The sequence below is a fragment of the Paractinoplanes hotanensis genome (genome assembly GCF_023717965.1).
In the GTDB taxonomy this organism is placed as follows: domain Bacteria; phylum Actinomycetota; class Actinomycetes; order Mycobacteriales; family Micromonosporaceae; genus Actinoplanes; species Actinoplanes polyasparticus.
This window is the reverse complement of sequence record NZ_JAMQOL010000015.1, coordinates 230433-286501: the sequence shown is the minus strand read 5'-3', so window position 1 is coordinate 286501 and position 56069 is coordinate 230433. Positions and strand designations below refer to the sequence as shown.

Annotated in this window: 54 protein-coding genes, 1 pseudogene and 1 riboswitch (2 of these 56 cut by a window edge); of the genes and pseudogenes, 29 read left to right on the top strand and 26 right to left on the bottom strand. The window is 71.0% G+C overall.

Features of this window, described 5'->3' with window-relative positions; translation table 11 throughout:
- The 4 genes from LXN57_RS12865 to LXN57_RS12850 form a co-directional block, all read left to right on the top strand.
- Nucleotides 1–1179, top strand: partial view of a multidrug effflux MFS transporter gene (locus tag LXN57_RS12865; protein ID WP_251798290.1) — the 3' portion only. The gene continues 57 nt to the left of window position 1, outside the view; the window shows 1179 of its 1236 coding nt (coding positions 58–1236); the start codon falls outside the window, past its left edge; it ends in the stop codon at nt 1177–1179.
- Nucleotides 1180–1234: 55 nt separating this feature from the next.
- On the top strand, nt 1235–2047 hold the full coding sequence (locus LXN57_RS12860) for a PrsW family intramembrane metalloprotease (RefSeq protein WP_251798289.1): 813 nt from the start codon (nt 1235–1237) through the stop codon (nt 2045–2047).
- A 295-nt stretch (nt 2048–2342) separates the two neighbouring features.
- Nucleotides 2343–3245 carry a phosphotransferase family protein gene (locus LXN57_RS12855; RefSeq protein ID WP_251798288.1) on the top strand — a complete coding sequence of 301 codons (903 nt, stop codon included), beginning with the start codon at nt 2343–2345 and terminating at the stop codon, nt 3243–3245.
- Nucleotides 3245–3664 (top strand): GNAT family N-acetyltransferase, encoded by a 420-nt coding sequence (locus tag LXN57_RS12850; RefSeq protein ID WP_251798287.1) that lies wholly within the window; start codon nt 3245–3247, stop codon nt 3662–3664. Before LXN57_RS12855 ends, LXN57_RS12850 begins: the two co-directional genes overlap by 1 nt.
- Nucleotides 3665–3668: 4 nt before the next feature.
- Here the strand turns inward: LXN57_RS12850 and LXN57_RS12845 are convergent, their stop codons facing one another.
- From LXN57_RS12845 to LXN57_RS12835, 3 genes are all read right to left on the bottom strand, one after another.
- Nucleotides 3669–4247: a dihydrofolate reductase family protein gene (locus LXN57_RS12845; RefSeq protein WP_251798286.1), complete on the bottom strand. Its 579-nt coding sequence runs from the start codon at nt 4245–4247 to the stop codon at nt 3669–3671.
- A gap of 73 nt (nt 4248–4320) precedes the next feature.
- Nucleotides 4321–4878 carry a hypothetical protein gene (locus LXN57_RS12840; RefSeq protein ID WP_251798285.1) on the bottom strand — a complete coding sequence of 186 codons (558 nt, stop codon included), beginning with the start codon at nt 4876–4878 and terminating at the stop codon, nt 4321–4323.
- Nucleotides 4879–5183: 305 nt separating this feature from the next.
- Nucleotides 5184–6155: a class I SAM-dependent methyltransferase gene (locus LXN57_RS12835; protein ID WP_251798284.1), complete on the bottom strand. Its 972-nt coding sequence runs from the start codon at nt 6153–6155 to the stop codon at nt 5184–5186.
- A 101-nt stretch (nt 6156–6256) separates the two neighbouring features.
- Between LXN57_RS12835 and LXN57_RS12830 the strand changes: the two genes are divergently transcribed.
- From LXN57_RS12830 to LXN57_RS12815, 4 genes are read left to right on the top strand one after another with little or no spacing between them, the layout of a single operon-like run.
- Complete coding sequence (locus LXN57_RS12830; protein WP_251798283.1) at nt 6257–6655, top strand: TOBE domain-containing protein; 399 nt, start codon at nt 6257–6259, stop codon at nt 6653–6655.
- On the top strand, nt 6652–7440 hold the full coding sequence (gene modA, locus LXN57_RS12825; protein ID WP_251798282.1) for a molybdate ABC transporter substrate-binding protein: 789 nt from the start codon (nt 6652–6654) through the stop codon (nt 7438–7440). Before LXN57_RS12830 ends, modA begins: the two co-directional genes overlap by 4 nt.
- Nucleotides 7437–8219, top strand: a complete 783-nt coding sequence (locus LXN57_RS12820; protein WP_438872871.1) for an ABC transporter permease — start codon at nt 7437–7439, stop codon at nt 8217–8219. Before modA ends, LXN57_RS12820 begins: the two co-directional genes overlap by 4 nt.
- The gene (locus LXN57_RS12815) at nt 8216–9250 is read left to right on the top strand and encodes an ABC transporter ATP-binding protein (RefSeq protein WP_251798281.1); all 1035 of its coding nucleotides are present in this window, start codon (nt 8216–8218) and stop codon (nt 9248–9250) included. The genes LXN57_RS12820 and LXN57_RS12815 overlap by 4 nt, the downstream gene beginning before the upstream one ends.
- Before the next feature lies 1 nt (nt 9251).
- Here the strand turns inward: LXN57_RS12815 and LXN57_RS12810 are convergent, their stop codons facing one another.
- Both LXN57_RS12810 and LXN57_RS12805 read right to left on the bottom strand, forming a co-directional pair.
- A complete protein-coding gene (locus LXN57_RS12810; RefSeq protein WP_251798280.1) occupies nt 9252–9821 on the bottom strand; it encodes a DUF1349 domain-containing protein in 570 nt (189 codons plus the stop codon).
- 9 nt (nt 9822–9830) lie between these two features.
- Nucleotides 9831–10286: a DoxX family protein gene (locus LXN57_RS12805; RefSeq protein ID WP_251798279.1), complete on the bottom strand. Its 456-nt coding sequence runs from the start codon at nt 10284–10286 to the stop codon at nt 9831–9833.
- 140 nt (nt 10287–10426) lie between these two features.
- Here LXN57_RS12805 and LXN57_RS12800 point away from each other — a divergent pair, with 140 nt between their 5' ends.
- Genes LXN57_RS12800 through LXN57_RS12790 form a run of 3 tightly spaced genes read left to right on the top strand, consistent with a single transcriptional unit; the run spans nt 10427 to nt 12819 of the window.
- Nucleotides 10427–10963, top strand: a complete 537-nt coding sequence (locus LXN57_RS12800) for a hypothetical protein (protein ID WP_251798278.1) — start codon at nt 10427–10429, stop codon at nt 10961–10963.
- A gap of 7 nt (nt 10964–10970) precedes the next feature.
- Nucleotides 10971–12185 carry an alpha-amylase family glycosyl hydrolase gene (locus tag LXN57_RS12795; RefSeq protein WP_251798277.1) on the top strand — a complete coding sequence of 405 codons (1215 nt, stop codon included), beginning with the start codon at nt 10971–10973 and terminating at the stop codon, nt 12183–12185.
- Between the two features lie 49 nt (nt 12186–12234).
- Nucleotides 12235–12819 carry a DUF1684 domain-containing protein gene (locus LXN57_RS12790; protein WP_251798276.1) on the top strand — a complete coding sequence of 195 codons (585 nt, stop codon included), beginning with the start codon at nt 12235–12237 and terminating at the stop codon, nt 12817–12819.
- Nucleotides 12820–13078: 259 nt separating this feature from the next.
- Here LXN57_RS12790 and LXN57_RS47880 read toward each other — a convergent pair.
- Both LXN57_RS47880 and LXN57_RS12780 read right to left on the bottom strand, forming a co-directional pair.
- Nucleotides 13079–13690: pseudogene (locus tag LXN57_RS47880) on the bottom strand (adenosylcobinamide amidohydrolase); the annotation flags it as partial.
- Between the two features lie 331 nt (nt 13691–14021).
- Nucleotides 14022–14579, bottom strand: coding sequence for a GNAT family N-acetyltransferase (locus LXN57_RS12780; protein ID WP_251798275.1), 558 nt, complete (start codon nt 14577–14579; stop codon nt 14022–14024).
- 99 nt (nt 14580–14678) lie between these two features.
- Here LXN57_RS12780 and LXN57_RS12775 point away from each other — a divergent pair, with 99 nt between their 5' ends.
- Together LXN57_RS12775 and LXN57_RS12770 are read left to right on the top strand one after the other, a co-directional pair.
- Nucleotides 14679–15704, top strand: coding sequence for a hypothetical protein (locus tag LXN57_RS12775; protein ID WP_251798274.1), 1026 nt, complete (start codon nt 14679–14681; stop codon nt 15702–15704).
- 207 nt (nt 15705–15911) lie between these two features.
- Complete coding sequence (locus tag LXN57_RS12770) at nt 15912–16781, top strand: dienelactone hydrolase family protein (RefSeq protein WP_251798273.1); 870 nt, start codon at nt 15912–15914, stop codon at nt 16779–16781.
- On the opposite strand, the gene LXN57_RS12765 is transcribed toward LXN57_RS12770, so the two are convergent.
- The 3 genes from LXN57_RS12765 to LXN57_RS12755 all read right to left on the bottom strand — a co-directional run bounded on the left by LXN57_RS12765 (nt 16778) and on the right by LXN57_RS12755 (nt 21639).
- Nucleotides 16778–17578, bottom strand: a complete 801-nt coding sequence (locus tag LXN57_RS12765) for a discoidin domain-containing protein (RefSeq protein ID WP_251798272.1) — start codon at nt 17576–17578, stop codon at nt 16778–16780. The genes LXN57_RS12770 and LXN57_RS12765 overlap by 4 nt on opposite strands.
- 138 nt (nt 17579–17716) lie before the next feature.
- Nucleotides 17717–19372 carry a sulfatase-like hydrolase/transferase gene (locus LXN57_RS12760; protein WP_251798271.1) on the bottom strand — a complete coding sequence of 552 codons (1656 nt, stop codon included), beginning with the start codon at nt 19370–19372 and terminating at the stop codon, nt 17717–17719.
- Nucleotides 19373–19434: 62 nt separating this feature from the next.
- Nucleotides 19435–21639 (bottom strand): putative bifunctional diguanylate cyclase/phosphodiesterase, encoded by a 2205-nt coding sequence (locus LXN57_RS12755; protein WP_251798270.1) that lies wholly within the window; start codon nt 21637–21639, stop codon nt 19435–19437.
- Nucleotides 21640–21766: 127 nt separating this feature from the next.
- Between LXN57_RS12755 and LXN57_RS12750 the strand changes: the two genes are divergently transcribed.
- Genes LXN57_RS12750 through LXN57_RS12740 form a run of 3 tightly spaced genes read left to right on the top strand, consistent with a single transcriptional unit; the run spans nt 21767 to nt 26048 of the window.
- Nucleotides 21767–22357 carry a TetR/AcrR family transcriptional regulator gene (locus tag LXN57_RS12750; protein WP_251798269.1) on the top strand — a complete coding sequence of 197 codons (591 nt, stop codon included), beginning with the start codon at nt 21767–21769 and terminating at the stop codon, nt 22355–22357.
- Nucleotides 22357–24093, top strand: a complete 1737-nt coding sequence (locus LXN57_RS12745) for an ABC transporter ATP-binding protein (RefSeq protein WP_251798268.1) — start codon at nt 22357–22359, stop codon at nt 24091–24093. Before LXN57_RS12750 ends, LXN57_RS12745 begins: the two co-directional genes overlap by 1 nt.
- On the top strand, nt 24090–26048 hold the full coding sequence (locus LXN57_RS12740) for an ABC transporter ATP-binding protein (RefSeq protein ID WP_285904616.1): 1959 nt from the start codon (nt 24090–24092) through the stop codon (nt 26046–26048). The genes LXN57_RS12745 and LXN57_RS12740 overlap by 4 nt, the downstream gene beginning before the upstream one ends.
- Before the next feature lie 57 nt (nt 26049–26105).
- Here LXN57_RS12740 and LXN57_RS12735 read toward each other — a convergent pair whose 3' ends face one another.
- The 7 genes from LXN57_RS12735 to LXN57_RS12705 all read right to left on the bottom strand — a co-directional run bounded on the left by LXN57_RS12735 (nt 26106) and on the right by LXN57_RS12705 (nt 33934).
- Nucleotides 26106–28982, bottom strand: coding sequence for a Calx-beta domain-containing protein (locus tag LXN57_RS12735; protein WP_251798267.1), 2877 nt, complete (start codon nt 28980–28982; stop codon nt 26106–26108).
- 14 nt (nt 28983–28996) lie between these two features.
- Nucleotides 28997–29071: riboswitch (cyclic di-GMP riboswitch) on the bottom strand.
- Nucleotides 29072–29467: 396 nt separating this feature from the next.
- Entirely contained in the window at nt 29468–30655 is a 1188-nt protein-coding gene (locus tag LXN57_RS12730) for a hypothetical protein (RefSeq protein ID WP_251798266.1), read from the bottom strand.
- A 58-nt stretch (nt 30656–30713) separates the two neighbouring features.
- Nucleotides 30714–30935, bottom strand: coding sequence for a ferredoxin (locus LXN57_RS12725; RefSeq protein ID WP_251798265.1), 222 nt, complete (start codon nt 30933–30935; stop codon nt 30714–30716).
- A complete protein-coding gene (locus tag LXN57_RS12720; RefSeq protein WP_251798264.1) occupies nt 30932–32155 on the bottom strand; it encodes an NADH-ubiquinone oxidoreductase-F iron-sulfur binding region domain-containing protein in 1224 nt (407 codons plus the stop codon). Before LXN57_RS12720 ends, LXN57_RS12725 begins: the two co-directional genes overlap by 4 nt.
- Nucleotides 32152–32769: a ferric reductase-like transmembrane domain-containing protein gene (locus LXN57_RS12715; RefSeq protein ID WP_251798263.1), complete on the bottom strand. Its 618-nt coding sequence runs from the start codon at nt 32767–32769 to the stop codon at nt 32152–32154. Before LXN57_RS12715 ends, LXN57_RS12720 begins: the two co-directional genes overlap by 4 nt.
- A complete protein-coding gene (locus LXN57_RS12710) occupies nt 32766–33689 on the bottom strand; it encodes an FAD:protein FMN transferase (protein WP_251798262.1) in 924 nt (307 codons plus the stop codon). Before LXN57_RS12710 ends, LXN57_RS12715 begins: the two co-directional genes overlap by 4 nt.
- Nucleotides 33689–33934: a hypothetical protein gene (locus LXN57_RS12705; RefSeq protein ID WP_251798261.1), complete on the bottom strand. Its 246-nt coding sequence runs from the start codon at nt 33932–33934 to the stop codon at nt 33689–33691. The genes LXN57_RS12710 and LXN57_RS12705 overlap by 1 nt, the downstream gene beginning before the upstream one ends.
- Nucleotides 33935–34092: 158 nt before the next feature.
- Here LXN57_RS12705 and LXN57_RS12700 point away from each other — a divergent pair, with 158 nt between their 5' ends.
- Nucleotides 34093–36759: a helix-turn-helix transcriptional regulator gene (locus LXN57_RS12700; protein ID WP_251798260.1), complete on the top strand. Its 2667-nt coding sequence runs from the start codon at nt 34093–34095 to the stop codon at nt 36757–36759.
- Between the two features lie 3 nt (nt 36760–36762).
- On the opposite strand, the gene LXN57_RS12695 is transcribed toward LXN57_RS12700, so the two are convergent.
- The 6 genes from LXN57_RS12695 to LXN57_RS12670 all read right to left on the bottom strand — a co-directional run bounded on the left by LXN57_RS12695 (nt 36763) and on the right by LXN57_RS12670 (nt 42275).
- Nucleotides 36763–37380 (bottom strand): response regulator, encoded by a 618-nt coding sequence (locus LXN57_RS12695; RefSeq protein WP_251798259.1) that lies wholly within the window; start codon nt 37378–37380, stop codon nt 36763–36765.
- The gene (locus LXN57_RS12690) at nt 37377–38537 is read right to left on the bottom strand and encodes a sensor histidine kinase (RefSeq protein ID WP_251798258.1); all 1161 of its coding nucleotides are present in this window, start codon (nt 38535–38537) and stop codon (nt 37377–37379) included. Before LXN57_RS12690 ends, LXN57_RS12695 begins: the two co-directional genes overlap by 4 nt.
- Nucleotides 38498–39289, bottom strand: a complete 792-nt coding sequence (locus tag LXN57_RS12685; RefSeq protein ID WP_251798257.1) for an ABC transporter permease — start codon at nt 39287–39289, stop codon at nt 38498–38500. The genes LXN57_RS12690 and LXN57_RS12685 overlap by 40 nt, the downstream gene beginning before the upstream one ends.
- Nucleotides 39286–40122, bottom strand: a complete 837-nt coding sequence (locus tag LXN57_RS12680) for an ABC transporter ATP-binding protein (protein ID WP_251798256.1) — start codon at nt 40120–40122, stop codon at nt 39286–39288. Before LXN57_RS12680 ends, LXN57_RS12685 begins: the two co-directional genes overlap by 4 nt.
- A 225-nt stretch (nt 40123–40347) precedes the next feature.
- Complete coding sequence (locus LXN57_RS12675; protein WP_251798255.1) at nt 40348–41106, bottom strand: ABC transporter permease; 759 nt, start codon at nt 41104–41106, stop codon at nt 40348–40350.
- Complete coding sequence (locus tag LXN57_RS12670; RefSeq protein ID WP_251798254.1) at nt 41103–42275, bottom strand: ATP-binding cassette domain-containing protein; 1173 nt, start codon at nt 42273–42275, stop codon at nt 41103–41105. Before LXN57_RS12670 ends, LXN57_RS12675 begins: the two co-directional genes overlap by 4 nt.
- A 69-nt stretch (nt 42276–42344) precedes the next feature.
- Between LXN57_RS12670 and rnhA the strand changes: the two genes are divergently transcribed.
- The 3 genes from rnhA to LXN57_RS12655 all read left to right on the top strand — a co-directional run bounded on the left by rnhA (nt 42345) and on the right by LXN57_RS12655 (nt 44299).
- Nucleotides 42345–42812 carry a ribonuclease HI gene (rnhA, locus tag LXN57_RS12665; RefSeq protein ID WP_251798253.1) on the top strand — a complete coding sequence of 156 codons (468 nt, stop codon included), beginning with the start codon at nt 42345–42347 and terminating at the stop codon, nt 42810–42812.
- Between the two features lie 74 nt (nt 42813–42886).
- Nucleotides 42887–43942 carry a hypothetical protein gene (locus LXN57_RS12660; protein WP_251798252.1) on the top strand — a complete coding sequence of 352 codons (1056 nt, stop codon included), beginning with the start codon at nt 42887–42889 and terminating at the stop codon, nt 43940–43942.
- A gap of 9 nt (nt 43943–43951) precedes the next feature.
- Entirely contained in the window at nt 43952–44299 is a 348-nt protein-coding gene (locus LXN57_RS12655) for an MmcQ/YjbR family DNA-binding protein (protein ID WP_251798251.1), read from the top strand.
- 193 nt (nt 44300–44492) lie between these two features.
- Here LXN57_RS12655 and LXN57_RS12650 read toward each other — a convergent pair whose 3' ends face one another.
- Complete coding sequence (locus tag LXN57_RS12650; RefSeq protein ID WP_251798250.1) at nt 44493–45587, bottom strand: NAD(P)-dependent oxidoreductase; 1095 nt, start codon at nt 45585–45587, stop codon at nt 44493–44495.
- Nucleotides 45588–46437: 850 nt separating this feature from the next.
- Here LXN57_RS12650 and LXN57_RS12645 point away from each other — a divergent pair.
- From LXN57_RS12645 to LXN57_RS12620, 6 genes are all read left to right on the top strand, one after another.
- On the top strand, nt 46438–47454 hold the full coding sequence (locus LXN57_RS12645; protein ID WP_251798249.1) for a LacI family DNA-binding transcriptional regulator: 1017 nt from the start codon (nt 46438–46440) through the stop codon (nt 47452–47454).
- Nucleotides 47455–47707: 253 nt separating this feature from the next.
- Nucleotides 47708–49018 (top strand): ABC transporter substrate-binding protein, encoded by a 1311-nt coding sequence (locus LXN57_RS12640; RefSeq protein ID WP_251798248.1) that lies wholly within the window; start codon nt 47708–47710, stop codon nt 49016–49018.
- Nucleotides 49019–49083: 65 nt separating this feature from the next.
- Nucleotides 49084–49977 (top strand): carbohydrate ABC transporter permease, encoded by an 894-nt coding sequence (locus tag LXN57_RS12635; RefSeq protein ID WP_251798247.1) that lies wholly within the window; start codon nt 49084–49086, stop codon nt 49975–49977.
- Between the two features lie 34 nt (nt 49978–50011).
- Nucleotides 50012–50899 (top strand): carbohydrate ABC transporter permease, encoded by an 888-nt coding sequence (locus LXN57_RS12630; protein ID WP_438872867.1) that lies wholly within the window; start codon nt 50012–50014, stop codon nt 50897–50899.
- Between the two features lie 178 nt (nt 50900–51077).
- The gene (locus LXN57_RS12625) at nt 51078–51431 is read left to right on the top strand and encodes a hypothetical protein (protein ID WP_251798246.1); all 354 of its coding nucleotides are present in this window, start codon (nt 51078–51080) and stop codon (nt 51429–51431) included.
- Nucleotides 51432–51449: 18 nt separating this feature from the next.
- On the top strand, nt 51450–52415 hold the full coding sequence (locus LXN57_RS12620; RefSeq protein ID WP_251798245.1) for a DNA polymerase domain-containing protein: 966 nt from the start codon (nt 51450–51452) through the stop codon (nt 52413–52415).
- A 48-nt stretch (nt 52416–52463) separates the two neighbouring features.
- Here the strand turns inward: LXN57_RS12620 and LXN57_RS12615 are convergent, their stop codons facing one another.
- The gene (locus tag LXN57_RS12615; protein WP_251798244.1) at nt 52464–52763 is read right to left on the bottom strand and encodes a hypothetical protein; all 300 of its coding nucleotides are present in this window, start codon (nt 52761–52763) and stop codon (nt 52464–52466) included.
- 216 nt (nt 52764–52979) lie between these two features.
- The gene (locus tag LXN57_RS12610) at nt 52980–53786 is read right to left on the bottom strand and encodes an alpha/beta fold hydrolase (RefSeq protein ID WP_251798243.1); all 807 of its coding nucleotides are present in this window, start codon (nt 53784–53786) and stop codon (nt 52980–52982) included.
- Between the two features lie 119 nt (nt 53787–53905).
- Between LXN57_RS12610 and LXN57_RS12605 the strand changes: the two genes are divergently transcribed.
- The 3 genes in view from LXN57_RS12605 to LXN57_RS12595 are tightly spaced (at most 10 nt apart) and all read left to right on the top strand, a layout consistent with a single transcriptional unit that may run on beyond the window.
- Nucleotides 53906–55039 (top strand): sensor histidine kinase, encoded by a 1134-nt coding sequence (locus tag LXN57_RS12605; protein WP_251798242.1) that lies wholly within the window; start codon nt 53906–53908, stop codon nt 55037–55039.
- A complete protein-coding gene (locus LXN57_RS12600; RefSeq protein WP_251798241.1) occupies nt 55036–55683 on the top strand; it encodes a response regulator in 648 nt (215 codons plus the stop codon). The genes LXN57_RS12605 and LXN57_RS12600 overlap by 4 nt, the downstream gene beginning before the upstream one ends.
- A 10-nt stretch (nt 55684–55693) precedes the next feature.
- Nucleotides 55694–56069, top strand: partial view of a P-loop NTPase family protein gene (locus LXN57_RS12595; protein ID WP_251798240.1) — the 5' portion only. It continues 143 nt past the right edge of the window; 376 of the gene's 519 nt are visible here — the first part of the coding sequence; it begins with the start codon at nt 55694–55696; its stop codon lies beyond the right edge, outside the window.

Genomic DNA, 56069 nt, shown 5'->3' with positions numbered 1-56069 from the left:
TCCGCTCTCGGACCGCTGACCATCGACATGTACCTTCCGTCCCTGCCGACGATCGCCACCGACCTGCAGACCACCGAGGCCGCGGTGCAGCTCACGCTCACCGGCACGCTCCTCGGCCTGGCGCTGGGACAGCTGCTGATCGGCCCGCTCTCCGACGCGATCGGGCGCCGCACCCCGCTGCTGGCCGGTGTCGGCGTGCACGTCCTGGCCTCCGTGCTGTGCGTCATCGCCCCGAACCTCGCCGTCCTCGGCACCCTGCGCGTGCTGCAGGGCCTGGGCGCCGCGGCTGCCGCCGTCGTCGCGATGGCGATCGTGCGCGACCTGTTCAGCGGATTCGCCGCGGCCAAGCTGCTCTCGCGGCTGATGCTGGTCATCGGTGTGGCGCCGATCCTCGCCCCGACCATCGGCGGCACCGTGCTGCACTGGACGTCCTGGCGCGGCGTGTTCGTGGTGCTCACCGTGGTGGCCGTCGCGATCCTGGCCGCCACCGCGCTGTTCCTGCCCGAGACGCTGCCGGCCGACCGGCGCCGCAGCGGCGGGGTGACGGGCACGCTGCGCGACTACGGCATGCTCTTCACCGACCGCACCTACGTCGGTCTGATCGTGGTCGCCGCGCTCGCGTTCTCCGCCCTCTTCGCGTACGTCAGCGGCTCCTCCTTCGTCTTCCAGCAGGAGTTCGGCATGAGCGAGCAGCAGTTCGCGTACGTCTTCGCCGGCGGCGCGGTCGGGCTCATCGGCGCCACCCAGCTCAACGTGCGCCTGCTCCGTCGCTGGACGCCGGCGCAGATCCTCAGCTCTGCCCTGATCAGCGGCGCCGTCTTCGGCGTCGTGCTGCTCGTCACCGCGACCACCGGCTTCGGCGGCCTGGCCGGCATCCTCGTGCCGCTGTGGCTGGTGCTGGCCACCGTCGGCCTGGCGATGCCGAACGCGCCCGCGCTGGCCCTGTCGCGGCACGGCGAGGCCGCGGGAACCGCTGCCGCCCTGCTCGGCGCGGTGCAGTTCGGCGTCGGCGCGCTGGCCGCCCCGCTGGTGGGCGTGCTCGGCAACAGCTCGACGGCCATGGCGATCGTGGTCGCGGGCGGCATGGCCGGCGCGGTCGTGGTGCTGTGGACCGTCGTACGCCCCAGCCGGCTCCCGGTCGACGCGGGCGACCAGCCCGTGATGGCCGTCGCACACTGAGCGACGCGCGTCGCATTACCGTGAGTCGATCCCACCGGCGGGGTAGCTGCGTGCCATGCGCGATCACACCTCCCGCCGGTGGGCCTGGCTCGGCGTCCTGGTCACCGGTCTTGCCCTGTACGCCGTCGTGCTGTGGACCCTGGTCCACACACAGAACCCCAACTTCGTGCCGGCCCTGATCCTGCTCGGCGCGACCGTCGTCCCCCTCGCCTTCCTCACCTTCGCCCAGGCCCGCACCGGCCGCTGGCAGGTGCCGACCTCGGCCCTGGTGATCTCCGCGTTCTTCGGCGGCGTCATCGGCATCGTGGTCGCCGGCACCGGAGAGTACGACACGCTGCGCGACCTCGGCGTGCTGCCGATGGTGCTGGTCGCGCTGATCGAGGAATCGGCCAAGCTCATCGTGCCGCTGATCCTGCTGCTCACGATCATGCGGCGGCACGAGCGCCGCCTGCCCTCCGACGGCCTGGTCATCGGCGTCGCGTCGGGCCTGGGCTTCGCCGCCCTCGAAACCATGGGGTACGCCTTCACGGCCCTGCTCGCCTCGGGCGGCAACATCGGCAGCGTCGAGCAGACCCTGTTCCTGCGCGGCCTGACCGCCCCCGCCGGCCACACCGCGTGGACCGGCCTGACCGCCGGCGCGCTGTGGGCCCTGATCGCGGCGCCCAGCACCCGGCGGGCATTCGCCTTCCTGGGCACCTTCGCCGGCGCGGTCGCCCTGCACACCGCCTGGGACACGTTCGGCGCCCTGATCCCGTACCTCGTGCTGGCCGTTCTCAGCCTCGGCTGGCTGTTCCTGGCCCTGCGCCACTACCGCACGTTCGCCGAACACTCCCCCGCGGCCCTGTCACTGCGACCCCTCACGATCTGACTGCCAGGGCGGCGGCGGATGCGGATCTGGTCAGGCCGCGGCGCTGACCGCCCAGAACGACCTCGGCCTGTTGTTGCACGTGCCGTAGGTGACGAAGCGATCTGCGTTGACGCTGAGACAGTAGTCCCAACCGCGATCCCACCAGGTCGTGCTCTTCATCTGGTAGACGCCACCGCTGGACGAGGCGGAGTCGTAGAACGCCTCGAACGTGTTGTAGTTGTTCTAGGCCCGCGCAAGAATTTCTGCCACCCCGCTTCCGCCGCGGCCTCGAGCGTTTCGGCTACCGTCTCGGGTCATGCGCAGTCCCACTCAACCGCTGGTCGGCGTGGATGACATCGCCGGAATCGTCCGGGACGGCCTGGGCGCCGACGTGACCGGGGCCTCGGAGCTGAGCGGCGGCGGATTCGCCGCGGTGTGGCGAGCTTCGCTCACCGACGGGCGCGAGGTGGTGGTCAAGGTGGGGCCGCCGGCGTCGGCTCGCCTTCTCTCGTACGAATGTGGGCTGATCCCGGCCGAGGCCGAGTACTTCTCCCTCGTACGCGGAAAGGCCCCCGTGCCGGCGGTGCTGGCCGGCAGCGACAACTGGATCATCTCGTCGCTGCTGCCCGGCCGCCCGCTGACCGACGGCGACTCGCCCCGGGCCCGCGAGCAGCTCGGCGCGGCCATTGCCCGGGTGCACACGGTCAGCGGGCCGCTGTTCGGCTACACCGGCGGCCGCCCATCCGGTTCCGACTGGCCGGCTGCCTTCCACGCGATGATCGAGTCTCTGCGGGCCGACGCCGACGCCTGGGCGGTGCCGCTGCCCCCGCTCGACGGCCTGATCGCCCGGCACCACGCCGTGCTGGCCACGGTCGAACGGCCGGCGTTGCTGCACTTCGACCTGTGGGACGGCAATGTTCTGGTCGCGCCGGACGGCTCGCTGAGCGGCCTGGTCGACGGCGAGCGTTACCTGTACGGCGATCCCCTGCTCGACTTCGTGTCGCCCGCCCTGTTCCAGCGGATCGACGAGTCGCATCCGTTCGTGGTGGGCTACGGAGCCGGCCCGTTCACTGCCGCCGAGCGCACCCGGCTGGCGCTGTATCGCGTCCACCTCTACGTGCTCATGCTGGCCGAAGGCCCGAGCCGGGGAATCGCGCTCGACGCCGACCGGCAGAAGCTGGTGACCGCGTTGCTCGAGGCCGAGTTGGCAGAGCTCTGATGCGGGTCGCCTGGCTGACCGACGTCGCCCCCGTGGCCGTGCTCTTCGACGAATACCGGGTCCACTACGGACAGACGCCGGACATCGCGCGAACCCACGCCTGGCTGACCGACCAGGTCACGTCCGGACGCCTGCGGGTTGCCGCCGCCGACCACGGCTTCGTGACGGTCGCGGTCATGCCGGCCTCGCTGACACTGGGCGAGGCCTGGCTGATCCGCGATCTCTACGTCCCGCCCCGGGCCCGGCGCCGCGGGGTGGCCCGCGCCCTGCTGACCCACGTCGTCGAGGCCGCCCGCGCCGCCGGCGCCCGCCGTGTCTCGCTGCAGACCGAGAACGACAACGAGTCGGCGCTGGCCCTCTACGCCGCGGCCGGCTTCCGCCCGGTCACCGGCCTCGAGATGCTCAACGTGTCGCTCTGAGCCGTCAGCGCGGGGTGGGGCGGTAGACGAGTTCTTGGGTACGGCCGTCGAACGTACGGCTCTCGAGCAGTTCGAGGTCGAAGTCGGCCGCGCCGGCGAGGATCGGACTGGTGCCGGTGCGCCCGGAGATGACGGGGAAAATCGTCACCTGAAGGCGGTCGACCAGACCCGCGGCCATCAGGGCCCAGTTCAGTGACAGGCTGGCCTGCGAGCGCAGCGGCACCTTCGACTCCTGCTTGAGCCGGGTGACGATCTCGACGGCGTCGCCGCTCACGATGGTCGCGTCCGGCCAGCCGAGAGCGTCCGTCAACGTGGACGAGATGACGGTCGCCGGCGCGCGCATCGTCCGCACGTTCCACTCGTCCAGCGCGTGCGGATCGATGCCCGACGTCATGATCTGAGCGTTCTCGCGGAACGTAGTGGCCCCGAAGACCATCCGCGGCCCGCTGTCGAAGAGGGTGGCCCGGTGCTCGAGCAATTCGGGGCCCTGCTTGCTCCAGTAGCCACCCCAGTCGGCGCCCTCGGCGTAGGAGCCGTAGCCGTCAAGTGTGGAGAAGACGTCCCAGGTGTAGGTGGCGGTCATGTCAGTTCCTCTCGTAGCAGGCGGTCCTTCACCTACTCCACGAGCAGCCCGGCCCCGATCCGACACACAAGGCTCAGTGGGAGGGATCGGTGCGCCGGCGTCGTCGCTCGATGTCGGCCTGAATCTCGGGGTCCCAGGCGGCGGCGTCCCAGTCCCGGGGCTGGGTTTCGACCGGCGGCAACAGCGGCCGCTGTCCCAACCCGGGGGCACTGACGCCGGAGTCGGCGCGGACAGCCGGGGCCGGGTCGGCGCGGACGGTCGGTTCGGCCAGCCAGCGCTGGAGCTTCACCCGGCTGATCAGCAGGCCGGCGATGAGCAGCAGACCCCCGGCAGCGCGGCCCAGGTGGAAGGCCGTCGGGGTCTTCGCCGGTAGCACGTAGGACAGAACGAGGATGAGCCATCCCGACGTCATGGCCCAGTTCCGGACCACCGTGACCAGGCCGCCGTAGCTCTCGACGATGCGCTTGGTGAGGTTGGTCCACACCAGGACCGACACGAACAGAGCCAGCGGTACGGCGAAGGACAGCACCGTGACGGGGAACCAGGCCGGCACCACGACGAAGTCAGCCTTGAGCGCCGCCCGCAACAACGAGTGCACGACCAGGGCAGCGGTCAGAACCAGCACCGCCACGAGCGCGAACTGCCAGCGGCCCGGCGGCCGGACAGTCGGGGCGGGGCCGGTTCGGCACGAATGGCCCTGACCGGGATGGTCCAGACGGGTTCCGCATCGCGGGCAATTCATGGTGGACGTTCCTTCGCGCTGACCGGCTGTGCGGCGGGCACGTTATCAGGCCGCCGTCGCCCTCGTGGTCCTGTCGCGAGAACTCAGCGCAGGCGCCTCGGGGCATGGGCCGCGGGGATCAGTGTGCGGTGGTGTCGAAGGTCAGGCCGGCGGTGAGGACTGCCCGATCAGCCGCCGATGCCCTGTCGCCCGCCTCACAGGCGGACCGCGACGGCGAGGAAGCTGTCTTCGGCGTCCTCGTAGCGCGACAGGCTCCAGCCCGTGCCGGCGAGCAGCGGCGCCAGGTTGGCGGAGTTCAGGGGTTCGGCCGCGGTGAGCGTGCGGCCGTGCCGGGCGGCCAGGGCGGCCCGGCTGGTCGGGTGGAAGAGGACGAGCCGGCCGCCGGGCCGGGTCACCCGGGCCAGTTCGGCGAGGCCGGCGGCGGGGTCGGGCAGGTGGTGGACGAGGCCGGCCGCGAAGACCACGGCGGCCAGGGCGTCGGGCAGCGGCAACCGGCGGGCGTCGGCCTGGATCAGGGCGGCCGACCGGTCGCGGCCCCGGGCCCGGGCCTCGGCCAGCATGTCCGGCGTGCAGTCGAGGCCGATCACGCGACCGGCCGGGCCGACCGCGTCGGCCAGGGCAGGCAGGGCCCGCCCGGTGCCGCAGCCGACGTCGAGGGCGATGTCCCCGGGGGCCGGCCCGGCCGACTCGACGGCTCTGGCGTACGCGGGAAGGTCGTCACCGAACTTCTTGTCCCAGCCCGCCGCCCGCGGGGCGAAGAACGCCTGGCTCTCGGTCAGGTGCCAGCGGTCGGGATCGGCCAGGCGCGGGTGCAGCTCGCGGATCACCGGCCACTGGGGGTCGTTGTTGTCGATCACCACCTGGGCCCGGCGCTCGCCCACGCCGGCCGGGCCGCGGGGCCCCGAGCGCAGATAGACGATCACGCGGTCGGCGGCCGGCTCGAGCACGTTCAGCGCCGAATCGAGCACGCCGCCGGACGGGCCGGTCAGGCCGAGCACCGCGTCGACGTTCCAGGCGCGGGCCGAGGGCGGGAACGCCGCCGCCAGCCGCGCCGCGAACCTGGTGGCAGCGCCGTGGTCGCCGCCGTCGACGATGACGGTGAGCGGCGCGCGGGGCGTGAGGATCTCGGCCAGGAACGCCGTGACCTCGGTGACTCGCTGGGACACGCCCCCCAGCATGCCGCCGCCGGTGTGATCTCGGCAACGGTTCGGCATCTGCGAGCCTGATCGGGTTCCTACCCTCGCAGATGCGGCCCTAGGGTGGCCTTGTGACGACATACCGGATCGGCGAGGCCGCCGACCTGCTCGGCGTCAGCGTCGACACGGTGCGGCGCTGGGTCGACGCCGGCCGGCTGGCGGCCGACCGCGACGATCACGGCCACCGGCACATCGCGGGCGCCGGCCTGGCCGCGTTCGCCCGCTCGATCGCCGACGAGCCCGACCCGGGCACCGGGCGCTCGTCGGCGCGCAACCGGCTGCGGGGCATCGTCACGGCGATCGTCCGCGACTCGGTGATGGCCCAGGTCGACCTGCAGGCCGGCCCGTTCCGGGTGGTGTCGCTGATGAGCCGCGAAGCAGTCGACGAACTGGGGCTCGAGGTCGGTTCGACGGCGGTCGCCGTCATCAAGTCGACCACGGTGGTCGTGGAGCGGGGGGACGACCGATGAGGGTTCTGGCCGGTCTGGCGATTCTCGCCGTGCTCGCGACGGCGGGGTGCGGCGGCGCGAACGACGGCGGGCGGCCGGCGGAAGGCGGGGGCAGCGCCGAGCCCGGGGCGACCGGCTCGTTGACGGTCCTCGCGGCCGCGTCGCTGACCGAGGCGTTCGACAAGATCAAGGAGGACTTCCAGGAGCGCAACCCTAGCGTCCAGATCGTCATCTCGTACGGCGGAAGCTCGGGCCTGGCCCAGCAGATCACCTCGGGCGCGCCGGCCGACGTGTTCGCGGCGGCCAGTCCGGCCACCATGAAGACGGTTGTCGACGCGGGTGACGCCGACGGCGAACCCACCGTGTTCGTCCGGAACCAGCTGGTCATCGCGACCGCCGAGGGCAATCCGAAGGGCATCGCGACACTGGCCGACCTGACGAACCCCGACCTCAAGGTGGCGCTCTGCGCCGAGCAGGTGCCGTGCGGTTCCGCGGCCAAGACGGCGATCGAAGCGGCCGGCGTCGACATCACGCCGGTGACGCTGGAGCAGGATGTCCGGGCCGCGCTGTCCAAGGTGAAGCTGGGCGAGGTCGACGCGGCGCTGGTCTACCGCACGGACGCCGAGGCGGCCGCGGCCGACGTCGACGGCGTGGAGTTCCCCGAGTCGGCCGGCGCGATCAACGACTACCCGATCGTCACGCTGAAGAACGCGCCCAATCCGTCGGCCGCCGCCGCGTTCGTCGCCTTCGTGCGGTCCGAACCCGAGCTGAGGATCCTCACCGACGCAGGGTTCCAAAAGCCCTGAACAGGTTCCGGATCCCGCTCGCGCTGGCCGTTCCGGCCGCGATCGGCCTGACGTTCCTGATTCTGCCGCTGGCCGGGCTGCTGATCCGGGCGCCGTGGTCGACGCTGCCGGAACGCCTCACCGAGCCCGGCATCCTGGCCGCGCTGCGCCTGTCGCTGCTGACCGCGAGCCTGGCCACCGTGGTGTGCCTGATTCTCGGCGTACCGCTGGCCTGGGTGCTGGCCCGGGCCGAGTTCCCGGGGCGGCGGCTGGTGCGGGCGCTGGTGACCGTGCCGCTGGTGCTGCCGCCGGTCGTGGGCGGGGTGGCGCTGCTGCTCGTCTTCGGCCGGCGCGGGCTGCTCGGCGGATGGCTCGACCAGACGTTCGGCGTGAGCCTGCCGTTCACCACGGCCGGGGTGGTCGTGGCCGAGGCCTTCGTGGCGATGCCGTTCCTGGTGATCGCCGTGGAGGGAGCGCTGCGGGGCGCGGACGCCCGCTACGAGGAGGCCGCGGCGACGCTCGGCGCCACCCGCTGGACGGCTTTCCGGCGCGTGACGCTGCCGCTGATCGCGCCCGGCGTGGCGGCCGGGGCGGTGCTCTGCTGGGCCCGCGCGCTCGGCGAGTTCGGCGCGACGATCACCTTCGCGGGCAACTTCCCCGGGCGTACGCAGACCATGCCGCTCGCCGTCTATCTGGCGCTGGAGCAGGACGTGGACGCGGCCATCGTGCTCAGCCTGGTGCTGCTCGCCGTCTCGGTCGGGATCCTGGCCGCCCTGCGCGACAAGTGGGTGGCGGCATGACACTCGCGGCCACCCTCAAGATCAAAAGAGCCGGCTTCACCCTCGACGTCGAACTGACCGCCGCCCCAGGCGAGGTGGTCGCGCTGCTGGGCCCCAACGGCGCCGGCAAGACCACGTCGTTGCGGGCGCTGGCCGGCCTGCTGCCACTCGACGACGGTCGGATCGTGCTGGACGGCGTACGTCTGGACCAGCTCGCCCCCGAGCAGCGGCGCATCGGCGTCGTCTTCCAGGACTACCTGCTCTTTCCCCACCTCAGCGCGCTCGACAACGTCGCGTTCGGGCCGCGCTGCCGTGGCGTGCCGCGCGCCGAGGCCCGGCAGCAGGCCCAGGGCTGGCTGGCCCGGGTGGGCCTGGCCGAGCACGTACGCAAGAAGCCCCGCCAGCTCTCGGGCGGGCAGGCCCAGCGGGTGGCCCTGGCCCGGGCGCTGGCCGCCGAGCCCCGGATGCTGCTGCTCGACGAGCCCCTGGCCGCGCTGGACGCCCGCACCCGCCTCGACACCCGGGCCCAGCTACGCGGCCACCTGACCGCCTTCCCCGGCGCGACAATCCTGGTCACCCACGACCCGCTGGACGCCCTGATGCTGGCCGACCGCCTGGTCATCATCGAGGACGGCCGCGTGGTGCAGACCGGCGACGCCGCCACCATCACGGCCCAGCCCCGCACCGACTACGTCGCCCGCCTGGTCGGCCTGAACCTCTATCGGGGCCAGGCTTCGGGCTTCGGTGTGCGGCTGCCCGGCGGCTTCGAACTCGTGACCGCCACGCAGCAGACGGGCGAGGTCTTCGTGGCCTTCCCGCCCTCGGCGGTGGCGCTGTATCCGGCCCGCCCCGACGGCAGCCCCCGCAACACGTGGCCGGCCACGGTGACCACAGTCTCGCGCCACGGCGACGCCCTGCGCGTCGAGCTGACCGGCCCCGTGCCGGTGGCGGCCGACGTGACGCCGGCCGCCGCCGTCCACCTCGGACTGGAACCGGGCCGCGAACTCTGGGCCACGGTGAAGGCGACCGAGGTCCGCGCCTACCGGGCCTGACCTACTCGAGGCCGTCCCGCGAGATCGGCTCGCCCACCCGGAAATCCCGGAAGGTGACCTCGAGGCCCGCCCGCTGCGGCGAACAGCACATCACCCCGACCTCGACCGTCTCCGGCAGATCCAGGTAGCCGAGCCGGACCAGATGCCAGCCCCCGTCCCCGTCGCCCCGGTGCACACACACCGCCGACCCGAAGCGCGTCAGCCGGAGCGTCAGCTCGCCGCGATGATCCGGCAACGGCACCACCGACAGGTCGGAGAATTCCCGGGTGAGTACGGTGCTGAGCTGCACCGCGCCCGACGTGACCTCGAGCCCGGTCTTCAGCCAGGTGCTGTCGCCGGCCCGCAGCATCAGGCCCGCCTGGTCGAACAGGGCCGAATGACCGGCCGCGACCACCACCTCGGCCGTGAAGTCGCCGGTCACCGGCCGGTGATAGAAGTGCCCGTTGTCGGTGACGTACCCGTAGAACGTGCGGCGCCAGAAGTCCGTCTCGAGCCCGGTCACCACCCGGATCCGGCCGTCCTCGTCCGTCCACTGAGGTGGTTCGTTGAGCCAGGTCATCGATTCCGACATCGCGCCAGTCTAGGGTCTGTTTCGTAGCTGGGGTGGGAGCGAGGCGCGTCGCCGCCGGCGTAGCGAGCGCAGGGCGGGGACGGCGCTGGTCGCGGCGAGTGCCCACAGAACGAGCAGCGGCTGAAAGAGCAGCCGGATCGCGCGGGCCGCGTCGGTGTCGAGGCCGAAGCCGTCCCGATGCTCGGTGAACTGGGCGACGTTGCCGGGCAGGACCGCTACGAAGAAGGCCGCCGTGACGGCGCCCACGACGCCGCGGGCGGGCTGCCGCCAGGTGACGAGCAGGGCCACCGCGAGACACAGCTCGACCACTCCCGACCCGACCACCACGAGGTTCTCGTCGACCGGCACCCACGACGGCACCTGCGCCCGGAACTCCTCGCGGGCGAAGGTCAGGTGAGCGACGCCGGTGAACAGCAGCAGCGCACCCAGCATGATCTGGCCCGTCACACCGACCGCCCGTCGCATGGCCGCCTCCCCACCTCAGCCGACCGCCCCACCGTGGAAGGACAGCTCCGGGTGACGGTGCAGATCCTCGTAGATTGTGCGAGGGCTCGCCGGGTCCATGGTTGGACGGTACGCCGCCGGACGACCGGTATCCTTCGGCGGTGCGAGATCCGATCTGGGGCAACGACGTGGACTGGGCGGCGTTCCCCTGGCCGGAACCCGGCGACTACGACCGGCGGCAGATCCTGAGCGCGCTGCGGGCCGTCATCCGGCCCGACCCGGCCGACTGGAGCGATCCGGGGACGCTGGTGCGGTTCGCGGTCGGCAACGATCATCGCGGCACGGTCTACCCGGCCGCGGTGGCGATGACCGACGTACTGCTGAAGATCGCCGCCGCCTGCCCCGGCGAGCCGCGCCGGGTGGCTCTCGATGTGCTCGAGGCCTGGTGGAGCGGGTTCGAGCCGGAGAGCGGATTCGCCTCGTACGTCGATGCCGCGGGCCACCGGGTCGCCGTGCTGCCCGAGATCGCCCGGCGCGTCACCGCCGCCACCGACCTGCTGACCGGCATCGAGGCCCGGTCGCTGCTGACCGTCATCCCCCTCGGCTGGGGTCACACGCTGAACGAGGACGGCGGCGTGGAGTTCTGGGGCGGCCGTCTCAACCCCGACGGTTCGGTCCACTTCCCCCGAGGGGGATAGTGGTCGGATGCGCGAGTGGGTCGACCATGTGATCTGGTGGCACGTCTACCCCCTGGGGTTCGGCGGTGGGTTCCGGCGGCTGACCGGGTGGCTCGACTACGCCGTCGAGCTGGGCGCCAACGGGCTTCAGCTCGGGCCGGTCTTCGCCTCGGAGTCGCACGGCTACGACACCACCGACCACTTCCGGCTCGACCCGCGGCTGGGGGACGACGCCGACTTCGACGCGCTGATCGCCGGCTGCCGCGAGCGGGGGCTCCAGGTCATGCTGGACGGGGTCTTCAACCACGTCGGGCGCAGCTTCCAGGCGCCCGAGCACTGGTTCAAGCACACCGCGACGGGTGAGCGGGCCGTGTTCGAGGGCCACGGGGCGCTCATCGAGCTGAACCACGACGAGCCCGAAGTGCTGAACCATGTCGTACGGGTGATGGAGCACTGGCTCGACCGGGGCGCCACGGCCTGGCGGCTCGACGTCGCCTACGGGGTGCCGCCCGCCTTCTGGAAGGCGGCCGTCGGCCGGGTGCGGCAGAACCGGCCCGAGGCCTGGTTCACCGGCGAGATCATCCAGGGCGACTACGTGACGTTCCTGCGCGACAGCGGGCTCGACTCGATCACCCAGTACGAGTTGTGGAAGGCCATCTGGAGCAGCCTCAACGACGGCAACTTCTACGAGCTGGCGTGGGCGCTCAAGCGCAACAACGAGGTGCTGGAGGCGGGGCAGCCGCTCACCTTCGTCGGCAACCACGACGTGACCCGCATTGCGAGCAAGCTCACCGACGAGCGGCACCTCGGCCACGCGCTGGCCGTGCTGTTCACCGTCGGCGGCGTGCCGAGCGTGTACTACGGCGACGAGCAGGGCTTCCGCGGCGTCAAGGAGGACCGCGAGGGCGGCGACGACGCGGTGCGGCCGGCCTTCCCCGAGTCGCGCGACGGCCTGGCCCCGTACGGCTGGCCGGTCTTCGACCTGCACAAGCGGTTGATCGGCCTGCGGCGGCGGCACGCCTGGCTGGTCCGGGCCCGCACGACAGCCGAGCACCTGACCAACACGGCGGCCGCCCTCGTCTCGACCGACGGCGCCGACCGGCTGATCACGCTGCTCAACGTCGGCGACGAACCCTACGACTTCCCGATCGACACCGCCGGGCTGCGGGTGGTCGAATCGCACGACGACAACCGCTCGCCCGCCACCGTCCCGCCGCACGGCTGGTCGATCCTGGCCGGCTGAGGCATTCATCACCCGCCGCGCGGCCCCGGCTCCGCCTAGATTCAAAGGCATGCAGGCACTCGAGCTGACCGACTACCGCGCCGCCGTCGCGCGGATGTATCTGGCCGACACGAGCCTCGAGGAGTTCCGCGCCGAACGCGACAAACTGTTCGGCGCCCACCCGCAGTCGGCGATCCCCGAGGACGAGCGGGCGTCCTTCACCGGCCTGCACTACCTCCCCCGCAACGACGACGCGATCGTCGAGGCCGAGGTGCGCCCGGCGTCCGGCTCGATCGACATCGACACCGGCGGCCCCGACGGTGTCGTGCACTACAACCGGGTCGGCGTCATCGAGTCGCCGTTCGGCGAGCTGTCGCTGTGGTGGATAGCCGCCTACGGGGGCGGGCTCTTCCTGCCGGTGCGCGACGCCACCTGCGGCAAGGGCGCCTACGGCGGCGGGCGCTACCTCACCGACACGGTCAAGGGCACCCACGGCCGGGGCCTGCAAACCCTTTCCGGTACGAGGGTCCGGCTCGATTTCAACTATCTCTACAACCCGTCATGCGCGTACGACGACGCCTGGCTGTGCCCGCTGGCCCCGCCCGAGAACACGATTTCGGCCGCCATCGAGGCCGGCGAGCTCACCTACCACTGAGCACGGCCTGGTAGGCCGCCCGGGCGAGCCGCGCCCCCCAGGTCGACCGCGGCCCACCGTAAGCAGCGATCGCTCCCACACCGGTAGCCGCGCCGGGCTCGGTGCCGGACGACCCAACGCGCGTTCCCCTGGACACCTCACCGCGCCGCACGTCGAATGCTTCGCCGGGCGATCCGGCATGCTTTTCGGCAGGCGATCCGGCGCGCGTTTCGGCGCGCGTCTGGGCGCGCGTTTCGGCGCGCGTCTGGGCGCGCGTTTCGGCGCGCGTTTCGGCGCGGGTCTCGGCGCGCGTTTCGGCGCGGGTCTCGGCGCGCGTTTCGGCGCGGGTCTCGGCGCGCGTCTCGGCGGGGCAGAGAACGCAGACCGCATCGGTCGGCGTGCCGGTCGCGTCCCAGCCGAGGTCGCGGATCGCCTGCGCCTTGGCCTCGGTGATCGTGGCGACGGCGTTGACCAGCGCGCCCGCGCTGAGCCGGACGGGCACCCAGGCGACGACGTTGATCGTGCCGACGTGCGGCACGGCCTCCACCGTCGGGGCGGCGGCTCGGATCGGCACGCCCAGCCCGACCGTCGCCCACAGCTGCACACCGCCGTCCCCGGTCGCGACGACCTCGGCCACGTTGACCCCGGTGAGCAGGCCGACGCCGGGGCCGCTGAGACCGAGACCGGCCGCGATGCCGGTCAGGTGGTCGGCCGGATCGTCCCGGTCGTACGACATGGGCACGGTGGCATTGACCACCCAGCCGCAGGGACCGATGCCGCCGCCCAGCACGGCCGACGAGATCGCCAGCACTGGCTCAGGCAACCGCCAGACCAGCATCGGCTCGTCGCGGCCACCCTCAGTGCGATGGGTCAGGGTGGGCTCGGGCAGCACGATCATGCCGTAGACCGGACTTTCCCGGCTCTTCCGGCCCGCTTACTCCGGCACCCCTCCGGCCGGGCCACAAAGGGCTTTTGCGGCCGGGCCACACCGGGCTTCGGCGGCCGGGTCGCTCCGGCGCCCTCCGGCCGCGCGACACCGGCAACGTCCGGCCGGGTCACCCCGGGCCCTTGCGGCCCGGCCACTCCAGCGCCTTCCGGTCGGGTCACACTGGGCCTTTGCGGCCCGGCCACTCCAGCGCCTTCCGGCCGCACCACACAGGCAACGTCCGGCCGGGCCACTCCGGCGCCTGCGGGCCGCGTGACACCGGCACCGTCCGGCCCGGTCACTCCGGTTCTTTCCGGCCGGACCATTCGGGGGCCAGGACGGCCCAGATCTCGCTGTCGTGGCGGACGCCCTGCCACGGGAAGTTGGCGCGCAGCGTGCCCTCGTGGGTCATGCCGAGGCGGCGGGCCACGTTCGAGCTGGCCACGTTGTCGGGGCGGCAGTGCCACTCGACCCGGTGGACGCCGCGCTCGGTGATCAGCCAGTCGATGAGGTGTGTGGAGGCTTGGGTGATCAGCCCGCGGCCGGTGCCGGCCGGTTCCAGCCAGCAGCCGATCTCGCAGACACCGGCCTGCGGGTCGAGGTTGAACGCCATCGTCCCGCCGACGAGCACGTCCGCCAGCCAGATGCCGAGAATCCGGCCCTCGCCGCGGGCCTGCAGATCGGCGTACCGCTGAAGGGTTTCTCTCGCCGTCTGCAGATCGGTGCTGCGGCTCGCCCAGGGGATCCAGGGATCGACGGTTGCCCGCGCCCTGTTCATGTGAGCGAGAAATTCCTCTGCCTGCCACGGCTCCAGCGGGCGGAGCTCGGCGCCCTCACCCAGATCGACCTTGAACACCGGGCCATCGTAGCCGCCGCGTACCGGAAATTTTCTCTTCTCCTCTCGTCCACCCGCCGCCTTTAGATTTACGCTCATCGATCTATGGGAGGTAGGGTCATGGGGATTCGTCGCGTGATCGCGTCCGGCGTGGCGGGCGCGGTGGTCGCCGCCGGGATGGCGGCGCCGGCACAGGCCGCACCCAGCCGGGCCGAACTGGCGCTGCGCTGGGCGCCGATCCACTACCAGGACGTGGACGCCACCGGCAGCCACGCCCTGGGCGGCAAGAGCGACTTCATTACCCGGTACGACTTCGACGGCAATCTGAACGGCCGCGACAACTGGGACAACACCGGGAAGAACACTGCCGCCGCGGTGTACTACTCGGTGCTCGAGACCGGCAGCCACTACTACCTCGCGTACTTCTTCTTCCACCCGCGCGACTGGATCGACCACCCGTTCTTCGAGACCGAGCACGAGAACGACGGCGAGGGCGTGCTCGAGATCGTCGAGAAGGACGGTTCCGAGTACGGCAAGCTGAAGGCCGCGGTCACGGTCGCGCACAGCGACTTCTTCTCGTACGCCCCGAGCGGCAGCGACTGGACGAACGGCGGCGAGACGATCGACGGCACGTTGCAGTTCAAGTCGTCGCCGCACGACGGTTTCCAGCACCCGGTGACCGCGCAGGAGCGGGGCGGCCACGGCCTCAAGGCGTGGCCGCAGTACGACATCAACGGCGACGGCATCGTCTACTACCCCTCGGCAACGGTTGCGGAGTCGCCCAACGGCCCCGACGACCGCGACGTGCGCTACGAGCTGATCGACATCTTCGCGAGCGGCGGCCTGTGGGCGCAGCGCAACAACACCAACCTGTTCGCCAACCTGGGCACGTTCGCCGGTGACACCACCGGCGGCTGCGGCACCGGCACGTACTCGTGCGGCACGAACTCGGCCAACGCCCCGTGGGGCTGGGACGACGGCAACGACACCCCCGCCCGCGGCGAGATCGCCACCGACCCGGCCAAGCTGGCCGCCGCCTACTTCAAGGTTCCCGGCGCCCTCGACCGCACCTACAGCTACAACCCGTACGCCAACGAGGCCGCCGCCCTGAAGGCCGCCCGAAACCTCCCCCCGACGATCGACTAGGTCCCGAGTCGATCGTCAAGGCGCTCCCCGCGGGTCTCCCGGCCCGTGGGGAGCGCCTCGTTCTGATCTTGCGGAGTGCCACCGCCTCCCCCGCCCACCCAAGGGCACCGGGCGGCAGACTACGCCGAGGGGCGCAAACAGAGGGCGCGTTGTCCACAGCGGGCGGCACCGGGTTGTCCACAGGACGGATCAGCGGACAATCGTCCCGTGACGATTGAGGCGTTTCTCGGTCCGCCGCCGGCGAAGGTCGACCTCGACGGAACGTGCCTCGAGCGGATCGACTGCGGCCGTTACACGCGCGAGAAGGTCAGCTACGCCGTCGGCCCGCAGGAGCGCGTCTCGGCGTACGTCTGCGTTCCCCACGGCCTCGACCGGCCGGCCCCTGCGGTGTTCTGCCACCACCAGCACGCCTCGCGCTTCGATCTCGGCAAGAGCGAAGTCGTGGGGCTGGCCGGGGATCCGGATCAGGCGTACGCGGCTGAGCTCGCCGACCGTGGCTTCGTCACCATCGCGCCGGACGCGATCGGGTTCGAGGAACGCAACTGGAGCCCGGACGGCGCGTCCAACGTCTCCTGGTTCGAGCTGTCCACCCGCCTGGTCCGTGGGCGGACACTCCTGGCTTCCTGCCTGCACGACATCTCCACCGCGCTGGACTACGTGACGTCGCGGCCCGACGTCGACCCGAGCCGGATCGGGTTTCTCGGCCATTCGTACGGTGGCCGGATGGCCCTGTGGGCGCCGGCTCACGACCCGCGGATAATCGCCTCGGTCTCGAACTGCGGGTGCATTCCGTTTCGTCACTCCTACTCCCACGACACCGGCGTCCAGGCCGAGTTCGTGCTGCCCGGATTCGCCGCCGAGCACGACCTGGAGGACGTCATCGCCGGGTACGACGACCGGACCGCTCTGCTGATTTCGGCCGGCACCGAGGACAAGTGGAGTCGCGGGGCCGAGGAGCTTCAGCGCGCGCTCGGCAATCGCGTCGAGCTGGCGTTGTACGAGGCCGGGCACGTCTTCACGGCCGCGATGCGCGAGCGGGCGTACGAGTTCCTACGGGCTCGCCTCGGGCCGACCTAACGGATCTCCATCTCGAACAGGGAGAAGCCGTACTGGTTCGAGCGCTTCGTGCCGTACATGCGCACGTAGCGCGCGGCCACGCCGTCGGTGTCGATGCGGACCGTGCCGCCCTTCCCGGCGGTTGTCGACCAGACCGTGCGCCACTGTGTGCCGTTCGGGGACACGTCGATGCGGTAGGCGACGGCGTGCGCGTGCTCCCAGACCAGGGTGACCTCGTTGACGACGCGGCGCGAACCCAGGTCGGCCCTCAGCCATTGGGGTTCGGCGAAGCCGCTCGACCAGCGGGTGGCCGGGTCGCCGTCAGTGGCGTTGCCGGCCTGCCAGGCGCCACCCTCGGCGCTGCTCGCTGTGACCGTGCTGGTCAGCGCGAGGTTGGCCCGGGACGGGTTCGCACGGGCGGTGACCTTGGGCGGGGCCAGCTTGGTGGTGACCGACGGTGATGATGACGGTACTCGACTGGCCGGGGCCGCCACCGCCGACCGCGGGGCGGCGGAGTAGGCCGGCGCCGGGTCGGAGCCGGCCACTGTTTCCGTCGGGATCGCCACCGGGGGCACGCCGCGGTCGGGGATCGTCGCGTCCGTCGTGGCTCGGTAGGCGACCACCAGGCCGGCCGCCACGGCCACCGCGATCGCCAGGCCCGACACCAACCACCAGCTCTTTCGGGACCTGCGGCGGGCCGGTGGCGGCGGCGGCGCGGGTGCCGGCGGCGGCGCGGCCGGGCGGTTGCGCGACCGCACCTCCGGCAGGTGGGTCAGCCTGAGACTGTCGGCGCGGGACGGGCGCTGACGCTCCTCCACGAGAACTCCCGTTCGTCCTTGGTGGACGCCCCCTCGCGGCCACCAGGAACGTATCTTGACGGAAGTTGGTCACGGAATGGAGTTACGCACGGGTAGACCGCTGTCGATCATGTGATAGCGATCTACGTCACTCTGCGTTCAGTGAGGCTCCCCTTGCGGGCTGTAGGCGGTGAGGAACCTGTCGCGGAACTCGTTCATCGGCCACAGCGGGGCGTCGGGGGCCGGGGTCAGGCCGTCGGTCCAGCCCCAGCTCTTGATCCGATCGAGCACCTTGGGGTCCTTGGCGACGACCGAGATGGGCACGTCCTTGGTCGAGTTGGTGCCCACCACGACCGAGGCCGGCTGGTGGTCGCCCAGCAGCAGGAGCACCAGGTTGTCGTCGCCGTAGTTCTCGACGTACGAGACCAGGCTGTCGACGGAGTAGGCGATCGACCCGGCGTACGCCTGCTTGACCTTCTTGCCGTCCGAGAAGAGCTGTTGCGCGTTGGGGGCGCCCTCGATCAACGGGCCGTATACCCGGCCATCGCCGATCTTGTCCCACGGGAGCATCGGCGGCACCGGGGTCCACGGGGTGTGGCTCGAGGTCAGTGTCACCTCGGCCAGCAGCGGCGGGCGCTTCGCCTTGCCGAACTCGTACTCGTGCACCTGCTTCATCACGAACTGGTCGGGCATGGTCGACCAGCTCAGCGCCGGGCCGTGGTAGCCCAGCGTGTGCGAATCGTAGATCTGCTGGTAGCCGTAGAACTGCCCCTCGGGCCAGGCGAACGTGACGCCCGGCTGGAACCCGACGGTGCGGAAGCCGGCCCGCTTGAAGGCGGAGGTCAGCGTCATGCGGTCGGTCGCGACGAGGCTGCGGTACCGGTTCTGGTTGTCGATCCACAGGCCGGACAGGAACGTCGAGTGGGCCAGCCAGCTGCCGCCGCCGAACGTGGGCGACGTGAGGTAGCCGCTCTGCGCCTGGAAGCCCTTGGCCGCGAGCTTGGCCTGCCCGGAGCGCAGCTGGTCGACCACCGGCTGGTTGAACTCGGGGTTCTCGACGGCGTCGCGGCCGTAGCTCTCGACGAAGCCGATGATCACGTCCTTGCCCCGGAGGGCGCTCAGCAGCTGGTCGTCGGGCAGGGTCTTGAACGCGTCGTCCTGCACCTCGCGTACGAAGTCCTTGCGGTCCTGGATGTCCTGGGGCACGGCGAGCACGGTGTCGCGGGCCAGCTCGGCGGCGCTCTGGCTGGCCACCGGGATGCCGCCGACGAGCTGGAAGCTCATCACGGCCAGGGTGACCCAGGCGGCCGAGAGGGTGACCACCGTTCCGCGTACGGGCCAGGGGTGGGCGGCGATGACCCGGCTCAGCCGGCGGACCGAGAACGTCATCGCGACCAGCGTGACCGCGGCCAGCAGCACGGCGCCTGCCGCGGCTAGCAGCGCGCCACCCCGGCCGACCGAGTCGGTGAGGAAGTTGAAGCCGTCCTTGAACAGCACCCAGTCGAGCACCGGGTCGAACGGGCGGGCCAGCACGGCGTAGAAGCCGATGTCGATGACCTTCAGAACCGTCAGCACCCCGAGGCCCACGCCCAGCGCGGTCGCCGTGATGCGCCGGGCCCGGGCCGGCAGCGCCAGCAGCAGCGCCATCACGAGCAGCGCCTCGATGGGCACCCGGACCAGGGCGGTGAGCCAGAAGTTGCCCGGTGCGAGCCGGGTGATCTGGTCCGGGAGCACCAGCGCGAGGAAGACGAACAGGGCGGCGAGGGTGGTGACCACCCCGCCGGCGACCCGGCGCACGTGCTTGTTGACCGACACGACGTTTCCTAACCGCAGAGTTGCACCTACCAACAGGTACACGCTGGGTGCGGGTAAGCGGTTCAAGCCGAGACGGTGCTCACCCCGTCGAGCAGCGCGCGGATCTGCTCCGGGTCGGCCGGGCGGCCGAACAGATAGCCCTGGCCGTGGTCGATGCCGAGGCGGCGCAGGGTCGCCCACTGGGCGTCGGTCTCGATGCCCTCGGCCACGGTCTGCATCTTCAGCGCCTGGCCGAGGCCGGCCACCGCGTCCACCAGGGCCACGTCGTCGGCGTCGGTGTCGACGTCGTCCACGAACGTCTTGTCGATCTTGATGACGTCGACCGGGAGCTGCTTGAGGTAGCTCAGCGACGAGTAGCCGGTGCCGAAGTCGTCGATGGCCAGCCGTACGCCGAGCGCGCGCAGCGAGTGCAGGGTCCGCTTGGCGGTCTCGATGTCCTCCATCAGCATCGACTCGGTGATCTCGAGGGTGAGCGAGGCGGCGTCGAGACCGGCGTCGCGGAGTGCTCCGGCGACGTCGTCGACCAGACCGGCGTACTGGAACTGACGGGCTGAGAGGTTGACGTTGACCTTGAGACCGGCCGCCGCGGGTGACTCGGCGCGCCAGCGGGCGAGCTGGGCGCAGGCCTCCCGCAGCACCCACCGGCCGAGCGGCACGATCAGGCCGTTGGCCTCGGCGGCGGCGATGAAGTGGTACGGGCTGAGCAGCCCGTCGCGCGGGTGGTTCCAGCGCACCAGTGCCTCGACCGAGCTGACGCTCTGCGTCTGCATGTCGACCACGGGCTGGTAGAGCACGGCGAACTCGTCGTGCTCCAGCGCCTGCTCGAGGTCGACACGCAGCTGGGCCTCCTCGAGCACCGACATCGTCATGGTCGGGTCGAAGATCGCGTAGCCGTTGCGACCGGCCCGCTTGGCGGCGTACATCGCCAGGTCGGCGTTGCCGAGCAGATGGTCACCCTGGCTTTCGCCGGCCGCGGAGGTCGCTATTCCGATGCTCAGCGAGCAGGCGATGTCGCGGCTGCCCAGGCGGATCGGCTCGCGGATGGTCCGGACGAGCCGTTCGGCCAGCGCGGCGGCGTCGCCCGGCTCGAGGTCGCGCATGAGGATGGCGAACTCGTCACCGCCGAGACGGGCGAGCACGTCGGCCGGGCGCACGTGCCGGCGCAGGCGGCCGGCGATCGTGGTCAGCAGCTCGTCGCCGGCGCTGTGCCCGAGGTTGTCGTTGACCAGCTTGAAGTCGTCGAGGTCGAGCAGCAGCACGGTGACCGGGTGGAGGTCGTCGGCAGCGGCCACGGCCTCGGCCAACCGCTGCCGGAACAGGGCCCGGTTGGGCATGCCGGTCAACGAGTCGGTGAACGCCTGGAGGTGCAGCTTCTCCTCCAGCTCGCGGCGGGCGCCGATGTCGCGCAGGCTCACCACGGCGGCAGCGATGTCCGGGTCGTCGATCCAGTTGGTGGCCAGCACATCGACGTACACCCATTCGCCGTCGGCCCCGCGCAGCTGGGACTCCGCGCGCAGGCTCTGCCCGAGCGGCAGCGCGATCAGGCTGTTGAAGAAGTCTCGGGCCCGTTCCGCCCGGCCCTCCGGGAGCAGGCTGCTGAGGCGCCGGCCGACCAGCGCCTGCCGCGGCAGCCCGAGCATCTGGGTGATCGACTCGGTGGCGTACACGACCAGGCCGTCGGCCCCGATGGCGATCACCGCGTCGGCCGAGGCGGCCAGCAGCGTCTCGGCGCGCTGTTCGGCTGTGTGGCGGCGGCTGTCGAGCGAACGACGGCTCTTGGCGTAGAGCGCGGTCAGGCCGACGATGCAGCCCATCATCGCGAGCAGCACCAACGTGGTGCCGAGGGTGGCGCCGGCCCGCGCCGGGAGCAGCAGGGCGTACCCGCCGATCGACATCACGCCGAGGGCGATGACGAAGCGGGGTGACCACAACGCGGCCGCCGTGATCAGCAACAGGACGACGGCGGGGACGTAGAGCATCCAGCCGTCCGGATCGACCCAGCCGAACAGCAGCATCACCGGCATCTCGGCGAGCCACCAGCCCGCCAGCCACCGCCGGGTGCGCTCGCTGCGCACCAGGCGGGCCCACGGCAGCGGGAAGATGGCCACCTGGGACACGACGGCCAGCATCACCGGGAGCAGCCACCAGCGTTGCGCGCCCTCCCAGCCGATGGCTATCCGGACACCGCCGATCGCCGTGACCACCGCGGCGATGGCCGCGCCGATGCGAAGCTGACGCGCCCAGTACTCGGCGGTGTGATCGTCCATCTCGGCTGGTTGCACGAGCGCCTCGATCGGTCAACCGTTCCGCAACCTGAGCTTTCCTCCGGCCGTCGGGCCGACCCGTGACAAATGTCAGTGGATGAGTGAGTGCTCGCTCAGTACAGTCGTCGCCGTGGAGAACAAGCGACGACGTGTGCCCGCGCTCGCGCCCGAGGAGCGCCGCGCGGCCCTGATCGACGCGACCATCCCGTTGCTGCACGAGCACGGGCTGGACGTCAGCACCCGGCAGATCGCCCGGGCGGCCGGCGTGGCCGAGGGCACGATCTTCGGCGTCTTCGAGACGAAGACGTCGCTGGTGGTGTGCTCGGTGATCAAGGCGCTCGACCCGCAGCTGACGCTCGACGCGCTGGCCGCGATCGACCGCTCCCAGCCGCTGCGCGAGCGGCTGATCCGGGCGGCAGAGCTGATACACGCCCGATTCGCGGAAAACGCCCAGCTCATGACGGCGGCGCGGAAGCTGCTCCTCACCGGCGACGCCACCGGGCAGATGCTCGCGAACCGGCAGTCTCTGCAGGCTGCCCTGACCGACGTGATCACGGAAGGCGCCGACCAACTGCGCCGCCCACCGGCGGCGGTGGCCTCACTGCTGCTGCTGTTCTGCGGCGCCAACACGTACGGGCCGTTCGGCGACCCGGACAACTTCAGCGGCGAGGAGACGGTCTCCCTGCTGCTCGACGGACTGCTCCGACGGGGGACCCAGTAGTGCTCATCCAACTGCTCCGAACCTACTTACGCCCGTACCGGCGGGACATCACGCTCGTCGTGCTCTTCCAGTTCCTCCAGACGCTGGCCACGCTCTATCTGCCCACGCTGTTCGCCGACATCATCGACAACGGCGTGGTCGAGGGCGACACCGGTTACGTCATGCGGATCGGCGGGTGGATGCTCGCGATCACGCTGGCCAGCATCGCCGCCCAGGTCGTCGCGGTCTACTTCGGCGCCCGTACGGCGATGGCCGTGGGACGCGACGTGCGGGCCTCGATCTTCGGGCAGGTGCAGAAGTTCTCGGCCCGCGAGGTGGGCCAGTTCGGCGCCCCGTCGCTGATCACGCGCACCACCAACGACGTCCAGCAGGTCCAGATGCTGGTGCTGATGACCTTCACGCTGATGGTCTCGGCGCCGATCATGTGCGTCGGCGGCATCGTGCTGGCCCTGCGGCTCGACGTGCCGCTGTCGTCGCTGCTCCTGGTCATCGTGCCGGTGCTGGTGGCCACGGTGGCCGCGATCATCGTGCGGATGCGTCCGCTGTTCCGGACGATGCAGACCCGCATCGACCGGGTCAACCGGGTCATGCGCGAGCAGATCACCGGCATCCGGGTGATCCGCGCGTTCGTCCGCGACGACCGTGAGCAGGCCCGCTACCAGGACGCCAACGCCTCGCTGACCGACGTGTCGCTCCGGGTCGGCAAGCTGATGGCGCTGATGTTCCCGACGGTCATGCTGATCGTGAACCTGTCCAGCGTCGCCGTGCTCTGGTTCGGCGGCCACCGCATCGACTCCGGCGCGATGCAGATCGGCGCGCTGACCGCGTTCCTCAGTTATCTCATGCAGATCCTCATGTCGATCATGATGGCCACCTTCATGTTCGTGATGATCCCGCGGGCCGAGGTCTGCGCCGAGCGCATCGAGGAGGTGCTGGGCACCGAGTCGAGCGTGGTGCCGGCCACCGACCCGGTCACCGAGGTCCCCCAGCACGGCCGGCTCGACCTGCGCGACGTCGGCTTCAGCTACCCCGGCGCCGAGACGGCCGTGCTCAGCGAGATCAGCCTGGCCGCCCGGCCGGGCGAGGTCACGGCGGTCATCGGCAGCACCGGCAGCGGCAAGACCACGCTGCTCAACCTGGTGCCGCGGCTCTTCGACGCCACCTCGGGCACCGTGCTGGTCGACGGCGTCGACGTCCGCGACCTCGAGCCGGCACTGCTGTCGCGGCTGGTCGGCCTGGTCCCCCAGCGGCCTTACCTGTTCTCCGGCACGATCGCCTCCAATCTGCGGTACGGCAATCCGGACGCGACCGACGAGCAGCTGTGGGAGGCCCTCGAGATCGCCCAGGCCCGCGGCTTCGTCGAACAGATGGAGGGCGGCCTGGAGGCGCCGATCGCTCAGGGCGGCACCAACGTGTCGGGTGGCCAGCGGCAACGGCTGGCCATCGCGCGGGCCCTGGTCAACCGGCCCGAGATCTACCTGTTCGACGACTCGTTCTCGGCGCTCGACTACGCCACCGACGCGGCCCTGCGGTCGGCGCTCGCCGAGCACACCGCCGACGCCACCGTGGTCATCGTCGCCCAGCGGGTGAGCACCATCCGCGACGCCGACCGGATCATCGTCCTCGACGACGGCCGGGTGGCCGGCACCGGCACCCACGCCGAACTCATGTCCGCCAACGCCACCTACCGGGAGATCGTGCTCTCCCAGCTCACCGCTGAGGAGGCCGCCGTATGACTGCCCCTGCCCGCCGGCCCGGCCCACCCGTGGGCGGTCCTCCCGCCGTACGCATGATGGCCGGCCCCGCCCCGACCGAGAAACTCCAGGACTTCAAGGGATCCACCAAGCGCCTGCTGGGACTGCTGAAACCGCAGCGGCTGCTGGTGGTCGTGGTCATGGTGGCCGGCGCGATCAGCGTCGCCCTGTCGGTGCTCGGCCCCTACCTGCTGGGCCGCGCCACCGACGTCATCTTCGCCGGCTTCATCGGCAACATGGTCGACGGCGACGTCACCAAAGCCGAGGCGATCGCCGCGCTGCGCGCCGGCGGTGAGAACACGCAGGCCGACCTGCTCGGCGCGATCGACTTCACACCCGGCCAGGGCATCGACTTCGACCGCCTGGCCCGGGTGCTGATGTGGGTCGCGGTGATCTACGTCTTCGCGTGGCTGTTCGGTGTGCTGCAGGGCCGCATCACGGCGACCGTGGTGCAGACGGCCGTCTACCGCCTGCGCGAGCAGGTCGAGGCCAAGCTGGCCCGGCTGCCGCTGTCGTACTTCGACCAGCAGCCCCGCGGCGAGGTGCTGAGCCGGGCCACCAACGACACCGACAACATCGCGCAAACCCTGCAGCAGACGTTCGCCCAGCTGACCACGGCCCTGCTGACGATCATCGGCGTGCTCGGCGCGATGTTCTGGATCTCGCCCCTGCTGGCGTTGATCGCGCTGATCACGGTGCCGGTGTCGTTCTTCGTGACGACGGCGGTCGGCAAGCGCTCCCAGCCCAACTTCGTGGCCCAGTGGGCGACGACGGGCAAGCTCAACGGCCACATCGAGGAGATGTTCACCGGGCATTCCCTGGTCAAGGTCTTCGGGCGGCAGGACGAAGCCTCGGCGGTCTTCGCCGAGCACAACGACAAGCTGTACGCGTCGTCGTTCCGGGCGCAGTTCATCAGCGGCCTCATCCAGCCGGCCATGATGTTCATCAGCAACCTGAACTACGTGCTGGTGGCGGTCGTCGGCGGCCTGCGGGTGGCGTCCGGCTCGCTGTCGCTGGGCGAGGTGCAGGCGTTCATCACGTACTCGCGGCAGTTCAGCCAGCCGCTGACCCAGGTCGCCTCGATGGCCAACCTGATCCAGTCCGGCGTGGCGTCCGCCGAGCGGGTGTTCGCCCTGCTCGACGCCCCGGAACAGTCCCCCGATCCGGACTCCGCCGGACTCTCCGACGTGCGGGGGCGGGTGGCGTTCGACGACGTCTCGTTCCGCTACGTGCCCGACAAGCCGCTCATCGAGCACCTGTCGCTCGAGGCCGCGCCGGGCCAGACCGTGGCGATCGTCGGGCCGACCGGCGCCGGCAAGACCACGCTGGTGAACCTGCTGATGCGGTTCTACGACGTGGACTCGGGGCGGATCCTGCTCGACGGCATCGACATCGCGACCATGCCCCGGGCGCTCCTGCGCGAGGAGATCGGCATGGTGCTGCAGGACACGTGGCTGTTCGGCGGCACGATCGCCGAGAACATCGCGTACGGCGCCGACTCGTTCGACATGGAAGCGGTGGTGCGGGCGGCCGAGGCCGCGCACGTCGACCCCTTCGTACGGATGCTGCCGGACGGCTACGACACGGTGATCGACGAGGAGGGCTCGAACGTCAGCGCCGGCCAGAAACAGCTGATCACCATCGCCCGGGCGTTCCTGGCCGAGCCCAGCATCCTGATCCTCGACGAGGCGACGAGCTCGGTCGACACCCGTACGGAAGTGCTGATCCAACGCGCCATGGCCACCCTGCGCGAGGGCCGGACCTCGTTCGTGATCGCCCACCGCCTGTCGACGATTCGCGACGCCGACATGATCCTGGTGATGGAGGAGGGCCGGATCGTCGAACAGGGCACCCACGACGAGCTGATCGCCGCCGGCGGCGCGTACGCGAGGTTGTACTCGGCGCAGTTCGCCCAGGCCGCGGTCGAGGTGGACTGAGCGTTCACACAACGAAACGGGGGCGGCCGATGGCCGCCCCCGTCTTGCTACTGGTGCTTACCTGATGACCGGGCGGACGATGCCCGTCCAACCAGTGTTGATGCCCATGTCGGCGTCGCCTTCGACCCAGGCGCGCAGGGCGACCAGGCCCCGGGGCGCCCACGTCGTGGCGGTGTAGGCGCCGTTCACGTTGGCCCTGCTCACCAGGATGTTGGTCCAGGTGTTGGGACCGGTCCAGCGCTGAACGACGACCTTACGGCCGGAGGCGTTCGGGTTGGTCTTGACGAGGACCGTGACGCGGCCCCGCGAGGGCGAGCTCGCCGTGAGCGAAGCCCACTGGTTCACCCACACCGTCTTTTCGTCGGAGTTGACCTCCTGGGACTGCGTGACGAACCGCATGCCCTGCGAGATCGACCGCGAGAACGAGTAGCTGCCGGTCGTGCCGGCCTTGCTGTTCGCGATCCACTTCAGCTCGCCACCGGCGACCGGGGCGCCCCACAGCTCGACCGTGGCGTTGGCCGCGACGGTACCGGTGATCGAGACGGGACCCGTGCCGTTGACCGACGCCGGAGCGGTGATCGTGGGCTTCGGAGCCTCACCCGGCTCCTCGCCACCCGGCTCCTCGCCACCACCGGCGGAGCCCGTGATGACGATGACGCCGTCGGTCACCGTGCCGACACCGCCGAGGCCGGTGCCCGTACCGACGATGGTCTCGTCGGGCTCGTCGAGCTTGTCCTCGAGCAGCGGGATGCTGGCGACCGGAATGGTCGCGCCGGACGGGGTGCCGGCCGGGATCGGGATCACCTGGGTGCCCGGGTTGGTGAAGTCGCCGACGTCAGCGGCCTTGCTGCCCTTGATCGAACCGCCGCCGAAGCTCACCGACAGGCTGAGCGGCGACTGCGAGGTGCCGGTGAGCGTGCCGGTCACGTTGACCGTCTCGCCCTCCTTGCCCTTAGCGGAGTTGATCTCCAGGTCCGGCGCCTTGTCATCGTTAGTCAGCGTGACGGTGATCGGGTCGTCAGCCGCACCCGAGATCAGCGCGAGGCTGGGAGCATCCGTGACGCTGCTCTTGAGCGAGACGGTCTCGTCCGGCTCGTAGATCTCGTCACCGTTGACCAGGACGACCGCCTGGCCGCTCATCATCTCCGGCTGGATCGTGACCGTGCTGGTCAGCAGGCTGTAGTCGCCGCTGCCTGGCGTGGCCGCGCTGTAGGTGGCCGAGGCCGAGCCGGTGCCGTTGTCGACGATGCCGACAACCAGCGGGTGGTCGCTCGGATTGCTCAGCTTGACCGGCAGCAGCCATGCCTTCGGGCCGTTGCCCTCCTTCTCGACCGCGTCGTCGAAGGAGACGCTCGGGGCCGAGTCGTCGTCCGTGATGGTGATCGTGGTCGGGCCGGACGGGCTCAGCGTCACCGGGTTCTCCGAGATCGGAGAAGCCGTGGTGATGTTGAAGGTTTCGCCGGTGCCCTCGTCGACATTGTCACCGATGATCTCAACGGCGAAGGTCTGAGTAGTGGCGCCGGGGGCGAAGACAAGCCGGCCGCTGTTGGCCATGTAGTCCTTGCCGGCGACGGCCTTGCCGTAGCCGGTGCCGCTGGCGGCCGTGGCCCATTCAGCCGTGACCGTCTTGCCCGACTTGCTGCTCAGCGTGGCGGTGAAGGTCGCCCACTTCTTGCCCGAATCACCCTCCGCCACCGCGCTCGGCGCGATGGTCAGGGTCGGTGCGGAGCTGGTGTCGGTGATCGTGCCGGTCGCCTTGGACGGCGTGCCCAGGGCCGCGTTGACCGGGCTGGCCAATTCGATCGCGTAGTCCTCGTCGAGCTCGTTGACCCCGTCGGCGGTCAGCGGGATGCTGATTGGGGCGGTGGTCTGACCGGTCGCGATGGTGACAGTGCGGCTCGCCGGGTAGGTGAAATCGTCACCGGACGTGGCCTTGGCCCGGCCGGTGGCCGGCGTGACGTCAGCCGAGTTCCAGTTCACCGACATCGGCAGTTCGGAGCCGACACTGGCCGTGACCGTGAACGAGGCGCTGTGGCCCTCGGCCTGCGCACCGCCGCCCGAAAGGGTCAGCTTCGGCGTGGTCTGCGCGTCGACGATGCTGACCGTCGCGCTGGTGGCGTTCACGCCGGTGTTCGCGACGTTCGCGGACGCGCTGCCGTTGACCACGAAGTTCTCGGTGTCCAGCTGGTCCTTCACGCCGTCGTTGGCGATCGGGATTTCCTTGGTGATGCTGGGGCTGCCGGCCAGGATGGTCACCGCCGAGGCACTCAGCGCCGTGTAGTCGTTCGACGAGGTCGCGGTGCCATTGGCCGTGTTGAGCGTGATTTCGGTATCGCGGCCCGAGATCGCGCTGAGGGACGCCGTGACGATCGTCTTGGCGCCGGCCGACTCGGTCACCGGGTTCGGCGAGGCCGAGAGGCTGTACGACGGCGCGGCGTCGTCGTTGTTGATCGTCAGGACCTGCGTGTTGGAAGCGACGGCAGGTACAACCGTGCTGTCCTTCACCTCGACCACGAAGGTCTCGTCCCACTCGTAAACCGAGTCCTGCGTCGTCGGCAGCGTCACGGTCCAGGGGCCCGCGGTCGAGGCGTCGATAGTCGTGGTCGAGAGCGCGCCGATGTCGCTGGTCAGGTTGGCCTGGCGGGCGTTCAGCGTAGCGTCCGCACCGATGGTAATCGTATAGGTGCCGGTGGTGATGTTCGGGTCCTTGGCGATGCTGAGGCTGAACGGGCTGCCCTCAGTCACCGCCGCCGCGGTGGGCGTGATTGTGAAGTCGCTCGTCGCAGCCGAGGCAGGCGAGACGAACATAAGCGCCGGCACCAGGCCGACGCCGAGCGCGGTGACGGCTGCGAGGGCCGTCCGCACGGTCTTGGGGCCACGCAGCGCGAACGGAACCGAGCCGCTCGAGTCTGCATGGGCTTTGGGATAGCGCATGTCTTTCGTTCTCCTTCGGCGGCTGGGCTGCCTCGTGGAGGCCCCTGGCTTTGCGTCTCCGCCTTGCGACGGGTTTGCCTGTTCGGGTACCGCACCGATGGGCGGGGCTCGAAGCGCCGGTTCGGACCGGCCCGAGCAGCGAAAGCCGAGAAAGATCCGGCTTCTCGCCTTCCGTAATCTAACCGGCTTAATGTGGCGTTAGCGGCGGAACGCTTTTTTCGGCTGAAATCGTCCTAACCGCTCAAGGCCACCCGCGCGAGCGACCACAACCGCCTGCATCCGGCGCGAGAAGAATGACCCACGCAGGGCGCGCTGATCATGTAAGAGTTGGTCCACCCGAACCCCCGCCCGCCGGGGCGGGTCGACCCTACGTTTTTCGAGGTCCGGGGATAGCTATCCATATCCCAGCGGCGACAGGTTATCCACAGACCCGCCCAAGACTCCGCGAGCGCCACCTGGCCCAAGCTGCCCGACGGTCGGCGATCCTAAGCGGAACGCCGCCGGCGCAGGGCGGAGCGCAGCAGCCACGGCGCCAGACCCACGGCGAGGAGCAGGGTCAGGAGGGGAAGCTGCCACCAGCGGGACAGGACCCGGGACGGGGGCTCGGGCGCGGCGGCCACCCAGGGGCGGGCGGATTTGGACCAGGCCAGGAAGGCGTCGCCCACGGGAGCGGCGCCGAACGCGTACCTCTTCGTTCCCGGGGTGTAGACCGGCAGGCCCGCCACCTCGCCGAAGCGGGCCAGGCCGTCGGCCAGGGACTCGTCGCCGTGGACCTTGGCGGCGCCGATCGTCACGACCGTGGCTGACAGGCTCACGCCCAGGACCAGGGGGCCCGAGTCGACGTTCGAGGGGCCGTCCGTGCCGACCGGGTGTTCGCGCACGGTGGGGCCGAGGCCCAGCGGCGCCGCGAGGAACCACGTGCGGAATCTTGTGTACTGCTGGCGCGCCAGCTCGGGGTCGATCTCGGGCAGGAAGCGGTTGATGATGCTCTGCGACGAGCCCTGCGCGCCGGAGGTGGGCTCACCCGTGTCGGGGTCGGCCGTGTGCGGGATGAGCTGGGTGGCGGGGTCGAGACGGGCCTGCACGTTGGCCAGCCAGCGGATGACCGTGACGTCGTACGCGGGGGTTCGCAGTTTGTCGTGCAGGCGCAGCGAGGCGATCGCCACCGTGGAGTCGACCGGCCACGCCTGGCCGGGGTACGACGCCAGGAACGGGGTCGGTGAGGCGTCGAAGGCGGCGGCGATGGCGGCCGAGTCCTCGTCGAAGGCGCGCACCTGGGCGGCGTCACGGGCGGCTTCCGGTACGCGGGAGAGGATGCCCCCGCGCAGCCAGTTGACCCAGCCGCGGTAGAAGACGCCGTATTGCAGGGGCATCTCGCCCGCGAACGGCGCCCGGCCGGCGTCCGATTCGAGGCGGCTCAGGGCCCACCACGCGTCGTCGAGCCGGCCGGCGTCGACCGAGGCCAGGCCGTACAGCGCGTACGAGAAGAAATAGCCCTCGGGGAAGAGCTGTTGCGCGTCCTCGGCGGCGCCGGAGTCGAGCTCGGCCCGAAGGTAGGCCAATTGGCGGCGTACGCCGGAATCGCCGTCGGCCGGGGCAACCAGCCGGACCACCGCGAGAGCGGCGGCGGCGCTGATGACCACAGCGACGAGGAGCCCGAGAAACTTACGCACCGGACGAGCTTAGAGACGCCGAGCAAACGGGGACTGGCATCCACTTACGAGTCGCCGATCACACGGGCGCTGGGCCGGTGACGACCCTGGTCAGCCGCAATGCCAGGGCCGGGCACCGATCCACGGCCTGGCGTGCCGCCGGCTCCAACGCCGGCGGCACGCTCATGTCCCCGCGCGGCACCGGATAACCCCAGTCGTCCTCGACCAGCAACTCGGGCAGCAGTTCAGCACACAGCCCCCGCCCGTCACAGGCTGTCCAATCGACATGCAGCCGGTTCATCGCCCCTCCTCCGTGGCCAGGCAGCGTCCGGTCAGGTGGGCGGCGACGTCGGCTTCGAAGGCGCGCATCGCGCTGTGGATCAGGCGGGCGGTGCCGTCGGGATGACGGCAGGCGCCGCGGCCCGTGACCAGCCGGGCGAGCCGGTCGACCTCGGCCGGCAACCCTGGGCGAGCCCGGCGGTGAGCCAGATCGGTCAGCGTGCTCGCGAGCCGCGGCAGCCCGTTCAGACACGGTCCACATTGACCGGCCACCTGCCCGGCGAGATAGCCCACGATGCGGGCCGTCTCCATCAAGCCGCAGGCGTTCCGCGGCAGGGCGACGATCACACCGGCGCCCGGGCTTCCCCCGTACGGCATGAGACCCGCGCGACTGACCGGCAGCGCTCCCTCAGCCGGCACCCACCCACCGTGATAGCCACCCACCAGCACCGCGCTCAGCGGAGCGGTCGCACCGCCCGCAGCCGCGATGAGGTCACCGAGAGCCACGCCGTAACCGGCCTCAACCACTCCTGGTGAGGCGACAGCACCACTGACCGTGGCCAGAAAGGTTCCCGGCTCCTCGGCCGTACCCGCCGCGCGGAACCACCCCGGCCCGTAGCGGGCGATCATCGCGAGATGGGCGAGCGTCTCGACGTTCTGCACGAGCGTAGGCGCGCCGCCCGGCCCGGACTCGGTGATCCGCACCAGCTTGTCGGTCGGCACGGCTCCCCGGCCCGCCACCGCCGCAGCGGCCGCCGACTCCTCCCCCGCGACAAACGCGTCCGGCGCCGCGACCAGCCGCACCGGCACCCGATCGAGCCGCGCCCCGCGCCGGGCGTCGATGAGCTCCCGCAACGCCCGGTGGCCGGCAGCCGGCGCATAGAGCACAACGCTCTGAGCCCCCAGCGCCATCAGCTGCAGACCATCAAGAACCAGATTCGGCGCGTACGTCAACAGAGCGCGATCCTTCCCACTGGCCGGCTCCCCCTCGGCTCCGTTCGCGATCACCACCGGCGCCCGCCCGCCCGCCGCGACCGCGCTGAGCTTGCGCCAAACCGGAAAGCCGGCCCCGCCCCGCCCCGTGAGCCCCGCATCCCGGGCCATCCCCATCACCTGGTTGGTCTCGCGCACCGGCAGGCGCCCATGCTGGGCAAGGTGGCTGTCCAGCCGCCCGTCATTGCTCCCGGCCAGCAGCCGAAGCTGCACCTGACGCCCCGGCGGCGCCTCCACAACGCTGATCATCGTGCCTCCTCGAGGGTGCCGGCTTCGGCCGGTCGGGTCCGGGTGGGGAGCAGCCGCGGGTTGACCTGACGGGGTGCCCGCTGGGGGAACCGGCCGAAGCCGGGGGTCAGGCGCCAGACGACGGCGGCCAGGACCGTGGCGGTGCAGAGCGCCGAAATCGACCAGAGCCAGACAGTGCCGTTGTCGGAACCGGTGCCCAAGCCGTGCAGCAGGGCTGTCGGCCAGCTCAGGTAGGCCAGCCAGTGCACGATCCGCCAGGTGCGGACGCCCAACCGGCGGCGCAGCAGGCTGGTGGCGACGATCGCCAGCACGAGGTCGAACGCCAGTGTGCCCAGGCCCTGCCACACGGGGCGGTAGTTGCCGGCGAACGGCAGAACCAGGTCGAAGACGCGCAGCTGGGCGTACGGGTCGAAGAGGAGGCTCACCAGGTGGCCCACCAGGAACACCACGGCCAGCAGGGCGGCGTTGCGATGCACCAGGTTCACCGCGAAGGCGGGCAGGCCGAACGCCGTACGGCCGCTTCGAGCGCCGATGCCCAGCGCGACGACCACGGTCAGCAGGACCAGTGACACCACGCCGCTACCGCGGGCGAAGTACCAGAGCGCGTCGGTCATGACGGCCAGCCGCCCCTGCGCAGGACCTCCAGGGAGGGTGTGACCAGGCGACTCGGGGCGCGGCCGAGCAGGGCGGGGGCGCCGTGGCCGCGGACGATCGCGGCCGTGGTCAGGGTGTTCGCGCGCAGGCACGAGGTGGCGGCGACCGAGACCGTGCGCCAGACCCGCGTGGCCGGTCGGCCGGTGCGTGGGTCGACGATGTGGTGCAGGAGCTCGCCGGGGCGGCCCCACGTGCGGGACACGGTGCTCGATGTGGCCAGGGCGGCGCCGGCCGGCAGCCGTACCGCGCAGGAAGGGTCTTCCGGTCCGTCCCGCACCAGGACCCGCCAGCCGCCGTCGGGGGCCGGGCCGGCCGTCGCGATGTCGCCGCCCAGCGCTACCAGCACGCCGACGCCCAGCTCGCGGGCGACCCGCGCTGCCGCCCGGTCGGCGGCGAACGCCTTCGCGGTGGCGCCCAGGTCGAGCAGGACGCCGTCGGGCACGGTCAGCTCGCGGCCGCGCAGCCGCACCGACCGCCAGTCGGGGGTGGGGAAGACTCGGACCGCCGGCGCCACCGGGCGACCGGTCAGGGCGGCGAAGTCACGGTCGTAGCCGAGGCCGCACAGGGCCCCGCCCACGGTGGGGTCGACATCGCCGGCCGTCTCGCGGGCCGCGGTCAGCGCCGCGCCGACCAGCGCGGCGAGCAGCGGGGTGACCACGACCGGCCGCCCGGCCCGGCACGCCGCGCGCAGCTCGGAGTCCTCGCGGAACCGGCTGCACGCCTCATCGACGGCCGCCAGCTCGGCACGAACGATCGCCGCCGCTTCACCCGCCGCCGACGCGGCAGCAGCCCGGGAGAAGACGACGACGCGGGCCACCGTGCCCCACACGTTCCACTGCGCGGTGTCGGCGCCGACCGGCAGGGTTTCCACCAACGGCATCAGGAACCCCCGGAAGTCGCCTGGCCACCGCTGCTGCTGCCACCGCTGTCGTCGGAGAGCGCCGGCCACTCCTCGGTCGTGGTGGCGGAGTCCGAGGGCGAAGTCGCCGACTCCTCGGGGGTTGTCGTGGCTGACCTTTCCGACGCGTACGCGGCGGCGGCCACAGCAGCCGTTCCGGTCGCGCTCGCCACCACCAGTGCTCCGGTGAGCAACGCCGCCCTTCGCCGGCCGGTCTCCCGTTTCATGCCCTGCCTCCGTTCGCCGGTGTTCCCTCCTGGTGACACCTCAGCAACGGTGCGCGTTCCGCCTCGCCCGGACCTATGGGCACGCTTGGCAGTTCCTGTGAACAATCCCCTGGTGGGCGGCCCGCCTCCGCAACTAGGTTCGATCGGGGGGCGGATCAATGGGTGAGCTGGTCGTCGGGCGTGCGGAGGAGATCGGGCCGCTGCGCGCCCTGCTCGACCGCCTGCCGCGGGAGGGCGGCTCGCTCGTTCTGCGCGGCGACGCCGGGGTGGGCAAGTCGACGCTTCTCGGCTGGGCCGCCGCCGAGGCCGGGCGCAGGGGGCTGCGTACGGTCACCGTCACCGGGGTGCAGGCCGAGTTCGACCTTCCGTACGCCGGTCTGGACCGCCTGGTCACCGGTCTTCCGCCGCAGGAGTCGACCGCCGCGGCCCGCGCCGTGGTGCGCGCCGCCCTGGACGGCGACCTGACCCCCGTACGCGTGGCTCTGGCGCTGTTGACCCTGCTGACCGAGTCGGCGGGAACGCTGCTGCTGGCCGATGACGCCCAGTGGCTGGACGATGCGAGCTGGGACGCGCTGACGTTCGTCGCCCGGCGGCTGGCCGGTGACCCCGTCCTGATCCTGATGACGATGCGCAACGGGGCTGAGACCACGCAGCGTCTTGCCGGCGCCGCGCTGCCCGAGCTGACCGTGGAGCCGCTGGCCCACGCCGACGCCGCCGCCCTGCTGGATCAGCGGGCGCCCGCCCTGCGCCCGGACGTGCGGGACAGGGTTCTGGCCGAGGCCGCCGGCAACCCGTTGGGCCTGGTCGAGCTGGCCTCGCTCGGCGACCGCACCGGCCGCCTGCCGGAGGATCTGCCGTTGCCGGCCCGGCTGGAGCGCTCGTTCGCGCTGTCCGTCGACGCCCTGCCCGAGGCCACCCAGACCCTGCTCCAGGTCGCGGCGTTCAACGACGGTTCCGATGTGTACGAGACCGTGGCCGCCGCCGCCGGTCTGGCCGCGATCACCATCGACGACCTCACCCCGGCCGTCGCGGCCGATCTCGTGCGGGTCGACGGCTTCGGCGCCTTGCGGTTCCGTCACCCGCTGGTCCGGTCCGCCCTGCGCCAGGCCGTGCCGGCCGGCCGTCGCCGCGACATCCACGCCGCCCTGGCCGCCACGATCCCGGACGCGCCGGGCGACGAACGCCGGATCTGGCACCTGGCCGCCGCCACCACCCGCCCCGACGAGCGGATCGCGGCCGAGCTGGACCAGGCCGCCCAGCGGGCCCGCCGCCGCGGCACGCTCGGTTCCGCGATCGTCGGCCTGGAACGGGCGGCCCAGCTGACGCCCGACCCGGACGTGCAGGCGCACCGTCTCATGTGGGCCGTGGCGATGGCCCACGACCTGGGGGACCACGAGACGTTGCGCCGCCTGATGACCGCGTTGTCGGCGCGCACCCTGCCCCCACCGGTGCAGGCCCGGCTCAACTGGTTCCGCGAGGTGATGCTGGGCAGCGGCTGGTCGGGCGCCGAACGGCTGACCTCGTTCGTCGAGGCGGTCGACCAGGTGCGCCGGGACGGCGATCCGGAGCTGGCGCTGACCGAGCTGGCGAACAACGCGCTGCGCTGCTACTGGTCGAATGCGGACGACCGGACCCGTACGGCCATGGTCGACGCGGTCGAGCGGTTCGACCTGCCACCGGACAACGCCCAGCGCATCGCCGTGCTGGCGATGGCCGCCCCGCTCGAACGGGGCCCGGAGGTGATCGCGTCGATCGACCGGTTGTCGCGCCGGCTGCTCGGCACGCCGGAGGAGCTCGACCTGCTCGCGGTGTCGGCGTCCGGCCTCGGCTCGTGGCGTCGGTCGGTCGTCTTGTGCCGGGCCGCCGCCAACTCCGCGCGGGCCGAGGGGCGGCTCGGCCTGCTCACCCAGACGCTGGTCACCGAGGCCACGGTGGCCGGTCAGCTCGGCGATGTGCGCCTGGCCGAGCAGGCCGCGACCGAGGCGTTCGCCCTGGCCAACGAGACCGGTCAGCCGCGGTGGGGGCTGACCGCGTCGATGGCGCGGGGGTACGCGGCGGCGCTACGGGGTGACAACGCCACGGCGGAGCGGCTGGCGCACGAGGCCGAGAGCGCCCTGCTGCCCGCCGGGGCGTACCCGATGCTGGCCCTGGTGCAGCTCATCCGGGGCGTCGGCGCCCTGGCGGAAGGCCGGCACGTGACCGCCTTCGAGCGGTTGTCCGCCGTCTTCGACCCCGACGACGTGCCCTACCACCCGGTCATCCGGCTGTGGGCGGTGAGCCACCTGGCCGACGCCGCGGTGGGCTGCGGCCGCGAGGACGACCTGCGGGCGATCATGGACGGGCTGCCCGACGTCGATCTGCCGGTGCTGCGGATGGGCCGCGCCTATGTGGCCGCCCTGCTGGAGCCGGGCGAGATCGAGGGTGTGATCGATGCGGACTACCCGTTCGAGCGGGCCCGGCTGCAGCACTCGTACGGCTCCTGGCTGCGCCGCCAGCGCCGGGTCAGCGAGTCCCGGATGCACCTGCGGGCGGCCACGACGGCCCTCAACGCCCTCGGTGTCACCCCGTGGGCCGAGCGCGCCCGGGCCGAACTGCGCGCGGCCGGCGAGAGCAGCCCGCGCCGCGAGGACGCCCGCGACCGGCTGACCCCGCAGGAGCTGCAGATCGCCATGCTGGCCGCCGACGGGCTCACGAACCGCGACATCGGCGAGCGCCTGTTCCTCTCGCCGCGCACGATCAGCACGCACCTCTACCACATCTTCCCGAAGCTGGGCGTCTCGTCGCGTACGGAGTTGGTGCGCACCCTGATCAGCGACCCGAGCTAGCAGCTAAAGCAGGTCGTGTTCCATGGCGGTGGTCACGGCGGCCGTACGGTCGGCCACGTCGAGCTTGTTGAAGGCGCGCAGCAGGTGGGTCTTCACCGTGGCCTCCGAGATGAACAGCTCACGGCCGATGTCGGCGTTGGTCAGCCCGCGCGCCACCAGGCGCAGCACCTCGGTCTCGCGGGCCGACAGGGCCGGCGGGGCAGGCCGGCGCACCTGCCGGACGAGGGTGGAGGCAACGCTCGGGGCCAGCACCGTCTCGCCGCGGGCAGCCGCGCGTACGGCGTCGGCCAGTTCCTGCGGTGAGGCGTCCTTGAGCAGGTAGCCGTTGGCCCCGGCCTCGATCGCCCGCAGGATGTCGCGGTCGGACTCGTACGTCGTCAGCACCAGCACCCGTACGCCCGGAGCCGACGCCACGATCTGCGAAGTGGCCGACACACCGTCGCCGCCCGGCATCCGCAGGTCCATCAGGACCACGTCGGGCCGCAGGCCGACGGCACGCTCGACCCCTTCGGCGCCGGACGACGCCTCCCCGACCACGCTCAGATCCGGTTCGGCGTCGAGCATGCCGCGCAGCCCGTGCCGCACCACCGGATGGTCGTCGACCAGCAGGATCGTGATCACGCCGGCACCGCCAGCTCGACCGTCGTGCCGGTGTCCGGGTCGCTGCGCACCGTCACACTCCCCCGCACCTGTTTCGCTCGTTCCCGCATGCCCGCCAGACCGTAGCCGTCGGCGTCGCCGGGGACGAAGCCGCGACCGTCGTCACGCACCACCAACCGCACCGAATCCGGCGTGTACGCCAGCAGCACCGCCGCCGCCCGGGCCTGAGCGTGCCGCCGCACGTTGGCGAGGGCCTCCTGGGCCGCTCGCAGCAGCACCACCTCGACCACCGTGGGCAGGGGTCGCTCGTCGCCGGTCACCCGCAGGCCCGCCTCGACCCCGGACTCCTCACCGAATCGCAGCACCTGGCGTCGTACGGCGGAAGGCAGCGACCCCGACGTCAGCTCGGCCGGCGAGAGCGCCGCGACCAGGCTCCGGGCCTCGGCCAGGTTTTCCCGGGCCGTCCGCACCGCCAGCGCCAGCCGCTCGTCGCGCAGCTCGGGGTCCGCCGCCTGGAGCAGCGTGATGATGCTGGTGAAACCCTGGGCCAGGGTGTCGTGGATCTCGCCCGCCAGCCGCGTCCGCTCGGCCGTCACCCCGGCCTCCCGCGAGAGCCGTGCGACCTCGGCCCGGCTGTTCTCCAGCTCCTCGATCAGGCGGTGCCGCTCCTGGCTCTGCCGCACCACCCGGACGATCCAGGTACCCAGCCAGATGCCGGCCGCACTCGAGATCACCGCGACCAGCAGGTCGAGGCCGACGGCGCCGGGCCGCAGGATCACGTCCGAGACGGGCAGCACCGCGTTCACCGCCACGACTGCGATCACTGCCGTCCGCAGCGGCACCATCTGGAAGATCAGCGGGTTCACCGCGAAGAGCAGCCAGTTCGCGTTGGGCACCAGCGTGACCGCCACGCCGAACAACACCAGTTCCGCCGCCAGCAGACCCGGGCGGGTCTCGTCCCGCTCGATCGCCCGGCGCCCGGCCGCGAAGTGCAACACGAGCAGGCCGGCGATCGCCCCCGTCGCGACGAGCCGCGCGCTCCAGCCGGGACCGTCCGAGGTGAGCACCACGACCGCCACCGCGACCGCGATCACCACCAGATAGACGTCCCACCAGAGGGTGCGCGGCAGCTCCGGCCTCACCGGTCGGGCCGGGTCCACCGGAACGTCACCAGACACAGCACCAATCCGATCACACACCAGGCGCCCAGCACCAAGGCGACGCGACCCAGCTCCCACTGCCCGGCCGCCTCGTTGACGCGCATGCCGTCGGGCAGGAACACGTAGCGGAATCCCTGAGCCATCCATTTCACCGGGAAGATCGAGGCGACCGAGATGAGCCACGACGGCAGCTGCGTCACCGGATAGATGAAGACGCCGGAGATGAATTGCAGCGCCACCACGGGCACATTCAGAATGGCGCCGGCCGTGCGGGCGTGCTTGACGATGGCGCTCACCGCCATGCCCAGCAGCGAACAGGCGACGACCGACAGCAGAAACATCCAGGCGAAGGTCAGCCAGTGTGAGGCGTCGGGCAGCGACATGCCGAAGACCAGGGCGCCCAGCGCGATGAGAACAACCGCCTCGGCGATGCTGAGGACCAGAACCAGAAAGAGCTTTCCCAGTACGTACGAGGTGGCCCTGATCGGCGTGCCGTGCAGCCGCTTGAGGGTGCCGTCCTCGCGGTCCATCGCCAGCCCCGCGCCCATCGTCACGAAGGCGGTGGTCAGAATTCCGTACGCGATCATGCTGGCCGAGAAGACGTGGCTGGCGCTGACGCCGGGCTGGTCGTACGAGTCCTGGAAAATGGTGCCGAACAACAGCAGCAGCATTCCCGGGAAAGCGAACGTGAAGACGACAGCCGTTCGGTCCCGGGCGAATTGCAGCAGCTCCACGTGGCCGCGGCTGGCTCCGAGGGCGAGGGTGCTCACAGGTGCGCTCCGATCAGGGTCAGGTAGGTGTCCTCGAGGGTCGGCCGGGTGACCGTCAGCGAGCTCAGATCGGTGTCGGCCGCGACCAGCTTGCGGATCAACGGGGTCGGATCGTCCACCTGCTCGGTGCGCAGCACGCCGTTCTCGCGCCAGCTGACCTTCGCACCGGCCGACGCCCGTCCGCCCAGCCCGGCCGGCGTGCCCACGGCGACGATCTCCCCGGCGGCCAGCACGGCCAGCCGGTCGGCCAGCGCCTCCGCCTCCTCCAGGTAGTGCGTGGTCAACAGGATCGTGGTGCCCTCCGCGGCCAGAGCCCGGATCAGATCCCAGAAGTGCCGGCGCGCCTCCGGGTCGAACCCGGTCGTCGGCTCGTCCAGAAAGAGCAGCTCGGGACGCCCGACGATGCCGAGCGCGACGTCCAGCCGGCGGCGCTGACCGCCGGAGAGCGTACGGATCCGGGACCCGCCCTTGGGGGTGAGCCCGACGAGGTCGATCACCTCGCCCGGCGGCCGCGGGTCCGGATAGAACCCGGCCAGATGCTTGACCATCTCGCTCACGGTCAGATCGGCCGCGTCGTCCGTGTCCTGCAACACGATGCCGATGCGCGCCCGCCAGTCGCTCCCGGCCGTCCCCGGGTCGACCCCCAGCACCCGCACCTCACCACCGTCCCGGCGACGGTGACCCTCCAGGATCTCGGTGGTCGTGGTCTTGCCGGCGCCGTTCGGGCCGAGCAGGGCGAACACCTCGCCCCGGGCCACCTCGAGATCGATGCCGCGGACCACCTCGTGCCCCCGGTAGGCCTTGCGCAGGCCCCGCACCTCAATCGCTGTCATGCCATTGATGGTGCTGCCTACCCGGGCCGCGGCGCGACGACCGTGCGGCCGTCAGTGGCTGTCCACCGAACGATGGACAGCAGCCGTCCCGCGCCCCGCCCCACCAGAACTCGCACGGGGCCGACGAGCGTTCCGCTTACTCCCAGCGGAACTTGCCCACCACGGCCGACGAGCGTTCCGCTTACTCCCAGCGGAACTTGCCCGCCGCGGCCGACGAGCGTCCGCTTACTCCCAGCGGAACTTGCGCGCCGCGGCCGTCACGAGGATGAGCGCCCAGGCGCCGAGGCTGAGCCAGATCGCGGTGGGCACACTCCTGCCGTACGACAGAGTTTCCCGCAACGCCTCGGCGTGGGCTGCCAGCGGAAGGACGAACCAACCCCAAGTGCCCAGGTCGGGGGCGGCGAACATGATGCCGCCGGCCGCCAGCATCAGCACGTAGATCAGGGTGGCCGCGCCCGTCGTCGCCTCGGGCCGCAGCAGGCTGGCCATCAGCAGGGCGAGTCCCGAGTACGCGGCGGTGGCGAGCACGGTGATGCCGAGCGCGGGCAGAACGGCCTCGAAGTGCGGCCGCCAGCCGACGGCGAAACCGACCGCGGCCAGCGCGATCAGCTGCACGACGATCAGGCCGAGCACGGCTGCGGTCTTCGCGAAGAGCAGGCCCGGGCGGGTCAGCGGCGAGGCGCCGAGTCGCTTGAGGACCCCGTAGCTGCGCTCGTAGCCGGTTGTGATCGCCTGGCCGGTGAAGGCCGTCGACATCACGGTCAGCGCCAGCACGCCGGGCACCACGAACGCCAGGCGGTCGTCGCCGGGCACGTTGGTGACCTCGGTCAGACCAGCGCCGAGCAGCACCAGCAGAGGCACGCCCATGGCCAGCACGACGGCCTCGCCGCGGCGCGCGGTCAGCGTCAGCTCCATCCGGATCTGGCTGGCCACGACGCTGCGCATCGGGGCGCGGCCGGGGGCGGGCGCGAACACTCCGCTCATCGGGCCACCTTCGTCTTCTCCCCGGTTGTGTTTTCGCCCTCGGCACTCTCGTCAGCGGCCTTATCTCCGGCGACCTTCTCACCAACAGCCTTGTGACCAGCCGCATTGTCGACAGCGGCTTTCTCGCCGACGGCCTTCTCACCAGCCGCTTTTCCGCTGGCTGCCTTCTCGCCAGCTGCCTTTTCTTCGACGGCCTTCTCGCCGGCCGCCTTGTCACCGGCCGCCTTGTCACCGGTCGGCTTCTCAGCGGTCGGCTTCTCACCGGTCGGCTTCTCACCGGTCGTGAGCGCGAGGTACACGTCCTCGAGGGTGCGCCGACGGGTGTTCACGGCGGTGACCTGCGCGTCCTTGGCGGCGAACCAGCCCAGCACGTCCGAGATGACGGCCGCGTCGAGGGCGCCGGCGATGGCGTACCCGCCGGGGGTGGTCTCGGTGACCTTGAGGTCGGCTAGCCGGCCGTCGGGCACCAGACCCGGGTCGGCGCGGACCTCGAGCAGGTCGATGCCGGCGGCCGCGGTCAGCTCGGCCGGGGTGCCGGTGGCGGCGACGACGCCCGAACGCATGATCACGACCTCGTCGGCCAGGCGTTCGGCCTCGTCGAGCAGGTGCGTGGTGAGCAGCACCGACACGCCGTCGGCGCGCAGCTCCTCGATCAGGCGCCAGGTGGTGTGACGGGCCTCGGTGTCCATGCCGGCCGTCGGCTCGTCGAGGAAGACCAATTCGGGCCGGCCGACCAGGGCCACGGCCAGGGAGAGGCGCTGCTGCTCGCCACCGGAGAGGCGACGCCACCTCGTACGCTCAAATTTGCGCAGGCCGAGGCGGTCGAGCAGCATGTCGACGTCGAGCGGGGTGGCGGCGAAGCTGGCGAACAGCCGCAGGATCTCGCCGGCGGTGGCCCACGGATAGACGCCGCCCGACTGCAGCATGATGCCGAGACGCGGCATCAGCGCATCGTGGTCGTCCACCGGGTCGAGGCCGAGCACCCGGGCCGTGCCGCCGTCGGCCCGGCGGAAGCCCTCGCACACCTGGAGCAGGCTCGTCTTGCCGGCGCCGTTGTGCCCGAGCAGGGAAAGCACCCGGCCCCGGCTGACGGTCAGTGACACACCGTCGACGGCGGTCGTGTCGCCGTAGCGCACGACCACATCCCGTACCTCGACCGCGTCTGTCACGGTCAACCACTTTACGTGGCGCTCGTTCCTGCACGGTCCCGGGCGGTGCGCCCCCGTTAGGGTGCTCACATGACCGTGGTGGAGATCTACACCGACGGGGCCTGCGCACCCAACCCCGGCCCCGGCGGCTGGGGCGCCGTGCTGCGCTACGGCACCCGGGAGAAGGACCTGTTCGGCGGCACCGCGGCCTCGACGACGAACAACCGGATGGAACTGATGGCGCCGATCCGGGCGCTCGAGACGCTCAACCGGGCGCCCCTGACGGTCAAGATGTACACCGACAGCGTCTACGTGCGCGACGGCATCACGAAGTGGCTGCCCCGCTGGTCCGCCAACGGCTGGCAGACGTCGGCCAAACAGCCGGTGAAGAACGTCGACCTGTGGAAGCGCCTCGACGAGGCGGTCCGCCGCCACGACGTGCAATGGCACTGGGTGAAAGGCCACGCCGGCCACCCCGAGAACGAGCGGGCCGACCGCCTGGCCGCCCGCGGCCTACAGGCGGCTGTGCAGGCGGGCGAAGTCGTCGGCGGCGCGTGAATCCCTGGTCATTCGATCGGGGTACGTCAAAAGGGCCATAGCTCTCGGTCTATCGACTTGGGAAGAATCAGAGCATGACCGCGCCCGGCGACCTTGTGCTGATCTTCATCCTCGTGGCCGTCTTCGTCGCCTCCTCCGGATACGCGGCCGGCCGCATGCACCAGCGCTACCAGCTGAAGCACGACCGCGAGGCGGCCTACCGCGACGGCTACGAGACCGCCTCCAGCCGCGTCTTCAGCCTGGCTGCCCGGGTCGCCGCCCCCAAACGCCCAGCCCGCGGCGCCGCACCCGTCCAGCCCAGCTCAGCGTCGCCCCGCTCAGCCCGGCACAGTTCAGCGTTGCTTGACTCGGCCCTGCCCGACTCGGCCCTGCCCGACTCGGCCCTACCCGACTCAGCGCCGCCCGACTCGGCCCTACCCGGCTCAGCGCTGCCCGGCTCAGCGCTGCCCGGCTCGGCCCGGCCCGGAACTGCCCAGCCCAGCTCGCCCTTTTCGGGCACTCCGCAGCCCGGCTCGGCGGCGCTCGGCGGGGGTGTCGAGGCGGAGCTGCCTTTCAACTCACGCCCCGATGCAGGGCCTTCGTCCGTCCCACCGACTGGCGACCCTGCGTCTTCCGATTCTTCGCGCCCCTTCGGCGACGCGGACCCGCCGGCCAAGCACGCGCACGCCACCCCCAATCCAGATCCCGGCCGCGCAGTCCGGCATCAGGGCGTTCCCACGCCGCCCCCCGAACTCATCATTCCCCACCGCCGCTCAGCCCCCGAAACCTCCGCCAAGAGCAAAGGCGCGTTGGGGTTCCCGGTCCCACCACCGCCCCCGCCCAGCACCGTGGCCGAACCGGCTGCCGTGGGCGGGGTCAACTTCCAGCCGTTCCGAGACCCTCGCCCAGCCGACGGTTCCGGCCCCGTACTGGGCCGCCGCGACACCCCCGCCGACCCACCACCCCCGTCGGGCGGCAAACACACCGTCCCCGACGAACTGGTGCAGGCCGCGACCTACCGCCTGCCACCCGACCGCATCTTCCGCGCGAAGGTCCCCAACAGCACACCCCTGCCCGAGCAGACAACGACCCACCTCTCGGTACCCAAGCCCCGCCGCCGGGCCGACGAGAATGTCGTACCCCCGTCGTAGGTTCGTCGCATGGTCACCGTCGACGACGTCCGGCGGGTGGTCCGCGACCTCCCGCGCAGCTCAGAACACCTGATAGCCGACCGCGTGAAGTTCCGCGTCGGCGCCATCGTCTACGTCGCCTTCTCCCGCGACGAGACAACCATGGGCTTCGCCTATCCCAAAGAGGAACGAGACGCCCTGATCGCCTCCGACCCGTCCACGTTCCACCTCCCCCGCGATTCCGACCTGCGCTTCAACTGGGCCCAGGCCTGGCTGTCCCCGCTGACCGAAAATAGGATGACTGAGCTGGTCCTCGATGCGTGGCGCATGGTTGTCCCCAAAAAGGTGTGGTCCGCCCACCTGCACCTCCCCACGTGATCGCGTTGCCATCCACGAGCGCCCCTCGCCAGTTCAAGCCCGCAGCCAACACCCACCGGGCAACGCCATAGCCCAGCTGAGCCGCGGCCGTCGCCTTCCGCTTCCGACCGTGCGCTTCCTCGCCTCGTTGAACTCACAGCCGTCAACTCTGCGTCCGCCGAGTTCGACCTCAGCGCGAGCGGGTCGCCTCCGGTCAACCGCGCAGCCCGGCCACGATCTCGGCGGGGGTGAGATTCCGTTCGTCCTCCGGGTCAGCCTTCGCCAGCTCGGTACGGGCGATGTCGGCATAGACATCGGCGATGGCGGCGTACAGCTCCGGCGCCAGACCGGCCGCCTGCTGGGTGACCGCCACCTCGCGCATCTCGTCGACGAATCGCCCGGCTTTGGTGGCCGAGCGAGCCACCCCTGAGCTGTCCGCCAACCCGTTGCGGTCGAGGTCGGCCAGCACCGCGTCGAGCACCCCGTGCGCATCCGCCGTGCGCAGCGCCTGCGTAACGAGCGCGGTGAGCCCTTTGTAGACGCCACCCGTGCACATCTTCAGCGCACTGGCCGAACCCACTTGATCATCCAGCACGATCGGCTCGACCTTTCCACCCCACGGCAACTCGGCCACCGCCGCCGCGTCCACCCCGGACAGATACAGCCGAGCCCCCGGCCGGACGCTGGGCGGCGGCCCCGAGATCGATCCGTCAACCACCCGCACACCCGTCAACGCCGAGGCGGCCGGCGGCTCGGAAGTCGACCGGTCGACCATCCGGCCACCCGGCAGCTCCGCAACCGGCCGGTCGAGCATTCGGCCGCTGGGCGATTCCGAAATCGACCGGTCGATCGTCCTGGCACCCGACGGCTCTGACATCGACCGGTCGAGCGTCCTGCCGCTGGGCGGCTCCGAGATCGGCCGGTCGGGGCGCCGGCCACCCGTCGGCGCCGAGGTGGGCGGTGCGCCCGTCAGTGCCCTGGCCACCCGGTCCATGGTCTGCGGCGACACCGCATTGAGGTCGGCGACGATCAGGCCCCGGCGGGTGGCGTCCCGCACCGGCAGGGCGGCCGCGACCGCTTCTGCGGTGGCGACGGCCGCGCCAGGTGGCGTCACCGAAAGCACGATGTCAGCCATCGCCACCACCTCGGCGAGGCTGGGAAGAAGTTCGAGTCCGGCCTCGGCAGCCAGCCGCCCGGTGCGCGCCGAACGTCCTTCCACCGTGGTGACCACCCGGGCGCCCCCTTGGCGCAGCGCAGCACCCAGCCCGGACCCCATGAATCCGGCACTCACCAGTCCGACGATCACCACAGCCCATCCCTCCTCTTAGCCGCGCGGCGTCCGCCACAACGGCACCACCGGCCGCAGACATCCTCCGCTCCCACCACCGCGCCCACCATCGTGCGAGGCAATCCGGGCCGGCCACCCCACCTTCCGCGACTTCCCGGCTTTGCCTACTCCATCGCGACGATCAGGAAAGCCCGCCATTCCCGGCGCTGCGCATGCTCGACATCTCCGGCCGACTCGGTCCTGCCCGCCGTCGCGCAAACGACGGGGGCCCTACACCCGCCGCCACACAACGCACCCGAAGGGCCACCGCTCAGCCGACCGGCACCTGCACGACACAGCCAACCCCGGCCCCACACCCACCACCACAACAGCCAGCCCGAAGCGCCACCCCGGCACCACGCACCCAACCCGCAGCCCCGCCGACCCGGTCGCACACCCACCACCACGACAGCCAGCCTGAACCGCCCACCCGCCACCACGCACCTGCGCTACACAGCCAGCCCGAAGCGCCACCCCGGCACCACGCACCCAACCCGCAGCGCCGCCGACCCGGTCGCACGCCCGCCGCCACGCAACCCACCCGAACTGCCGCCGCCGACACGTAGCCGACCGCACCCGCACTGCCGCCGCGCAAACGTCCCACCCCTAAGCAACTCACCCGAACCCACCACTGTCATCGCCATCGCCGGGGCCGATCCGGTCCTGCATCCGTCACCGCGCGGCCGGGCCGGGTGCGGCCAGGAGGCGGCCGCGAAGATATTCGGGTGGGTTGATCGGTGTGGTAGCTCCACTAGGGCATGTGCTGGGGTTTGGCCATGTCACAGGCGATGTCATACTTGGCTGTCCCGCCACTGTGAGTGCTCGGAGCGCTATGCCCGCCGACGATGTGACCGTTCGCCGGCCGACGTTGACTCAGGTGGCCGCGCTGGCCGGTGTCAGCCTCAAGACCGCTTCCCGGGCGCTCAACCAGGAACCCAACGTGGCGCCGTCCACCGGGCGGCGGGTGCGTGACGCGGCCGACCTGCTGGGGTATCGGCTCAACGGGATCGCTCGCGAGTTGCGGCGGGGGGCCACCTCGGCTCTGGTCGGGTTGGTCAGCGGGGATCTGACCAACCCGTTCTATTCGGCGGTGGCCTCCGGCATCGAGCGCGAGCTGCGACAGCACGGGCTTCTGCTGATCACGGCGAACAACGACGAGGACGCCGTGCTGGAACGCAGCCTGGTCGACGCCTTCCTTGAGCGGCGTGTGCGCGCGCTGCTGGTGATTCCCAGCGCCGACGATCACGGGTACCTGGCTGTCGAGGGCAACCATGGCGTGCCCTTCGTCTTTGTGGATCGGCCGCCGGACGGGCTGGCCGCCGACGCTGTCCTGATCGACAACGTGGGTGGGGCCCGGTCGGCCGGCGAGCATCTGCTGGCCGCGGGGCATCGGCGGATCGCGCTGGTGGCCGACCTGGTTCGGATGGCGCCGCAGCAGGGGCGGATCGACGGGTTCGTGGGGGCGATGCGGGCTGCCGGCAACGACGCCTGGGAGCGCTACATCCGGACCGACGTGCACGACGTACGGCATGCCGAGCGCACCGTGCGCGAGTTGCTCGCGCACGACCCGGCCCCGACGGCGATCTTCACGGCCAACAACCGGCTCACCACGGGGGCGCTGCGCGGGATGCGCGGGCTGGCCGAACCGCCGGCGCTGGTCGGCTTCGACGACTTCGAACTGGCCGATGTGCTGGGCACGACCGTGGTCGCGCACGACATGACAGCGCTCGGGCGCGAGGCTGCGAGGCTGGCCTACGAACGCATCAGCGGGCATTCCGGACCCGCCCGAACCATCGTCATTTCTACATCTATCATTGCCCGCGGCTCCGGCGAGCGCCCTCCGCAGTAACTCCCACGATCGAACACGAGCGGCAACGAACGCGCGCCGGAGAGTGTCCGAAATGGCCGGGTCCGCACTTCGAGAACCGCCGAATCAAGCCGCCTCACAGGCGTCGTCGCAGCTCGCCCCCGCTTCGCTCAGATAACGACAAAGGACGCACGTAACGACACGGAAACAGCCGTTGACACTTGTGCGGTTCAGGCGGCACGGTACTCCCCATCGCTTGACAACGATGTCAATATTTCGATGGGAGATATTTCGGATGATCTTCAGTCCGGTTAAGGGCGGCGAGCGGGGCGGTCGGACGAGGATTACTCGGCGGGCTGCTGTGGCGGCTGTCGGTGTGGCCGCGCTCCTGACCGCCGGGGCCTGTGGGTCCAGTGACGACAATGGCGGCGGGTCCGGCTCGACCAAGGTGGAGGTCTTCACCTGGTGGGCCGACGGCGGCGAGAAGGCCGGCCTCGACGGCCTGGTCAAGCAGTTCAGCACCGACTGCGCCGGGCAGACCTTCGAGAACGGCGCGGTCGCCGGTGGCGCCGGCGCCAACGCGAAGTCCGTGCTCGCGTCGCGCCTGCAGCAGGGCACCCCGCCGGACACGTTCCAGGCGCACGCGGGCGCCGAGCTGAGCGACTACATCCTGGCCGGACAGGTCGAGGACATCAGCGCCGACTACGACGCGTGGGGCCTCAAGACGGCGTTCCCGCAGGGCCTGATCGACAACCTGACCGTCGAGGGCAAGATCTACTCCGTCCCGGCCAACATCCACCGCGCGAACGTGGTCTGGACCAACAAGAAGGTGCTGGCCGAGGCCGGCATCACCAAGGACCCGACCGACCTCGCCGGCTTCATCGCCGACCTCGAGAAGGTCAAGGCCAAGGGCATCAAGGCGCCGCTGGCGATCGGGAAGGACTGGACGCAGCTGATGCTGTTCGAGTCGGTGCTGATCACCGACCTCGGCCCGGAGAAGTTCACCGGCCTGTGGAACGGCGCCACCGACTGGAACGACCCGCTGGTCACCAAGGCCATCAACGACTTCAAGACGCTGCTGACCTACACGAACAGCGACCGCGACGCCCTGGACTGGACCGACGCCGAGAAGCTGGTCATGGACGGCAAGGCCGGCTACCAGCTGATGGGCGACTGGGAGGCGGCCGACCTGGACGCCAAGAAGTTCACCGACTACGCCTGGTTCACGTTCCCGGGCAACGGCGACACGTTCCAGTGGTTGGCCGACTCGTTCGTGCTGCCCAAGGGCGCCAACAATCCCGAGGGCACGAAGTGCTGGCTGAAGACCGTCGGCTCGGCCGCCGGCCAGAAGGCGTTCAACACCACGAAGGGCTCGATCCCGGCCCGTACGGACGCCGCGCCCGCCGACTACCCGAAGTACCAGCAGTCCGCCATGGCGGACTGGAAGTCGGCCAAGCAGGTGCCGTCGTGCGCCCACGGCTCGGCCTGCTCGCAGGGCTGGCAGGGTGCGGCCAACTCGGCCCTCGGCGCCTTCTCGACCAAGCAGGATGTCGGCGCGCTGCAGAAGGCCCTGGCCACCGCCGCGTCGCAGTTCGTCAAGAAGTAAGCACCTGAGTAAATGGGGGCGGCTCACGGCCGCCCCCATTTTCCGCATTCTGTGAAGGAGCCCGGATGCGCAAACTCCGGCACTGGGGACCGGGCCTGCTACTGCTCTCCCCCTCGCTGATCCTGCTCGCCGTCTTCGTCTACGGCCTGATCGCCTGGACGACCAAAGTCTCCGTCTCCGACGAGCACAACGCCCTCGGTTCCAAGGGCTTCGTCGGCCTGGAGAACTACACGAAACTGTTCACCGAGGACATCAACGACCGGTTCACCCACTCGCTCAAGAACCTGGCCATCTTCACGGTCGTGTTCCTGGTCGGCGCCATGTTCTTCGGCCTGCTCTGGGCCCTCATCCTCGAGCGGGGAATCAAGGCGGAGGGCTTCTTCCGTACGGTCTACCTCTTCCCCATGGCGGTGTCGTTCGTCGCGTCGGGTGTGGTGTGGCGCTGGCTGATGAACCCGAACAAGGGCGAGAACGCGGGCGGCCTGAACGCCGTACTCGGTGGCCTGGGTCTCGATTCTCTGCAGAGCACCTGGTGGACCAATCCCAACTGGGGCATGGCCTCGATGGCCATTCCGGCGATGTGGCAGCTGGCCGGCTATGTGATGGCGCTGTTCCTGGCCGGCTTCCGGGGCATCCCGGCCGAGTTGCGCGAGGCCGCAGCCATGGACGGCGCGAGCACCTACCGCCTGTACCGCAACGTCATCTTCCCGCAGCTGACGCCGGTGGCGCTGTCCGCGCTGATCATCCTCGGCCACATGTCGATGAAGATGTTCGACCTGATCATGAGTGTCTCGGGCCCCCAGTGGCTGACCGAGGTGCCCGCCATCTACGTCTGGCAGACGCTGCTGACCAGCGACTACGCCAAGGCCGCGGCCATCTCGATCATTCTGCTGCTGCTCGTCGCGGTCGTCATCGTGCCCTACCTGATCTACACCAACCGGGCGGAGAAGAACGCATGACCACACCGCACCGGAGCCGGCGGGAGAAGAACGCATGACGACGACGTCGATCGAGGCGCCGCCTCCCGTCGAGACGCTCGCGCCGAGGCGCAAGCCGCGCCAGAAGACCGGTCCGGGGTCGATCTTCAAGTACCTGCTGGCCCTGTTCTTCCTGATCATCGTGCTGATGCCGATGTACGTGCTGATCGTGACCAGCTTCAAGTCGGGCGCCGACATCGGCGTGACCAGCCAGTGGAACCTGCCCGAGACGTGGACCCTGGCGTCGTGGGAGAAGGCGTGGAACGTCCTGCGCCCGTCCTTCATCCGCACGTTCGAGCTGGCCGTCCCGGTCGCGATCATCTCGTCGCTGATCGGCGCGGCCAACGGCTTCGTGCTGTCGCGCTGGCGCTTCCCCGGCGCCGACGTCGTGTTCACGCTGATTTTGTTCGGCATGTTCATCCCGTACCAGGCCGTCATGATCCCGCTGCGCGAGATCGTCACCACGCTCGGCATCCCGCCCGGCATCACGACGCTCGTCTTCGTGCACTGCGTCTACGGCATCCCGATCTGCACGCTGATCTTCCGGAACTACTACGCGACCACGGTCCCCGAGGAACTCATCGAGGCCGCCCGGGTCGACGGCGCGGGTCTGCTGCGCACGTTCGGCCGGATCATCCTGCCGATCTCGATGCCCGGGTTCGTGGTCACGGTCATCTGGCAGTTCACGTCGGCCTGGAACGACTACCTGTTCGCCATCTTCCTGTCGAACACCCGCAACGGTCCGATCACGATCGCCCTGAACGCTCTGGCCGGAGCCCAGTCCCCCGACTACGCGGCCTCGATGGCCGGCGCGCTGATCACGTCGCTACCCACCCTGCTCGTGTACGTCCTGCTCGGCCGCTGGTTCATCGGCGGCCTGATGGCGGGCTCCGTCAAGAGCTAGACGCCGGCCCGGTCATGAGCCGGCCCGGGCCCCCGGCACGCCCGACCGGCGTGCCGGGGGCAGCAACAACACGCCCAACCAGCGTGCCGGGGGCAGCGGCGAATCTTGGATGACGATTCGGTCAAATCACCCGTGGCGCAGGAGACGGCGGGGCAAGATCGGCCGTACGCTCTGGCCTGTGACAACCGAGGACGTCCGTCTGCCGCGCACCGATCAGGGCTTCGCCGAGCGGATGGCGTACGCCTGCCAGAAAGACCCCGCCGAGATCGCGCGCCGCGTCCGGGTGCGCCGCGTCGTCACCGCCCTGACCATGGGCTGGGCGGTCATCGTGCCGATTCTCGTCGGGTACGGCGTGACCGGGCGCGAGCGCGAGCCCGAGATCATCTCGATCGCCGCGCTGCTGACTGTGACCCTGCCCTTCCTGGCGGCCGTGATCGCCACGCACGGCCGCCGGTTCGGCCTCGGCAGCGTGTACGTGATCCTGACGCTCCTGATGGTTCTGCCCGCCATCTGGGTCGCTCAGCTGCGGTAGTTACGGCACGATGGGCGGATGGCGGGCAAGAGCACCGGCGAGGAGCGGGACGGGGTCGCGCTGACGAACCTCGACCAGGAACTGTTCGAGGACGCGGGGGCCACCAAGCGCGACCTGATCGACTATCTCGACGCGGTGCGCGACTGCATGCTGCCGGTGCTGCGCGACCGGCCGCTGTCGGTGATCCGCCTGCTGCGCGGGCAGGACAGGTTCATGCAGAAGAACCTGCCCAAGTACACGCCCGACTGGGTGCCGCGCACCAAGGTGTGGGCCGAGGCGTCGCACCGCGAGGTCACGTACGGCCTGTGCAACGACCGCCGCACGCTGCTGTGGTTCGGCAACCAGCGCGCGATCGAATACCACCCCGCCCTGATGCTCGCCGGCTCCACCCAGCCGACCCACCTGATCATGGATCTGGACCCACCCGAGGGTTCGTCGCACTTCACCCTGGCCGTGCGAGCCGCCCGCCTGGTGCGGGAAGCACTCGCCGGCGCCGGCATGTCCGGCGCGGTCAAGACCAGCGGGTCCAAGGGTGTGCACGTCTTCGTCCCGCTCGACGGCCAGGCCGACGCGGAACAGGTCGCCGCCGCGACCCGCGCGGTGGCCGTCCGGGCCGAACGCCTCGACCCCGCGCTGGCGACCACGGCCTTCATCCGCGACGACCGGCACGGCAAGGTCTTCCTCGACGCGACCCGCTCGGGCGGGGCGACCGTGGCGGCCGCGTTCAGCCCGCGCGCACGCCCCGGCGTCCCCGTCTCGTTCCCGGTGCCGTGGGACGACCTCGACAACGTCACCCCGGCCGACTTCACCGTCCACACCGCTCCCAGCCTGCTCGGCGGCGGCGACCCGTGGGCGTCGGCGATGCCGGACCCGCAGAAGCTCGACCAGGGCCTGATCGACGAGGGCCGGACCATCCCGGTCGCCCGCGTCCAGGCCATGCACGAGGGCAAACGCCGCGCCAAGGCCCGGCGTGAGGCCGACTGACCCGGGTTACCGTGGGCTCCACGCCGGGAAAGCCGCGAGCACTACTGGTCAGACGGGATCGGTGAACGAGACCGGCTTGCCGCGGGCCTGGGCATAGGCGATCTCCCTGCGCGTGGACTCGCCGATGTACCCGCCCGGGTTGACGACCAGAACCCGGTCAGCCAGGTCGATCTTGCGCAGGTGGAGAGCGTCCAGCACCGCCTTCTGCTCGTCGGTGATCAGCTCGCCCGCTTCGTCGGGCGCGACGACGATGACACCCGCGAAGGTCAGTTCAAGGCTCGCCGCACGCATCTCCTCTACGAACCGCATAGAGCCGCAGATGCAGACAATCTCCGGTCGGTCGGGCACGGCTCAGTCCTTCGGTCGAACGGGAAACCGCCAGTGTGCACGCTGACCTCACTGACAGGCCACGAGCAACAGTTCACGCAGCAACACGGCTCAGGCAGCCTCACGGCTCACCATCTCGGCCACGGCGGCTTCGCGTACTCCGGGATCGGCCGGCGCATCCGCACCGCGGGCGAGATCCTCGGCCCGCATCTTGATCTGCAGATTCCAGGAACTCGATCAGCGGCTGAGCGGGTCGGCCAGCCAGTCGTAGATCTCGGCCCAGGTGCCGGGGCCGGGCAGGTGACCGCCGGTGTAGACGTGGCCCTCGGCGCGGGGGATGTGCGACAGCAGCCACTCGGCGTGGTCGGCCGGGACAGCCTGGTCGTCGGTGCCGCGCCACACCGCGGCCGGGACCTTGATGCTCTCGACGTCGAAGCCCCACGGGCGAGCGAAGGCCAGGGTGTCGTCGACCCAGCCGTCCAGGCTGTCGGTGAACGTGGCCCGGAGCCGGGCCAGGGCGTCGGGATTGTCGCGGGCCGGTGGGCCGGGCTCGAAGGGCGCCTCGGGGCCGCCGGCGGTGACCGCGGCCAGCACGCCGGCTGCGTTCTCAGCCAGGCTGGGCCGCAGGGAGGATTCCTCCACGTTCGGCTTCAGGGTCGGTTTGATGCCGGAGAGGACCGCACAGCGCAGGACCCGTTCGGGCAGCAGCGCGGCGCAGGCCAGGGCGTGCGGGCCGCCGCCCGAGCCGCCGAGGACGGCGAAGCGCGACCAGCCCTGGGCGTCGGCCAGAGCCTCGGTGTCGGCCACCGCGTCCGCGACGGTGCGGCCCGGTTGGCGGGTCGAGCCGCCGTAGCCGGGACGGTCGTAGTAGAGCAGCCGCAGCTTGCTGCGCTCCATCGTCTCGAGCTGGGACGGGCGCTTCCAGCGGCTGCTCGGCGTGCCACTGTGCGCGATCACCGGCAGGCCGTCCTCGGGGCCGTAGAAGCAGTACCGCAGGGTCCGGCCGTCGGCAGTCACGAAGCTGGAGGTGGCGGGTAGGGGCACCGGGTCACCGTAGCGGGCGGGATACTCCGAATGGTGCAGGCGGTAGTCGGGAGGCGTCGATGGAAGTGTCCGCGGCGGGACGACGTGCGGCGGCCCTGGCCGGCCCTAGCGTCCCGGCCATGAACAGATTTCTCGCACCGGCGGTCACCCTGGTCGGCGTACCCGCGGGCCTCGCCGTCACCGGCGGAAACCTGCAGACCGTCATGACGTTCACGCTGGCCTTCTGGCTGGCCGCCGCCGCTTTCCTGGCGTCGCGATATCCCCGTACGGTATTGGTCTTCTCGCTCTCGCTGGTGGCCGCGCTGCGGGGCTCGGACCTGGTCGGATCCGGCTGGGTCTGGCCCGCCACGGCGGCCTTCGTGGCCGTCGTGCTGGCCGGGCGCCTGCGGTTCGCGGCTGTCGCCGGTGGGGTAGCGTTGCTCTACGGCGCCGGCTGGGACGGCTTTGTCATGCAGGAGCAGCACTCCGCCGACTGGACGCTCGCGCACGTCGGCGGGGACGCGCTGTGGCTGGCCGCCGTGCTCGCCGCCACCACCGCCTACCTCAGCACCCGCCGCTGGCAGCACGAGATGTCCCTGCGCCTGGCCCGGGACCAGCACGAGAACGAACTGGAGTCGCGGCGGCGCCGGGCCGAGGAGCGCGTCGGGATCGCCCGCGACCTGCATGACGTCGTCTCGCACACGCTGGCCGTGGTGGGCGTGCACCTCAACGTCGCGCTCGACGCCTTCGACACCGATCCCGAGGAGGCCCGCTCGTCGCTGCGCCTGGCCCAGGACGTACGCGGGCAGGCCATGTCCGACCTGAAGTCGCTGGTCGACGTGCTGCGTGAGGGTGGCGCCCCGGCGATCGCCGAGCCCGCCGACGGGCTCGACGGGCTGGAGCGGCTGGCCGAGCAGGTGCGGGCGGCCGGGCTGACGGTGTCGGTGAACGAGTTCGGCGAGCGCTCGCACGTGCCGGCGGCGGTGGCCACCGCGATCTACCGGGTGGTGCAGGAGTCGCTGACCAACACCGTCCGCCATGCGAGTGCGAGCCGGGTGTCGGTCACGTTGCGCTACGCGCCGGCCAGTGTGGTCGTGGACGTGCAGGACGACGGCGAGGCGCCCGATCCCGTGATCGACGGCAACGGCATCGCGGGCATGCGGGAGCGGGTGGCCGCGCTGGGCGGCGCGCTCACGGCAGGCGCTGTCAGAAGCGGTTTCGGCGTACGGGCCACGATCCCCTACCCGGCCACCGGCCCGCAGGAGCAAGGATGATCAACGTACTTCTCGCCGACGACCAGCATCTCGTACGGGCCGGCTTCCGCAGCCTGCTCCGCCGGGACAAACAGATCCAGGTCGTCGGCGAGGCGTCCACCGGCGACGAGGCCGTACGCACCGCCCGTAGCCTGCGGCCCGACGTGATCCTCATGGACATACGGATGCCAGGCCTGGACGGCATCTCGGCCACCCGCGAGATCCTGGCCTTCGCCCCGGACACCCGCGTGATCATTTTGACCACGTTCGAGACCGACGAGTACGTGTTCGCGGCGCTCGCGGCCGGGGCCAGCGGCTTCCTCACCAAGGAGGTCAGCCCGGACGGTCTGCGCCAGGCGGTCCGGGTCGTCGCCGCGGGGGACGCGCTGCTCTCCCCCAGCGTCACCCGGCGGGTGGTGGGCCAGTTCGCGCACCGCCCGGCGGCCGCGCCCAACGGCAACCGGCTGGCCGTGCTGACCGAACGCGAACGCGAGGTGGTGCGGCTGGTCGCGACCGGGCTGTCCAACGACGACATCGCCCGCGAGCTGGTGATCAGCCCGCTGACGGCCAAGACGCACATCACCCGGGCGATCGCCAAGCTCGGCGTACGGGACCGGGTCCAGCTGGTGATAATCGCGTTCGAGGAAGGCCTGGCCGGGCAGTGATACTCACCCCATGAAGCGGATCGTGGTGTACGGGGTGACCGGTTCCGGCAAGTCGACACTGGCGGCCCGGCTCGGTGAGCACCTCGGAATTCCGTACCACTCCATTGATGACCTGACCTGGCGACCGGGCTGGGTGCCGCTGCCCGAGCCGGAGCAGCGCGAGCTGATCCGCGAGCTGCTGGCCGGCGACGCCTGGGTGATCGACGCCGGCTACGCCATCTGGATCGACCTGGTGCTGGAGCGGGCCGACCTGATCGTGGGCCTCGACATGCCGCGCCGGATCTCGTGGGCCCGTCTGCTGCGCCGTTCGATCAGCAACATCGTGCACCGCACACCGATCTGCAACGGCAATTATGAGACGTGGCGACTGGCCTTCCTCGACCGCG

What these genes read in the sequence shown, in the direction of transcription:
- LXN57_RS12860 (WP_251798289.1), top strand. Translation starts at nt 1,235, where the DNA reads ATGCGCGATCACACCTCCCGCCGGTGGGCCTGGCTCGGCGTCCTGGTC.
- LXN57_RS12855 (WP_251798288.1), top strand. Translation starts at nt 2,343, where the DNA reads ATGCGCAGTCCCACTCAACCGCTGGTCGGCGTGGATGACATCGCCGGA.
- LXN57_RS12850 (WP_251798287.1), top strand. Translation starts at nt 3,245, where the DNA reads ATGCGGGTCGCCTGGCTGACCGACGTCGCCCCCGTGGCCGTGCTCTTC.
- LXN57_RS12845 (WP_251798286.1), bottom strand. Translation starts at nt 4,247, where the DNA reads ATGACCGCCACCTACACCTGGGACGTCTTCTCCACACTTGACGGCTAC.
- modA (WP_251798282.1), top strand. Translation starts at nt 6,652, where the DNA reads ATGAGGGTTCTGGCCGGTCTGGCGATTCTCGCCGTGCTCGCGACGGCG.
- LXN57_RS12815 (WP_251798281.1), top strand. Translation starts at nt 8,216, where the DNA reads ATGACACTCGCGGCCACCCTCAAGATCAAAAGAGCCGGCTTCACCCTC.
- LXN57_RS12810 (WP_251798280.1), bottom strand. Translation starts at nt 9,821, where the DNA reads ATGTCGGAATCGATGACCTGGCTCAACGAACCACCTCAGTGGACGGAC.
- LXN57_RS12805 (WP_251798279.1), bottom strand. Translation starts at nt 10,286, where the DNA reads ATGCGACGGGCGGTCGGTGTGACGGGCCAGATCATGCTGGGTGCGCTG.
- LXN57_RS12795 (WP_251798277.1), top strand. Translation starts at nt 10,971, where the DNA reads ATGCGCGAGTGGGTCGACCATGTGATCTGGTGGCACGTCTACCCCCTG.
- LXN57_RS12790 (WP_251798276.1), top strand. Translation starts at nt 12,235, where the DNA reads ATGCAGGCACTCGAGCTGACCGACTACCGCGCCGCCGTCGCGCGGATG.
- LXN57_RS12775 (WP_251798274.1), top strand. Translation starts at nt 14,679, where the DNA reads ATGGGGATTCGTCGCGTGATCGCGTCCGGCGTGGCGGGCGCGGTGGTC.
- LXN57_RS12755 (WP_251798270.1), bottom strand. Translation starts at nt 21,639, where the DNA reads ATGGACGATCACACCGCCGAGTACTGGGCGCGTCAGCTTCGCATCGGC.
- LXN57_RS12740 (WP_285904616.1), top strand. Translation starts at nt 24,090, where the DNA reads ATGACTGCCCCTGCCCGCCGGCCCGGCCCACCCGTGGGCGGTCCTCCC.
- LXN57_RS12735 (WP_251798267.1), bottom strand. Translation starts at nt 28,982, where the DNA reads ATGCGCTATCCCAAAGCCCATGCAGACTCGAGCGGCTCGGTTCCGTTC.
- LXN57_RS12725 (WP_251798265.1), bottom strand. Translation starts at nt 30,935, where the DNA reads ATGAACCGGCTGCATGTCGATTGGACAGCCTGTGACGGGCGGGGGCTG.
- LXN57_RS12720 (WP_251798264.1), bottom strand. Translation starts at nt 32,155, where the DNA reads ATGATCAGCGTTGTGGAGGCGCCGCCGGGGCGTCAGGTGCAGCTTCGG.
- LXN57_RS12715 (WP_251798263.1), bottom strand. Translation starts at nt 32,769, where the DNA reads ATGACCGACGCGCTCTGGTACTTCGCCCGCGGTAGCGGCGTGGTGTCA.
- LXN57_RS12710 (WP_251798262.1), bottom strand. Translation starts at nt 33,689, where the DNA reads ATGCCGTTGGTGGAAACCCTGCCGGTCGGCGCCGACACCGCGCAGTGG.
- LXN57_RS12705 (WP_251798261.1), bottom strand. Translation starts at nt 33,934, where the DNA reads ATGAAACGGGAGACCGGCCGGCGAAGGGCGGCGTTGCTCACCGGAGCA.
- LXN57_RS12700 (WP_251798260.1), top strand. Translation starts at nt 34,093, where the DNA reads ATGGGTGAGCTGGTCGTCGGGCGTGCGGAGGAGATCGGGCCGCTGCGC.
- LXN57_RS12680 (WP_251798256.1), bottom strand. Translation starts at nt 40,122, where the DNA reads ATGACAGCGATTGAGGTGCGGGGCCTGCGCAAGGCCTACCGGGGGCAC.
- LXN57_RS12675 (WP_251798255.1), bottom strand. Translation starts at nt 41,106, where the DNA reads ATGAGCGGAGTGTTCGCGCCCGCCCCCGGCCGCGCCCCGATGCGCAGC.
- rnhA (WP_251798253.1), top strand. Translation starts at nt 42,345, where the DNA reads ATGACCGTGGTGGAGATCTACACCGACGGGGCCTGCGCACCCAACCCC.
- LXN57_RS12660 (WP_251798252.1), top strand. Translation starts at nt 42,887, where the DNA reads ATGACCGCGCCCGGCGACCTTGTGCTGATCTTCATCCTCGTGGCCGTC.
- LXN57_RS12655 (WP_251798251.1), top strand. Translation starts at nt 43,952, where the DNA reads ATGGTCACCGTCGACGACGTCCGGCGGGTGGTCCGCGACCTCCCGCGC.
- LXN57_RS12645 (WP_251798249.1), top strand. Translation starts at nt 46,438, where the DNA reads ATGCCCGCCGACGATGTGACCGTTCGCCGGCCGACGTTGACTCAGGTG.
- LXN57_RS12640 (WP_251798248.1), top strand. Translation starts at nt 47,708, where the DNA reads ATGATCTTCAGTCCGGTTAAGGGCGGCGAGCGGGGCGGTCGGACGAGG.
- LXN57_RS12635 (WP_251798247.1), top strand. Translation starts at nt 49,084, where the DNA reads ATGCGCAAACTCCGGCACTGGGGACCGGGCCTGCTACTGCTCTCCCCC.
- LXN57_RS12630 (WP_438872867.1), top strand. Translation starts at nt 50,012, where the DNA reads ATGACGACGACGTCGATCGAGGCGCCGCCTCCCGTCGAGACGCTCGCG.
- LXN57_RS12620 (WP_251798245.1), top strand. Translation starts at nt 51,450, where the DNA reads ATGGCGGGCAAGAGCACCGGCGAGGAGCGGGACGGGGTCGCGCTGACG.
- LXN57_RS12605 (WP_251798242.1), top strand. Translation starts at nt 53,906, where the DNA reads ATGAACAGATTTCTCGCACCGGCGGTCACCCTGGTCGGCGTACCCGCG.
- LXN57_RS12600 (WP_251798241.1), top strand. Translation starts at nt 55,036, where the DNA reads ATGATCAACGTACTTCTCGCCGACGACCAGCATCTCGTACGGGCCGGC.